54 protein-coding genes and 4 pseudogenes (1 of these 58 only partly in view) are annotated in these 55,302 nt (G+C 63.8%); 36 read left to right on the forward strand and 22 right to left on the reverse strand.

What is annotated here, in order from left to right; genetic code table 11:
• Positions 1–238: 238 nt before the first annotated feature.
• Entirely contained in the window at positions 239–919 is a 681-nt protein-coding gene (locus tag EN853_RS26880; RefSeq protein WP_127862132.1) for a GNAT family N-acetyltransferase, read from the reverse strand.
• Positions 916–1,407, reverse strand: a complete 492-nt coding sequence (locus EN853_RS26885) for a MarR family transcriptional regulator (RefSeq protein WP_127862197.1) — start codon at positions 1,405–1,407, stop codon at positions 916–918. The genes EN853_RS26880 and EN853_RS26885 overlap by 4 nt, the downstream gene beginning before the upstream one ends.
• A gap of 244 nt (positions 1,408–1,651) precedes the next feature.
• Between EN853_RS26885 and EN853_RS26890 the strand changes: the two genes are divergently transcribed.
• Entirely contained in the window at positions 1,652–2,689 is a 1,038-nt protein-coding gene (locus EN853_RS26890) for a phosphatidylglycerol lysyltransferase domain-containing protein (RefSeq protein WP_127862133.1), read from the forward strand.
• Positions 2,690–2,749: 60 nt separating this feature from the next.
• On the opposite strand, the gene EN853_RS26895 is transcribed toward EN853_RS26890, so the two are convergent.
• The 3 genes from EN853_RS26895 to EN853_RS26905 form a co-directional block, all read right to left on the reverse strand.
• Positions 2,750–3,511: an ABC transporter permease gene (locus tag EN853_RS26895; RefSeq protein WP_127862134.1), complete on the reverse strand. Its 762-nt coding sequence runs from the start codon at positions 3,509–3,511 to the stop codon at positions 2,750–2,752.
• The gene (locus EN853_RS26900; protein WP_127862135.1) at positions 3,508–4,434 is read right to left on the reverse strand and encodes an ABC transporter ATP-binding protein; all 927 of its coding nucleotides are present in this window, start codon (positions 4,432–4,434) and stop codon (positions 3,508–3,510) included. The genes EN853_RS26895 and EN853_RS26900 overlap by 4 nt, the downstream gene beginning before the upstream one ends.
• Before the next feature lie 201 nt (positions 4,435–4,635).
• Positions 4,636–5,928, reverse strand: a complete 1,293-nt coding sequence (locus EN853_RS26905; protein WP_127862136.1) for a phospholipase D-like domain-containing protein — start codon at positions 5,926–5,928, stop codon at positions 4,636–4,638.
• A 191-nt stretch (positions 5,929–6,119) separates the two neighbouring features.
• Between EN853_RS26905 and EN853_RS26910 the strand changes: the two genes are divergently transcribed.
• From EN853_RS26910 to EN853_RS26920, 3 genes are all read left to right on the forward strand, one after another.
• Positions 6,120–6,350 (forward strand): hypothetical protein, encoded by a 231-nt coding sequence (locus EN853_RS26910; RefSeq protein ID WP_127862137.1) that lies wholly within the window; start codon positions 6,120–6,122, stop codon positions 6,348–6,350.
• Positions 6,351–6,638: 288 nt separating this feature from the next.
• Positions 6,639–8,000 carry a cytochrome ubiquinol oxidase subunit I gene (locus EN853_RS26915; RefSeq protein WP_127862138.1) on the forward strand — a complete coding sequence of 454 codons (1,362 nt, stop codon included), beginning with the start codon at positions 6,639–6,641 and terminating at the stop codon, positions 7,998–8,000.
• A 4-nt stretch (positions 8,001–8,004) separates the two neighbouring features.
• Entirely contained in the window at positions 8,005–9,009 is a 1,005-nt protein-coding gene (locus EN853_RS26920) for a cytochrome d ubiquinol oxidase subunit II (RefSeq protein ID WP_127862139.1), read from the forward strand.
• 192 nt (positions 9,010–9,201) lie between these two features.
• On the opposite strand, the gene msrA is transcribed toward EN853_RS26920, so the two are convergent.
• From msrA to EN853_RS26940, 4 genes are all read right to left on the reverse strand, one after another.
• Positions 9,202–9,945, reverse strand: a complete 744-nt coding sequence (gene msrA / locus EN853_RS26925; RefSeq protein WP_127862140.1) for a peptide-methionine (S)-S-oxide reductase MsrA — start codon at positions 9,943–9,945, stop codon at positions 9,202–9,204.
• A gap of 108 nt (positions 9,946–10,053) precedes the next feature.
• The gene (locus tag EN853_RS26930) at positions 10,054–10,359 is read right to left on the reverse strand and encodes a hypothetical protein (RefSeq protein WP_127862141.1); all 306 of its coding nucleotides are present in this window, start codon (positions 10,357–10,359) and stop codon (positions 10,054–10,056) included.
• An 83-nt stretch (positions 10,360–10,442) separates the two neighbouring features.
• Entirely contained in the window at positions 10,443–11,144 is a 702-nt protein-coding gene (locus EN853_RS26935; protein WP_127862142.1) for a DUF1223 domain-containing protein, read from the reverse strand.
• Between the two features lie 249 nt (positions 11,145–11,393).
• Entirely contained in the window at positions 11,394–12,452 is a 1,059-nt protein-coding gene (locus EN853_RS26940; RefSeq protein WP_167524611.1) for a TadE/TadG family type IV pilus assembly protein, read from the reverse strand.
• 308 nt (positions 12,453–12,760) lie between these two features.
• Between EN853_RS26940 and lepA the strand changes: the two genes are divergently transcribed.
• The 11 genes from lepA to EN853_RS27000 all read left to right on the forward strand — a co-directional run bounded on the left by lepA (position 12,761) and on the right by EN853_RS27000 (position 24,399).
• Positions 12,761–14,566 (forward strand): translation elongation factor 4, encoded by a 1,806-nt coding sequence (gene lepA / locus EN853_RS26945; protein ID WP_127862143.1) that lies wholly within the window; start codon positions 12,761–12,763, stop codon positions 14,564–14,566.
• A gap of 49 nt (positions 14,567–14,615) precedes the next feature.
• Positions 14,616–15,812: a hypothetical protein gene (locus EN853_RS34150; protein ID WP_167524612.1), complete on the forward strand. Its 1,197-nt coding sequence runs from the start codon at positions 14,616–14,618 to the stop codon at positions 15,810–15,812.
• A gap of 133 nt (positions 15,813–15,945) precedes the next feature.
• On the forward strand, positions 15,946–16,458 hold the full coding sequence (locus tag EN853_RS34155; protein WP_167524613.1) for a hypothetical protein: 513 nt from the start codon (positions 15,946–15,948) through the stop codon (positions 16,456–16,458).
• An 11-nt stretch (positions 16,459–16,469) separates the two neighbouring features.
• Positions 16,470–16,979 carry a hypothetical protein gene (locus EN853_RS26965; RefSeq protein ID WP_127862146.1) on the forward strand — a complete coding sequence of 170 codons (510 nt, stop codon included), beginning with the start codon at positions 16,470–16,472 and terminating at the stop codon, positions 16,977–16,979.
• 245 nt (positions 16,980–17,224) lie between these two features.
• Positions 17,225–17,572 carry a hypothetical protein gene (locus tag EN853_RS26970; RefSeq protein ID WP_127862147.1) on the forward strand — a complete coding sequence of 116 codons (348 nt, stop codon included), beginning with the start codon at positions 17,225–17,227 and terminating at the stop codon, positions 17,570–17,572.
• 345 nt (positions 17,573–17,917) lie between these two features.
• A complete protein-coding gene (locus EN853_RS26975; protein WP_127862148.1) occupies positions 17,918–18,289 on the forward strand; it encodes a hypothetical protein in 372 nt (123 codons plus the stop codon).
• Between the two features lie 131 nt (positions 18,290–18,420).
• The gene (locus EN853_RS26980) at positions 18,421–18,792 is read left to right on the forward strand and encodes a DUF559 domain-containing protein (protein ID WP_127862149.1); all 372 of its coding nucleotides are present in this window, start codon (positions 18,421–18,423) and stop codon (positions 18,790–18,792) included.
• Positions 18,793–18,948: 156 nt separating this feature from the next.
• Positions 18,949–19,575: a CDGSH iron-sulfur domain-containing protein gene (locus EN853_RS26985; RefSeq protein WP_127862150.1), complete on the forward strand. Its 627-nt coding sequence runs from the start codon at positions 18,949–18,951 to the stop codon at positions 19,573–19,575.
• A 59-nt stretch (positions 19,576–19,634) separates the two neighbouring features.
• Complete coding sequence (locus tag EN853_RS26990; protein WP_127862151.1) at positions 19,635–19,937, forward strand: cupredoxin family copper-binding protein; 303 nt, start codon at positions 19,635–19,637, stop codon at positions 19,935–19,937.
• 147 nt (positions 19,938–20,084) lie between these two features.
• Positions 20,085–22,103 carry a hydantoinase/oxoprolinase family protein gene (locus EN853_RS26995; RefSeq protein ID WP_127862152.1) on the forward strand — a complete coding sequence of 673 codons (2,019 nt, stop codon included), beginning with the start codon at positions 20,085–20,087 and terminating at the stop codon, positions 22,101–22,103.
• Positions 22,104–22,230: 127 nt separating this feature from the next.
• The gene (locus EN853_RS27000; RefSeq protein ID WP_127862153.1) at positions 22,231–24,399 is read left to right on the forward strand and encodes a malate synthase G; all 2,169 of its coding nucleotides are present in this window, start codon (positions 22,231–22,233) and stop codon (positions 24,397–24,399) included.
• Positions 24,400–24,432: 33 nt separating this feature from the next.
• Here EN853_RS27000 and EN853_RS27005 read toward each other — a convergent pair whose 3' ends face one another.
• Complete coding sequence (locus EN853_RS27005; RefSeq protein ID WP_127862154.1) at positions 24,433–24,948, reverse strand: GNAT family N-acetyltransferase; 516 nt, start codon at positions 24,946–24,948, stop codon at positions 24,433–24,435.
• Positions 24,949–25,145: 197 nt separating this feature from the next.
• Here EN853_RS27005 and EN853_RS27010 point away from each other — a divergent pair, with 197 nt between their 5' ends.
• Together EN853_RS27010 and EN853_RS27015 are read left to right on the forward strand one after the other, a co-directional pair.
• Positions 25,146–25,736 carry a DUF308 domain-containing protein gene (locus EN853_RS27010; protein ID WP_127862155.1) on the forward strand — a complete coding sequence of 197 codons (591 nt, stop codon included), beginning with the start codon at positions 25,146–25,148 and terminating at the stop codon, positions 25,734–25,736.
• A 30-nt stretch (positions 25,737–25,766) separates the two neighbouring features.
• Positions 25,767–26,354 (forward strand): TetR/AcrR family transcriptional regulator, encoded by a 588-nt coding sequence (locus EN853_RS27015; RefSeq protein WP_127862200.1) that lies wholly within the window; start codon positions 25,767–25,769, stop codon positions 26,352–26,354.
• A gap of 69 nt (positions 26,355–26,423) precedes the next feature.
• Here the strand turns inward: EN853_RS27015 and EN853_RS27020 are convergent.
• The 3 genes and pseudogenes from EN853_RS27020 to EN853_RS27030 all read right to left on the reverse strand — a co-directional run.
• Positions 26,424–27,332: pseudogene (locus EN853_RS27020) on the reverse strand (ATP-binding protein); the annotation flags it as partial.
• Positions 27,333–27,390: 58 nt separating this feature from the next.
• A pseudogene (locus tag EN853_RS34805) lies at positions 27,391–27,681 on the reverse strand (hypothetical protein); the annotation flags it as partial.
• Between the two features lie 411 nt (positions 27,682–28,092).
• Entirely contained in the window at positions 28,093–28,971 is an 879-nt protein-coding gene (locus tag EN853_RS27030) for an AraC family transcriptional regulator (protein WP_210234811.1), read from the reverse strand.
• Positions 28,972–29,232: 261 nt separating this feature from the next.
• On the opposite strand from EN853_RS27030, the gene EN853_RS27035 reads away from it, so the two are divergent.
• The 4 genes and pseudogenes from EN853_RS27035 to EN853_RS27045 form a co-directional block, all read left to right on the forward strand.
• Positions 29,233–30,180 (forward strand): alpha/beta fold hydrolase, encoded by a 948-nt coding sequence (locus EN853_RS27035; protein ID WP_210234812.1) that lies wholly within the window; start codon positions 29,233–29,235, stop codon positions 30,178–30,180.
• Positions 30,177–31,085 (forward strand): SDR family NAD(P)-dependent oxidoreductase, encoded by a 909-nt coding sequence (locus EN853_RS27040; RefSeq protein ID WP_127862159.1) that lies wholly within the window; start codon positions 30,177–30,179, stop codon positions 31,083–31,085. Before EN853_RS27035 ends, EN853_RS27040 begins: the two co-directional genes overlap by 4 nt.
• Complete coding sequence (locus EN853_RS34160) at positions 31,082–31,228, forward strand: hypothetical protein (protein ID WP_167524614.1); 147 nt, start codon at positions 31,082–31,084, stop codon at positions 31,226–31,228. Before EN853_RS27040 ends, EN853_RS34160 begins: the two co-directional genes overlap by 4 nt.
• 264 nt (positions 31,229–31,492) lie before the next feature.
• Positions 31,493–31,612: pseudogene (locus EN853_RS27045) on the forward strand (IS6 family transposase); the annotation flags it as partial.
• 46 nt (positions 31,613–31,658) lie between these two features.
• Here the strand turns inward: EN853_RS27045 and EN853_RS27050 are convergent.
• Positions 31,659–33,242 carry a 4-hydroxyphenylacetate 3-hydroxylase N-terminal domain-containing protein gene (locus tag EN853_RS27050; protein WP_126061718.1) on the reverse strand — a complete coding sequence of 528 codons (1,584 nt, stop codon included), beginning with the start codon at positions 33,240–33,242 and terminating at the stop codon, positions 31,659–31,661.
• Between the two features lie 223 nt (positions 33,243–33,465).
• Here EN853_RS27050 and EN853_RS27055 point away from each other — a divergent pair, with 223 nt between their 5' ends.
• The 7 genes from EN853_RS27055 (at position 33,466) to EN853_RS27085 (ending at position 38,909) form a co-directional block, all read left to right on the forward strand.
• Positions 33,466–34,071 carry an FAD synthetase gene (locus EN853_RS27055; protein WP_127862160.1) on the forward strand — a complete coding sequence of 202 codons (606 nt, stop codon included), beginning with the start codon at positions 33,466–33,468 and terminating at the stop codon, positions 34,069–34,071.
• The gene (locus EN853_RS27060) at positions 34,058–34,582 is read left to right on the forward strand and encodes a flavin reductase family protein (protein ID WP_127862161.1); all 525 of its coding nucleotides are present in this window, start codon (positions 34,058–34,060) and stop codon (positions 34,580–34,582) included. The genes EN853_RS27055 and EN853_RS27060 overlap by 14 nt, the downstream gene beginning before the upstream one ends.
• A gap of 40 nt (positions 34,583–34,622) precedes the next feature.
• Positions 34,623–35,492 (forward strand): dioxygenase, encoded by an 870-nt coding sequence (locus EN853_RS27065; protein ID WP_127862162.1) that lies wholly within the window; start codon positions 34,623–34,625, stop codon positions 35,490–35,492.
• A 59-nt stretch (positions 35,493–35,551) separates the two neighbouring features.
• The gene (locus EN853_RS27070) at positions 35,552–36,730 is read left to right on the forward strand and encodes a muconate/chloromuconate family cycloisomerase (RefSeq protein WP_127862163.1); all 1,179 of its coding nucleotides are present in this window, start codon (positions 35,552–35,554) and stop codon (positions 36,728–36,730) included.
• Positions 36,731–36,807: 77 nt separating this feature from the next.
• Complete coding sequence (locus EN853_RS27075) at positions 36,808–37,131, forward strand: hypothetical protein (protein WP_245517199.1); 324 nt, start codon at positions 36,808–36,810, stop codon at positions 37,129–37,131.
• Positions 37,128–37,997 (forward strand): alpha/beta hydrolase, encoded by an 870-nt coding sequence (locus tag EN853_RS27080; protein WP_127862165.1) that lies wholly within the window; start codon positions 37,128–37,130, stop codon positions 37,995–37,997. The genes EN853_RS27075 and EN853_RS27080 overlap by 4 nt, the downstream gene beginning before the upstream one ends.
• Positions 37,998–38,006: 9 nt before the next feature.
• Complete coding sequence (locus EN853_RS27085) at positions 38,007–38,909, forward strand: LysR family transcriptional regulator (protein WP_127862166.1); 903 nt, start codon at positions 38,007–38,009, stop codon at positions 38,907–38,909.
• A 399-nt stretch (positions 38,910–39,308) separates the two neighbouring features.
• On the opposite strand, the gene EN853_RS27090 is transcribed toward EN853_RS27085, so the two are convergent.
• Positions 39,309–40,256 carry a pyridoxal-phosphate dependent enzyme gene (locus EN853_RS27090; protein ID WP_245517200.1) on the reverse strand — a complete coding sequence of 316 codons (948 nt, stop codon included), beginning with the start codon at positions 40,254–40,256 and terminating at the stop codon, positions 39,309–39,311.
• A 339-nt stretch (positions 40,257–40,595) separates the two neighbouring features.
• Here EN853_RS27090 and EN853_RS27095 point away from each other — a divergent pair, with 339 nt between their 5' ends.
• Positions 40,596–41,912 (forward strand): adenylate/guanylate cyclase domain-containing protein, encoded by a 1,317-nt coding sequence (locus tag EN853_RS27095; RefSeq protein ID WP_167524615.1) that lies wholly within the window; start codon positions 40,596–40,598, stop codon positions 41,910–41,912.
• A 216-nt stretch (positions 41,913–42,128) separates the two neighbouring features.
• On the opposite strand, the pseudogene EN853_RS27100 reads toward EN853_RS27095, so the two are convergent.
• From EN853_RS27100 to EN853_RS27110, 3 genes and pseudogenes are all read right to left on the reverse strand, one after another.
• Positions 42,129–42,770 (reverse strand): annotated as a pseudogene (locus tag EN853_RS27100) (magnesium chelatase domain-containing protein); the annotation flags it as partial.
• Positions 42,771–42,935: 165 nt separating this feature from the next.
• Positions 42,936–44,003: a cyclic nucleotide-gated potassium channel gene (locus EN853_RS27105; RefSeq protein ID WP_127862168.1), complete on the reverse strand. Its 1,068-nt coding sequence runs from the start codon at positions 44,001–44,003 to the stop codon at positions 42,936–42,938.
• A gap of 164 nt (positions 44,004–44,167) precedes the next feature.
• On the reverse strand, positions 44,168–44,461 hold the full coding sequence (locus EN853_RS27110; protein ID WP_127862169.1) for a DUF1127 domain-containing protein: 294 nt from the start codon (positions 44,459–44,461) through the stop codon (positions 44,168–44,170).
• A gap of 195 nt (positions 44,462–44,656) precedes the next feature.
• On the opposite strand from EN853_RS27110, the gene EN853_RS27115 reads away from it, so the two are divergent.
• Positions 44,657–46,423 (forward strand): winged helix-turn-helix domain-containing protein, encoded by a 1,767-nt coding sequence (locus EN853_RS27115; RefSeq protein WP_127862170.1) that lies wholly within the window; start codon positions 44,657–44,659, stop codon positions 46,421–46,423.
• Positions 46,424–46,461: 38 nt separating this feature from the next.
• Here the strand turns inward: EN853_RS27115 and gshB are convergent, their stop codons facing one another.
• From gshB to EN853_RS27130, 3 genes are all read right to left on the reverse strand, one after another.
• Entirely contained in the window at positions 46,462–47,403 is a 942-nt protein-coding gene (gene gshB / locus EN853_RS27120) for a glutathione synthase (protein ID WP_127862171.1), read from the reverse strand.
• Positions 47,404–47,537: 134 nt separating this feature from the next.
• Positions 47,538–47,912, reverse strand: a complete 375-nt coding sequence (locus EN853_RS27125) for a GtrA family protein (RefSeq protein WP_127862172.1) — start codon at positions 47,910–47,912, stop codon at positions 47,538–47,540.
• Positions 47,912–48,922 carry a glycosyltransferase gene (locus EN853_RS27130; protein WP_127862173.1) on the reverse strand — a complete coding sequence of 337 codons (1,011 nt, stop codon included), beginning with the start codon at positions 48,920–48,922 and terminating at the stop codon, positions 47,912–47,914. The genes EN853_RS27125 and EN853_RS27130 overlap by 1 nt, the downstream gene beginning before the upstream one ends.
• Positions 48,923–49,161: 239 nt before the next feature.
• Here EN853_RS27130 and EN853_RS27135 point away from each other — a divergent pair, with 239 nt between their 5' ends.
• The 6 genes from EN853_RS27135 (at position 49,162) to EN853_RS27160 (ending at position 55,019) form a co-directional block, all read left to right on the forward strand.
• A complete protein-coding gene (locus EN853_RS27135; RefSeq protein WP_127862202.1) occupies positions 49,162–50,511 on the forward strand; it encodes an EAL domain-containing protein in 1,350 nt (449 codons plus the stop codon).
• Positions 50,512–50,662: 151 nt separating this feature from the next.
• The gene (locus tag EN853_RS27140) at positions 50,663–51,430 is read left to right on the forward strand and encodes an SDR family oxidoreductase (RefSeq protein WP_127862174.1); all 768 of its coding nucleotides are present in this window, start codon (positions 50,663–50,665) and stop codon (positions 51,428–51,430) included.
• Positions 51,427–52,362 (forward strand): 2-dehydro-3-deoxygalactonokinase, encoded by a 936-nt coding sequence (locus EN853_RS27145; RefSeq protein ID WP_127862175.1) that lies wholly within the window; start codon positions 51,427–51,429, stop codon positions 52,360–52,362. Before EN853_RS27140 ends, EN853_RS27145 begins: the two co-directional genes overlap by 4 nt.
• The gene (locus EN853_RS27150) at positions 52,359–52,997 is read left to right on the forward strand and encodes a 2-dehydro-3-deoxy-6-phosphogalactonate aldolase (RefSeq protein WP_127862176.1); all 639 of its coding nucleotides are present in this window, start codon (positions 52,359–52,361) and stop codon (positions 52,995–52,997) included. Before EN853_RS27145 ends, EN853_RS27150 begins: the two co-directional genes overlap by 4 nt.
• A complete protein-coding gene (locus EN853_RS27155) occupies positions 52,994–53,869 on the forward strand; it encodes an SMP-30/gluconolactonase/LRE family protein (protein ID WP_167524617.1) in 876 nt (291 codons plus the stop codon). The genes EN853_RS27150 and EN853_RS27155 overlap by 4 nt, the downstream gene beginning before the upstream one ends.
• Positions 53,870–53,969: 100 nt before the next feature.
• On the forward strand, positions 53,970–55,019 hold the full coding sequence (locus tag EN853_RS27160) for a D-alanine:D-lactate ligase-like protein (protein ID WP_127862178.1): 1,050 nt from the start codon (positions 53,970–53,972) through the stop codon (positions 55,017–55,019).
• Between the two features lie 168 nt (positions 55,020–55,187).
• On the opposite strand, the gene EN853_RS27165 is transcribed toward EN853_RS27160, so the two are convergent.
• Positions 55,188–55,302, reverse strand: partial view of a DUF1330 domain-containing protein gene (locus tag EN853_RS27165; protein WP_126089640.1) — the 3' end only. The gene runs 173 nt beyond the window's last position; the window shows 115 of its 288 coding nt (coding positions 174–288); its start codon lies off the right edge, out of view — the gene reads right to left on this strand; its stop codon occupies positions 55,188–55,190.

Here is a 55,302-nt window from a genome sequence, read left to right on the forward strand (position 1 = left end):
GTTCAGGTTGATGGTTTTACCGGTGGGAAGGGACCGGGCCATGCCACGGCCTGTCCGAAAGGACGACCAGGATCCACTCGGTCTCCTTCCCACTTCAACCATACACCGGAACCAACACACAGGATCCTATGGTCTGCGCCGCGTCGCTTCGCTCCTTGCTCCGCCATAGGATGACGAAGCGATGGGCGTCGCTCAATGCGATCTATCAAGGCAAGCATGGCCATCCATTACCCGGCAACTATCCCTCGCGTCGAACCACCGCCATGTTCAGGGTGGTTCTCAGCCGGAAGCCGATGGACTCATAGAGTCCGACGGCCGCGGCGTTACTGTCATAGGCGTGGAGATAGGGTACCTCGCCCCGCGCCATGATCCGGTTTGCCACGAAGAGCGACAGCAGTCTGGCCAGGCCGCCGCCGCGGAAATCCGGATGCGAGCACACGCCGCTGAGTTCCGAATAGCCGGGCTGCTTCATGCGCTCGCCGGCCATCGCCGCCAGCCTGCCGTCGATCTTCACGCCCCAGAACTCGCCGAGGCTCAAGGCCTCCAGCGTGAACGGGCCGGGCTTGGTGAGCGATGCCAGCGCGAGCATCTCGGCCGCGTCGCCCCGCGCCAGCCGCTGCACGCGCTCGTCGGATACGGCCTGCACCGGCTGCTCGGCGACCATCTGCACCAGGGACGCGGTCGAAACCGGGGCAAGCTCGGCGGGCAGGACGATCGGATCCGTCTGAACCAGGATCGAGCTTTCAAGCGGCGGCAGCAGCCTGCCCAGCGCCCGCAGGCTTTCTGCGTCATCCGCCGCGGTGGCGGCGAAAGGAACGATCGATGGCCGGTACCGCCGGGCGAGGTCGCCGCCTTCGGCGAAGACCCGGTGGCGCGTCGCAAGCGCGCTCCAGATGGGACGATCGAGAACATGTTTCATGGCGCGGCGACCCTGGCTTTTTCCGCACGACGGTCGAGAGGAGTTGCGGCCAACCGATCCTCGATCGCGGCAAGCTGGCCGAGGAGAGGCCCTGAGAGGTCGGCGCACAATTGCGCGACCGCATCCTCGATGCGCGGCCAGACGTCTCGCTTCGCGCTGTCGATCAGCCGCCGGCCGCTTCGCGTGAGGGAGACAATCCTGCGCCGCTGGTCGTCATTCGATTGCGTGACCTCGACCAGGCCCAGCTCGGCGAGCAGCGACACGCTGCGCGTCACGCCCGGCTGGGCGATACCGAGCGACTGCGCCAGCTCGCCGACCGGCAGCGGCCCCAGCCTGTCAAGCGCGGCGAGCAAGGGATACTGGCTCGATTGGATCCGCACATCCAGCCGGTCAAGGACGCGCTGGGTGTCGGCCTGCAGCTGCTCGCCGATGCGCTTCAGCCGGCTGCCGAGGCAGAGAAAGCCGAGGGATCGCAGGATGTCTTCCATGACCGGCCGCCTGGCTAAAAACCATAACTTGATATATAACATTGCATGGAAATTGGCAACAGACATTCATGCGGTGAGCCGATCTGTGCGGCTGTGATCGCGGCCGGGCGACATTTCCTCTTCATTCGCGGCCGATAGCATCCTATATGCCGCTGGCGCGACACGACCGACAATCGGTCGCGCCAAGGCGACTGATTCGAGGCCCGTGGGCTGCGGGTCTTTGTTCATCGGCACGCGGAAGCTCATGCCCTCCCTGCGGATCCATATCGACAGGTTTCTTGAAGGCGCGGCGCCCAGGGTGCCGCGGCGCGAGCTGACGCATCTCGAGCGGCTGGCGCTGGTCCGGCGGCATGGCGACTTCTCGCTCGCCTACTCCACCGCCGTGCAGCAGAAGCTGTCCTATTTCAGCGACGGCGACGGCTACATCGCCTTCGGCACCAAGATGAAGCACCATTTCGCCCTCGGCGATCCGGTGGTCGATCCGTCCGAGCGGCCCGGCTACATCAGGCGCTTCGTCGAGGCTGCAGGCGGTCCCTGGTTCGTGCAGATCGGCGCCGCCACGGCAAAGGTGCTGGCCGAGCTCGGCTACCAGGTCAATCGGCTGGGCGTCGATACCAGGCTGCAGCTGCCGGCGCATGATTTTTCCGGCAAGCGCAACGAGACCGTGCGCTATTCGGAGCGCTGGCTGGCGAAGAAGGGCTTCAGCTTCACCGAGGACAGGGCCAACATGCTGCTCGACGAGGTCTCGCGGCTTTCCGAGAACTGGCGCGGCGAGCGCATCGTCAAGCGCTGGGAAATGGGCTTCCTGAACCGGCCCTTCGCCGACCATCTCGGCTCCGATATGCGCCGCTTCGTCCTGCATGGCCCTGAGGGCGACCTCGTCGCCATCCTCGATTTCGATCCGCTGTTCAGAAACGGCAACGTCATCGGCTACACCACCGCCTTCAAGCGCAAGCAGGTCGACGCCACGCCGCATGCCGAGATCGGCCTGACCAAGTTCGCCGTCGACCGCTTTCGCGAGGAGGGCATCTCGGTCGTCACGCTGGGCCTGTCGCCGCTGCTCGACATCGAACCCAGCGGCTATGCCGAATCGAGCTTCTGGCGCGGCGCATTCCAGCGCGCCTACGACTCGCCCTGGGTCAACCGCTCGCGCTTCAACCTGCAGGGCCAGGCCGCCTTCAAGCGCCGCTTCCACGGGCAGGAGGAGCCGACCTATGTCGCCTTCCGCAAGGGAACGCTGATGGAGATGCTGGGGCTGCTGCGGCTGATCAAGGCGATTTGAAGCAGGCTCTTTTTCCTCTTCTCACCGCGTGGGGCGAGGAACCGCCCCGTCCTCGGCCGCTCAATTCCTCAGCCGGTACCCGGTCCTGAAAATCCACGCCACGATCGCGATGCAGGCGGCCAGGAACACCAGCGTCATGCCGAGGCTGACGCCGACCGAGACGTCCGCCTTGCCGTAGAAGCTCCAGCGAAAGCCGCTAATCAGGTAGACCACCGGGTTGAACAGCGTGATCGTCTTCCAGATGCCGGGCAGCATGTGAATCGAATAGAAGCTGCCGCCGAGGAAGGTGAGCGGCGTGACGATCAAAAGCGGCACCAGCTGCAGCTGCTCGAAGGTCTTGGCCCAGATGCCGATGATGAAGCCGAACAGGCTGAAGGTCACCGCCGTCAGCACCAGGAAGGCGATCATCCAGAACGGATGCTCGATCCTGAGCGGCACGAACAGCGCTGCGGTGCCTAGGATGATCAGACCGAGCATGATCGACTTGGTCGCCGCACCGCCGACATAGGCGATGATGATCTCGAGATAGGAGACCGGCGCCGACAAAAGCTCATAGATCGAGCCGACGAATTTCGGGAAATAGATGGCGAAGGACGCGTTCGAGATCGACTGCGTCAGGAGCGACAGCATCATCAGCCCCGGCACGATGAAGGCGCCGTAGCTGATGCCGTCGATCTCGGTGATGCGCGAGCCGATGGCCGAGCCGAAGACGACGAAATAGAGCGACGTCGAGATCACCGGCGAGATGATGCTCTGCAGCACCGTGCGGAACGCACGCGCCATCTCCACCCGGTAGATCGCCCATACAGCGCGCAGGTTCATGGCTCTTGCCTCAGAAGATTGACAAAGATCTCTTCGAGCGAGCTGTTCTTGGTGTCGAGGTCGCGGTACTGGAGGCCGGCGGCCTCGAGGTCGCGGATCAGCGAGGCGACGCCCGGCCGGTCGCTCTGGTTGTCATAGGTGTAGGTGAGCTGCCCGCCGTCGCTCGACAGCTCCAGCGCGTAGCGCGACAGGCCGTCCGGTAACGCCTTGAGCGGGGCGCGCAATTCCAGCGTCATCTGCTTGCGGCCGAGCTTGCGCATCAGCTCGGCCTTGCCTTCGACCAGGATGATCTCGCCCTTGTTGATGACGCCGACGCGGTCGGCCATCGCCTCGGCTTCCTCGATGTAATGCGTGGTCAGGATGATGGTGACGCCGTCCTCGCGCAGCCGCCGCACCATCGCCCACATGTCCTGGCGCAATTCGACGTCGACGCCGGCCGTCGGCTCGTCGAGGAACAGAACGCGCGGCTCGTGCGACAGCGCCTTGGCGATCATCAGCCGGCGCTTCATACCGCCGGACAGCGTGATCGCCTTGGCGTCCTTCTTGTCCCACAGCGAGAGGTCGCGCAGCACCTTCTCGACGAAGGCCTTGTTCGGGGCCTTGCCGAACAGGCCGCGGCTGTAGTTGACCGTCGCCCAGACCGTCTCGAAGGCGTCGATGGTCAGTTCCTGCGGCACCAGCCCGATCAGGCTGCGCGCGGCGCGGTAGTCCTTGCCGATGTCATGGCCGTCCACGGTGACGCTGCCCGACGAGCGGTTGACGATGCCGCAGACGATCGAGATCAGCGTCGTCTTGCCGGCGCCGTTCGGCCCGAGCAGCGCGAAGATCTCGCCGCGCTCGATATCGAGATTGATTTCCTTCAGCGCCTTGAAGCCGGTGGCATAGGTCTTCGTGACACCGGAAATCGATATGATGGATGACATGCTGAAAAACGGCCGGCTGGAAAACGTGACCTGATATAGGTCGGATGGCGTTTTATGCAAACCGGCAATCGACGCACTTCCTGACAGTTCCGGCCAGGCGCCCCGCCGGCGGCGATGAAAAACCGGGCGGATGGCGACCAATCGTCCGCCGCCCGGCATGGTTTGCCCCATGCATCGGCGCCCGCCGTTACCCCTGCTTGCCTATTTGCGCGAAAAGAGCATCCGATCCAGTGCGCGTTGGCTGCCCGCGACGTAGAATTTGTCGAACCACGAGGTTTTCAGCTTGGAGATCGCTTTCGGCTTCTTCAACGTCAGCTTCTTGGGCTGGTCGGCGAGGTCTTCGGCCATCCTTGTGCGGAAGTTCAGATGGTCGAACATGCGCAGCGATTCGATCGCAAAGACCGTGGCGACGCGCTGATCCTCGATAACGATCATGTGGTCGCCATTGCCCTTCTCGCCGGATGGCGCAAAGTTGCTGGAGCCCGCATAGACCTTCGCCGTCGGCTTGTCGAAGTCGACCACCGCGAATTTGTGATGGATGTTGATGCCGCCGCCCCCGGACCACTCCGTCTTGAAAGGCTCGGGCGCATGGTCGGCCAGATACTTGAAGTCGACCAGTCCGACTTCACCGCTCGGCTTGAGCAACTCCATGCCGCCCTTCCTGTTGACGACGCCGTAGCTGAACAGCGGCTTCTTCATCAACCGGTCCAGCGCCTTGCGGACCTCCCCGCTTTTGGTCTGGTTCATGAACGCGAAGGAGTAGAAAACCGACGAGGTCGCCGCGTCGATTGCCGCGCCCGCCGGGCCCAGCGACAGCTCCGCCTTGGTGTGAGGCGAAAAACACAGGCTGACCGTGGGTTTCCCGGGCTGCGGGACGGAATGCCAGACCTTGCTCAGCTTCGATGCCTTGAAACTGTCCATGTCGTTGAAGGCGAGCTCGAACATCTGTTGGTACAGGCCGGCGATCGTGGCATCGTTGAAGACGAACATGTTGTTCGCCTGGATGTAGAGGCCCCGGTAGGAGAAGTTGGTCGAGCCGCCGAGCACGCGTATGGCCTTGCCGGCCTGCTTGGCGATGAGCACCTTGTTGTGCTGCAGGCCGTTGAAATGTCCGCGTTTCACACGTCCCGCGCCGGCGCTGGTCAAAAGGCGCTGGGCGCTGACGCTCTCGGCGCTGCTGGCGATGCCGTGGCCGCTGACCACGCCGGTGTCTTTGTCGGTCGACGTCGAATCGTCGACGATCGCGCGCAGCCTTGGCCCCAGCGCCTCGAGCGCGGCGACGAAATCCGGCTCGTTGAGGTCGTAGCACAGCGCGTCGACCTCGATGGAAGCGTCCTGTTTCACCCAGTCCAGGAACTCGAACACCAGCTGATGCGCGCCGAAGCCCAGCCAGTCGTAGATGCCGGTAGGTGCGATGTCATGCTTCTTGTTGACAAAGTCCAGGCCCGCGTCGGCATCCGCCGGGATGATGTCGTTGTCGAGCCCCAGCTGCACCTTCTTCGCCTCGAAGGCCTGCGAGGAGGCAAAGTTGGGGTGAAGCCGATGTCGAGGAACCCCTCATAGGTTACCGGGTCGAGCGAGATCGGAAGTTCGACCGACGTGCCGCGCACCAGTTTCATGTCTTGCGGCATGTGCATCTTGGTCACCTTGTAGGTGTAGATGCCCTTGCGCGGCTCCCAGGGAAAATGCACCCATCGAAATGTCTGCAGCGGTGCTTCGGTGGTCGGGAAGGTTCTCTGGCCGTTCACGGCCGCCACGACCGGGACATCGTAGTCGAAGGCGATCCGATTGTGCAGTCGCTTGAACTCGGCGTCGCCCGGCTCCTTGTATTCGACCGCGAATCCGACGAAATCATCCTCCGGATTGTCGACATCGAAGCCAAGCAGGCACATTTGCTCGCCGCGCCAGAGTTTTAACCGGAATCCATTGCTTTCATCGAAGTTGGAAAACGCGTCCACGACAAATCCCCCCACGGTTGCGGCAAGATAAATACGTTATATTGATCTGAAATGACAGTTGGTCCTTCGGCAAGGACGGCGATGGCGGCCTATTGTTTGCCGACTTTATTTTGCTGGAGAGCTTGTCTGCTCCAATCATTGTGGAGCTTCGGCGCTGCGACAACGCGCCTCGCGTGACGCCGCGCCGCTTTGACCGATGCGCCGCCGAGGCCTATCCTCGAAGAATAGCAGCAGCCGGAGTCGCCCATGGACCCGCTCATTCTGTCGCGTATCCAGTTTGGCGCGAATATTTCGTTCCATATCCTGTTTCCGGCGATCACCATTGCACTTGGCTGGGTGCTGCTATTCTTCAAGCTCCGCTACAACGCGACGGGCGATTCCGCCTGGATGCGCGCCTATTTCACCTGGGTGAAGGTTTTCGCGCTGTCCTTCGCCATGGGCGTGGTTACCGGCGTCACCATGAGCTTCCAGTTCGGCACCAACTGGCCGGGCTACATGCAGAAGGTCGGCAACATCGCCGGCCCGTTGCTTGCCTATGAGATCCTCACCGCCTTCTTCCTCGAGGCGGCCTTCCTCGGCATCATGCTGTTCGGCTTCCGCCGCGTCTCCAACCGCATCCACACGCTGGCAACCGTGCTGGTGGCGGGCGGCACCACGGTGTCGGCCTTCTGGATCATCGCGCTGAACTCGTGGATGCAGACGCCGGCCGGCTTCGAGATGCGCGATGGGGTGGCGCATGCGCTCGACTGGTGGGCGGTCATCTTCAACCCATCCATGCCCTACCGGCTGGTCCACATGCTGCTCGCCTCGGGGCTGACGGTCTCCTTCCTGGTCGCCGGCCTGTCCGCGCTGCGCTACCTGGTTGGCGACCGCTCGGAATCGATGTGGAAGGCCCTGCGCACCGGCGTCTTCACCGCCGCCATCCTGATCCCGATCCAGATCTTCGCCGGCGACCAGCATGGCCTGAACACGCTCGAGCACCAGCCGCAGAAGATCGCCGCCATGGAAGCCAACTGGAACACCGGCCCCAACGTGCCGCTGGTCCTGTTCGCGCTGCCCGACGAGGCGGCCAAGGAGAACAGGTTCGAACTCGCCATTCCGGACGGCGCCAGCGTCGTGCTGCGACACTCGACCAGCGGCGTCGTGCCGGGGCTGAACGACTATCCCGGCAACCACCCGCCGGTCTTCCCGGTGTTCTGGGGTTTCCGCATCATGGTCGGCACCGGCATCCTGATGCTGATCGTCTCCTGGTCGGCCGCGTTCTTCCTCAAGCGCCGCAACAGCCTGCCGAAGCCGCTGGCGCTCATCATGGTTCCGATGACGATCTCCGGCTGGGTGGCGACGCTTGCCGGCTGGTACACGACCGAGATCGGCCGCCAGCCCTGGCTGGTCACCGGCGTGCTGAAGACGGCGGATGCCGTCGGCCCGGTCGCCGGCAGCCATGTGGCGCTGACTTTAGCCGTCTACCTCATCCTCTATGTGCTCCTCTTGATCGCCTATCTCGGCGTGCTGGTGCATCTGGCGCTGAAGGCGGCCAAGGATGGCGACGCCTCGCCGCTGCCGGGCGCCATGGATGCAGCCCTTTCACAGCAGGCTGCAGGAGAGTGAAACGATGAGCTTCGACTGGCCAACCGCGCTCCCGCTGATCTTCGCCGGCCTGATGGGCCTCGCCATCCTGATCTACGTCATCCTCGACGGCTTCGACCTCGGCATCGGCATCCTGTTCGCTGCCGCCGAAAATGCCGAGCAGGATACGATGATCGCCTCGATCGGCCCGTTCTGGGACGCCAACGAGACCTGGCTGGTGCTGGCGGTCGGGCTCTTGCTGGTCGCCTTCCCGATGGCGCATGGCACCATCCTCTCCGCGCTCTACCTTCCCGTCTTCGTGCTTCTGGTCGGGCTGATCCTGCGCGGCGTCGCCTTCGATTTCCGCGCCAAGGTGCCGGCCGGCAAGAAGCAGCGCTGGAACCGCATCTTCTTCATCGGCTCCGCAACCGCCTCGCTGGCGCAGGGCTATATGCTGGGCGTCTATGTGCTCGGCCTCGATGTCGGCCTCGGCGGCATGGCCTTCGGCGCGCTGGTCGCGCTCTGCCTGTCGGCGGCCTATGCCGCGATGGGTTCCGCCTGGCTGATCTACAAGACCGAGGGCGACCTGCAGGAGAAGGCTGTGCGCTGGCTGCGGGTCACGCTGGTGCTGACGGCGCTCGGCATGGTGGCGGTGTCTTTGGCCACGCCCTTCGCCAGCCCGCGCATCTTCGACAAATGGTTCCTCTGGCCGCAGATGCTCTATCTCTCGCCGCTGCCGATCCTGTCGGCGCTGCTCTTCCTGTGGCTGTGGCGGCAGACCTTCCATCTGCCGCGGCCTGATGACAGCCATGCATTGACGCCGTTCCTGACCTTGGCCGCCATCTTCGCGCTCGGCTTCGCCGGCCTCGCCTGGTCGTTCTACCCGTTCGTGGTGCCAGACAGGCTGACGATCTGGCAGGCCGCCTCGGCGCCGGAGAGCCTCGCCTTCATCCTGGTCGGCACCGTCGTCGTGCTGCCGATCATCATCTTCTATTCCTTCTATGCCTACCGGGTGTTTGGCGGAAAGGCGACGGATCTGAGGTATGATTGAGGGCGCGGCGCTGGTGACGTCGTCTTTCAACCCGTCACTATACGGGGAGAAATGCCCGGCAAGGCAATGAGGGGCAGCGCAAACCTTTCAAGCAGAGCGGGTGGCAATCCCCAAATGCTGGCGCCGCCCGTCATCCGCCTGCCGGCACCTTCTCCCCGTATAGTGACGGGGAGAAGGCTTTGGATGGCATAATCAGCTCTTGCTACTTGCCAGCACCAGCACCGGCTTCTCGCTATAGAGCTGCGGGAACAGCGACTTCAGGTTCTCGATCTTCGGCAGGTCGTTGTAGACGATATAGGGGTAGGTCGGGTTCAGCGTCAGGAAATCCTGATGGTAGTCCTCGGCCGGATAGAAGGTCTTGCCGGTCTCCAGCGTCGTCACGATCGGCTTGCCGAACACCTTGGCCTTGTCGAGCTGGGCGATGTAGCTCTCGGCGACCTTCTTCTGCTCGTCGTTCTCGGCGAAGATCGTCGAACGGTACTGCGTGCCCTGGTCCGGCCCCTGGTAGTTCAGCTGCGTCGGATTGTGCGCGACCGAGAAATAGACCTGCAGAAGCTGGCCATAGGTGACCTTCGACGGGTCGTAGGTGATCTCGACCGATTCCGCATGGCCGGTGCGGCCGGTGCCCACGACCTCGTAGACGGCGTTCTCGGCGCTGCCGCCGGTGTAGCCGGAAACGGCCTTGCTGACGCCCTTGACGTGCTGGAAGACGCCCTGCACGCCCCAGAAGCAGCCGCCGGCGAAGACGGCTTTCTCCATGCCGCCGGCCGCTTTTTCATCCATTGCCGGCGGCGGGATCACCACCGCGTCCTCGGCCGAGCGTGCGGGCGTCTGCCACAAGGCGGCCGCGGCGACTGCCGCAAGACCGAGCGCTGCAACCGCGCCGCGGATAAGGAAGGGCGATCGCCGCGCGGCCTTTGTCTCTATGCCGTTCATGTCCTGATCTCCTGTCACTGGTCCAATATATACGACGGAAGCCGCCGCGTGGTTCTCACTTTGCCGTGCGGCGGCGCGCCCTTTGCAATTGTTCGGCCCCCGCTGGATTTATTGAGCCGGAGCCATCGCATCGGCCGGCTTCATGGCATCCGTCACCGGCTTCATCGCATCCGCAGGCTTCATCGCATCCGTCGCGGGTTTCATCGCGTCGGTGGCCGGTTTCATCGCCTGGGTGCTCATCGCATCGGGCTTCATGGCAACGGCCGGTTTCATCGCGTCCGTCGCCGGCTTCATGGCGTCGGTCGCCATGGCATTGGCCGGCTTCATGGCGTTGATGGCGTCGTCGGCGCGGGCGCCGGCGGCGAAGGCCGTGGTTGCGAGCGCAAGCGCGAGCGCCGTCAGGAATTTGGTCATAGTGGTCTCCTTGGGTTGTGGCGCGCGATGCGGGCCGGATGATGCGCTGCCGCTTCGTGCGGCGTCGCGCGAGAAGAGGATGATCAGTTCGCGGCGGCAGCCAGGATCGGCCCGCCGCCCGGTGTCTGCACCAGCACCGCGGTGCTCAAGCCCCCGGTTGCCGCGGGCAGCGGCAGCGTCGTGGCCTGGCCGTTCCAGCGGCCGAGCCTCTCAAGCGAATGCACGACATTGGCATGTGGCAGCGTGCGGCCGGTGTTCTCGCCGCGCGCCACCGGCACTTCGACGACGCCTTGGCGGTAGCGCACCAGCCAGACATCCGCCGACCCGCCGGGCGCCGAGCCGGCGCCGATGCTCACCTTGCCGTCGCCGAGCGAAAGCGCCGGGCCCTTGGCTTGAGGACTTGTCGAGATCAGCCGCTCGATCTCGCCGGGCTTGGCGCCGACCGCGTCGGCGCTGCCGTTCACCACGACCTGCGGCGTGAACGGCCCGTCATGGCCGAGCGGCGGCTCGTAATTGACCTGGCGCTGGGTGAATTCCTGCCGGCCGAACGTGTCCTTCCAGCCGAGATAGTCCCAGTAGGTGACGTTGAACGACAGTGCCAGCACGCCCGGCTGGTCCTTGACCTTGATCAGGTTGGCATTGGCCGGCGGGCAGGACGAGCAGCCCTGGCTGGTGAACAGCTCGACCACGGTGAGCGGCTGCGCGGAAGCGGCGCCGGCCGTGGCGGCAAGCGCGGTGAAGGCTGCGCCGGCGAGCCTGCCGAGCTTTGTCTTTGGTCCGGTCATGAGAAGCAGTTCTCCGTTGCGGCGATGTTCCCATTTCGCCGCGTCGGAAGGCTTCGTTACAGCTTCACCGGTTTGTGATTGAGCTCTCCTTTTCCTTCTCCCCTTGTGGGAGAAGGTGGATCGGCGCGCAGCGTCGAGGCGGATGAGGGGTGTTCCAGCGGAGTGAGACGCTGGCTTTCCCTGGAACACCCCTCATCCGTCACCTTCGGCGACACCTTCTCCCACAGGGGAGAAGGGCAAGGCGCTCCCTTACTGCGTCAGCACCGTGTCCGAGGGCCGCTGGTTGAAGGCGCACTTGCCGGTCACGGTGTAGAAGAAGTCGGCGTTGTTGACAGCGGCCGGCACCGGGTTGCCGCCGTCTTCCCAGGCTTGGTAGCCGGTCTGGCCGCAGGGCACCGAGGTGAAAATGTCGACCTTCTGCCCGGTCGCGACCTCGGGCATGTCTGTCTGGCTTGGGCCGATATAGAGCCGGTTCGAGGTGTTGGGATCGTTCGACTTCAACACCTTCGGATTGCCCGAGGGCACGTCCATCTGCAGATAGAGCTGGTCCATCTGGCTGACGTCGATCACCGCGCCCGCACCGTTGGCGGGATAGAACGTATCGGCGCAGGAATAGGACGTGCCATACTGATCGGTCTGGATCACCGACCCGGAAGGCAGGCTCTTCGCAAGGCTCTTTGCCGTGCCGGTCGTGCAGACCTGTTTCTGGACCACCGTCGTGGTCGACCCGTTGATGGTGCTCACCGTGGTTGTGCCGTAGCCTTTCGGGTCGCCATAGCCGTTATAGTTATAGCTGATCGTCATCAGCGGCTTGGCCGTGGTGCTGCCGAACTGGGTGCCGTAGAGCGTCATGGTCTTGGCCCAGTAACCCGACACCTTCGTCACCTTGAAGGTGGACTGCACCAGCGACGGCGTCTTGCGCACCGAGGAGCCGACGCCGACGGCAACGGTCTTGATGTTGGCGATCCCCATGAAATCGGTCGGCATCGGATAGGCCGCGGTGGCGCTGAAGCTCGCCGTGCCGTCGGCGGCGACGTTGACGGCAGTGAGCGTTGCCGTGCCCTGCCCGCTATTGGCCACATAGGCCTGCTGCAGCGCTACCTGGCGGTCGGCCTTCGACGTCGTGGTCGGCAAGGTGGTGATCGACAGGATCGCGGCGTCCAGCGAGTTCTGCATGTTGCCCCGGGTCTTCACCGCCGAGGTGTAGTCGACGGAAAAGCCGATCGCGAGCAGGAGCGGGACCGCCAGAAAGACCATGAGCGGCGCCATCGAGCCGCTTTCAGAGCGGACGAAATCTCTTTTGGACATTCCTTGACCCCAAACACCGTCGGCAGCACAGCCTGCCTACACCCGAGGGTAGAATTATACCCCAAAGGGGTGCATGAAAGTTTAAGCGGATTTGAATGTTTCGGGGCGCACTTCCCCTTCTCCCCTTGTGGGAGAAGGTGTCGCCGAAGGCGACGGATGAGGGGTGCTCCAGGGAACGCCAGCGTCTCACTCCGCTGGAGCACCCCTCATCCGTCTCGGCGCTGCGCGCCGATCCACCTTCTCCCACAAGGGGAGAAGGAGAAGAGCTGCGCTTGCCCCCTATCCCCGCCCCTGCTAAAGCGCGCCGCATGACGACCCCGCTCGACCACATCCGCAATTTCTCCATCGTCGCCCATATCGACCATGGCAAATCCACGCTTGCCGACCGGCTGATCCAGCTCACCGGCGCGCTGGAGGAGCGCGACATGAAGGAGCAGGTGCTGGACTCGATGGACATCGAGCGCGAGCGCGGCATCACCATCAAGGCCCAGACCGTTCGGCTCAACTACCGCGCCAAGAACGGCGAGGACTACGTCCTGAACCTCATCGACACGCCCGGCCATGTCGACTTCGCCTACGAGGTGTCGCGCTCTTTAGCCGCCTGCGAGGGCTCGCTGCTGGTGGTCGACGCGTCCCAGGGTGTCGAGGCGCAGACGCTCGCCAATGTCTACCAGGCCATCGACAACAACCACGAGATCGTCGTGGTGCTGAACAAGGTCGACCTGCCGGCGGCCGAGCCCGAGCGCATCCGCGAGCAGGTGGAGGAGGTGATCGGCCTCGACGCCTCCAACGCCGTGCTGATCTCGGCCAAGACCGGCCTCGGCGTGCCGGACGTGCTGGAGGCGATCGTCCACCAGTTGCCGCCGCCGCGCGAGGGCGACATCAACGCCCCGCTCAAGGCCATGCTGGTCGACAGCTGGTACGACGCCTATCTCGGCGTCATCGTGCTGGTGCGTATCATCGACGGCGTGATGAAGAAGGGCCAGACCATCCGCATGATGGGCACCGGCGCGAAATATCTCGTCGAGCGCACCGGCGTCTTCAAGCCGGCCCGCGTCAATGTCGACGAGCTCGGCCCCGGCGAGTTCGGCTTCTTCACCGGCTCGATCAAGGAAGTGGCCGACACCCGCGTCGGCGACACCATCACCGAGGACCGCCGCCCGACGCAAAAGGCGCTGCCCGGCTTCAAGCCGGCGCAGCCGGTGGTGTTCTGCGGCCTGTTCCCGGTCGACGCCGCCGATTTCGAGGACCTGCGCGCCGCCGTCGGCAAGCTGCGCCTCAACGACGCCTCCTTCTCCTATGAGATGGAGACCTCCGCCGCGCTCGGCTTCGGCTTCCGCTGCGGCTTCCTCGGGCTGCTGCATCTGGAGATCATCCAGGAGCGGCTGGAGCGCGAGTTCAACCTCGACCTCATCGCCACCGCGCCTTCCGTCGTCTACCGCATGAACCTCATCGACGGCACGACGAAGGAGCTGCACAACCCCGCCGACATGCCCGACGTGGTCAAGATCGACTCGATCGAGGAGCCGTGGATCCGCGCCACCATCCTCACCCCCGACGACTATCTCGGCGGCATCCTGAAGCTCTGCCAGGACAGGCGCGGCATCCAGGCCGACCTCTCCTATGTCGGCAAGCGCGCCATGCTGACCTACGACCTGCCGCTCAACGAAGTGGTGTTCGACTTCTACGATCGCCTGAAGTCGATCTCCAAGGGCTATGCCTCCTTCGACTATCACCTGACGAACTATCGCGAGGGCGACCTGGTGAAGATGTCGATCCTGGTCAATGACGAGCCGGTCGACGCCCTGTCGATGCTGGTGCACCGCTCGGCCGCCGAAAAGCGCGGCCGCGCCATGTGCGAGAAGCTGAAGGAGCTGATCCCGCAGCACCTGTTCAAGATCCCGATCCAGGCCGCCATCGGCGGCCGCATCATCGCCCGCGAGACCGTCTCGGCGCTGCGCAAGGACGTCACCGCCAAATGCTACGGCGGCGACGTGACCCGCAAACGCAAGCTGCTGGACAAGCAGAAAGAGGGCAAGAAGCGGATGCGGCAGTTCGGGAAAGTGGATATCCCGCAGGAGGCGTTCATCCAGGCGCTGAAGATGGGGGATTGAGAAGCCGGTTGGCGCGCGCAGCGCGCCAAGCCATCGATCCAGTGAATCGATGGCAGGCTTCGAAAGCGGGGGAGCTGCCGGCAGGCAGCGGGCCCCCCGCCAGCGCGGCGCTATCTGCGCGGTGGAGATTACTCGCCAGCGGTTACGAGTTCTTGGTATCCCGGCCGTCCGGTTCTTTCGCTACGCCTTTGAATGGACCTTCCGAGGACTTCCGCTCCATAAACTGGCCAGTTCGCTCGTCTCGCTTCTGCCAGTCGCCATTCTCATGCTGGAATTGTGTCCTGCCGGTCACTGCACCTCTGCGATAATCGTCACCCGTGTTCTTTGCCATGTCGGCCTCCATCGAGCAAAAAAAGAACTTCGTCCGATCCGCGATCGAAAAACACCTCGGGCCAACCGGCAGAAGATTCAAGGCGCGCTCCGCGCGGTATCGTTGCCACTGCGGGAGGCTTGTACGCCGCCAACCCGCATATCAAGGAGTCTTCAACTAAATTCCCACCCTAGTTATTCCAGACAACGACCGTCGTCAGCGCTGATCCGAAAAGCATCTAGAGAGCAAGTTGGAGATCATATCGCTCTGACTTACGACGTATCGCACGTGTTGAAAATCGGGTCAGGTGGGCTCGATCTCATTTACTCAGCCGGCGAAGAGCGCGAATTTGACGGACTCGATGAGGCGGCTTTCTGTGACGTAGCGGTTAGCCTCTATCTTTTCCATGAATTGCACCACATCACACAGAAACTGATTGCCTTCTCCGACGTTCAAAAGCTCAAGCGGACTGCCGGGCTCAATAAGCTGGGCGAGATGGACTTGATCGCCGATGCGGTCGCGGCTCAGATATTTGCTGCGTCAAACTCTGTGGATATGGACGGCGGCCGCCTTGCGTACGCGAGGTCCTTTCTGGGCGCGTTGCGATTTATGATAAGGTTCTGCTTCCCTGCCTTCGGTTTTCCACTGGATAGGAAGCATAAAGTTCAGCGAGCTTTTGGAATTGTTCTTATGGCACTGTCTACTGAGCGCGCGATCAAGAGCGGTGAGTTGGCCACTGCTTTCGACGCGCCTCTTTTTCCCTATTTTTCTGACGATTTTAGCGAGCTAGCGGTTTTGGTCTATAATGGTGTTCCGACAATGTCTGTCGTTCAGTTCGCGGCTAGCCTACGTCCGGAGTCCGTCGTGGATCTCTTGGGTTTTGTCGACAGCGGCGATGTTGCCGCTATCCTTCAAAAGGCCCGCGAGCTAGTTTGATCTGCAGGACGTTATGCAACCGGCGAAGCCGTTGACGGGACCACGGCAAAGCAGCTTGCCGTAGTCCTTGCCACCCTGCTTTGAGATTGACTTGCATCGGCGTATCCTCCCCTCCGGCTTGGGGAGACATCGCATGCGCTCCACCTCTGACACCATCGCCGCGTTCGGGCTCGCCATCGGTGGCGCCCTGGGCATGGCGGGCACTTTCGTTGCCAGCGATGCGCTGCGCGAAACGCTGTGGACCATCGACGGCGTGGCCGTCGTCGTCGCGGCGGCGCTGCTGACGATGAAATACCAGCGGCTCGGCAATGACCTCGTCGCGGCCGGGTTCCTGACCTTCCTCGCCGGCGAGAGCCTGCTTCTGGCCGGCAATGCGGCGGGCCTGCAGGCGAGTGTGCCGTCCTATGCCGGCGGCATTGCGCTCTGGGCGGCGGGGCTGGTCATGGTCAGCGCACAAGCCACCTTCGCGCTGTGGATGCGGCTCACCGCTTTTGTCGCCGCTGTGCTCTTCGTCGTCTCGTCCCTGATGATCCTGTGGGGCGCGCCGCTGCTGCCCACGTCATCGCCGCTGCCGGCGCTGGGCTATCCGTTCCTGGTCCTCACTTTCATAGGCTGGATCTGGACCCTGCTGAAATCGGAACGCTGAGCGCGAAGGCGATGGCCGCGCCGCTCGAGATCCGCAACAGCCCCTCCGGAAAGATCCTTCCGGCCATCGGTCCGTTCCTGATCGGCGGCATCTTCGGCTTCGGCGCGCTGCAGGGCGTGGCGGCCGGCGCGAATGGCGGGCATGTGCTGTGGATCGCGCTGCTGGCGCTCGGCTTCCTCGCGCTCGGCTTCTTCATCGTGCGCGGCGCCTTCGACACTTCGGTCAAGGTCACCCTTGATCAGCGCGGTTTTCGCGATGCTCGCGCCGGCGACGTGCTGGTGCCGTGGAACAAGGTCAGGAGCGTGCGGCTTGCCGCCGGCGGCAAGGGTGCTGCGATGCTCAATTTCGAGCTCACCGAGGAGCCGCCCGACGCAATCAAATACGCCGCCGCCAACGCCTTCGGCCTGATGCCCTTCGGCAAGACCACCGTGCACATGGAAATCTCCTCGCTCGATGTGCGCGGCCAGGACATGGTCGACGCGGTCAAGACATTCGCGCCGCATGTGGTGGTGCGAAGGTAGGGCGACCTCCCCTTCTCCCCTTGCGGGAGAAGGTGTCGCCGAAGGCGACGGATGAGGGGTGCTGGAAGAAACGAGGCGCCGGCGATTTGGCACGATGCGCCGCTGGTGGCGCGCACATCATCGCCAAGCTGGAACACCCCTCATCCGCCCGAGCTTCGCTCGGCCACCTTCTCCCACAAGGGGAGAAGGGGAGGTCGCGCCGCTCCTCCACCCGTGCTCTACTCCCACTCTCTCGGACCCTCATCATGATTCGCGTCTTGCTCGCCGCCTTGCTCCTCTCCACGCCGGCCTTCGCCGCCGACATGTCGGTGTTCGTCAGGAACCAGCGGCAGCAGGGGGTTGCGCTGGAACTGTTCAGCCGCGACAGCGGCAAGGTCTGGCCGGGCAACGACAAGGTGTTCCTCATCCGCCCGAAGGCGAACAAATCGGTGCCGATCTCCTGCGACAATGGCGAGCGCATCTGCTGGGGCGCCTGGGTGAACGGCGACGATTCCATCACCGCCGGCGTCGGCCCCGACAACGACCAGCCCTGCGACACCTGCTGCTTCCTCTGCGCGGAGCACTCGACCGAGACGGTGGATCTGGCGGAGTAGCGGGGCGCCGAAGCTGCCGATCTCCCCTTGTCCATGCGGGGCAATTGCATGTGGCAGCGCCAGCCCCCACTCCGGCCGCTGCGCGGCCACCTCTCCCCCATGTCCATGGGGGAGAGGAAATCCAAGCTTTCAAGGCCGCGACATTGTCGGTTGGCGTTTCCTCTCCCCCACATTTGTGGGGGAGAGGTGGCTCGGCGAAGCCGAGACGGAGTGGGGGAGCGCCATATGCGATTGCCAATCTCGAATGTCGCAGGGGGAAGGCCCGATCAACCCTTCCCCGCTCCAGCCTCGCATGCCATGCTCGAACTCTCGGCCGTGGGGGCCGATTCTACCTCGGGGGTTCTCATGTCCATCACCTTCGCGCGCCGCGTCGCCACCGCGCTTTCGTTTGCCGTCCTGCTGACGCCCGCCGCTTATGCCGGCGACGTCACGTTCGAGATCAAGAACAGCCATCCCAACGCCATGCGCGTCGAGCTCTACAGCCAGGACCGCGACTATGTCTGGCCGGGCAATGGCAAGGATTTCTATCTCGACGACGGCGAGAACAAGGAACTGCCGATCTCCTGCGAGGACGGCGAGAAGATCTGCTACGGCGCTTGGGTCGATGGCGACGAGGAGACCTATTGGGGCGTCGGCCCCAACAACAAGGAAAACTGCGAAGACTGCTGCTACACCTGCAGCGGCGGCCAGACCGAAGAGATCAACCTGGTGGAGTGAGCGCCTCTTTCCCTTCTCCCCTTGTGGGAGAAGGTGGCTCGGCGCTTTCGCGCCGAGACGGATGAGGGGTGTTCCAGCGGAGTGAGGCGCCGGATTTTTGAGCGATTGCCAGGACAGGCTAACCTTCCGCCATGCCGCACCAACCCGTAACTCCGGCCAAACGCAATTTCGCCCGCACAATGCGGCGCGAAGCAACGGAGGCGGAAGATCGCTTGTGGCAGGAATTGCGGGGCCGCCGCCTGGACAAGATAAAGTTCAAGCGGCAGGCGCCGATCGGCCGGTTCGTGGCGGATTTCTTGTGTGCCAAGGCGAGGCTGATCATCGAAATCGACGGCAGTCAGCATGCGGACTCGCTTCGGGATCAGGCGCGGGACGCCGCGCTGAAGGCGAGGGGATTTCGCGTGCTGCGTTTCTGGAATGACGATGTTCTGAAAGACCTGGACGCCGTATGCGACACCATCATCGCTTATGTGCGCGATGAAAGTCTGCAGCCCTGGCGGTGATAAGCGATCCTTGCCAAGCTGGAACACCCCTCATCCGTCTCGGTGCTGCGCGCCGAGCCACCTTCTCCCACAAGGGGAGAAGGAGCTTGCAGCTTGACGCCCTTCGCCCCAGCGCCCTAGCCTCGTCTCCAACCCACCCAATAGGAGACCCACCCCATGGCAGGCACGGTCGAAGGCGAGAAGATCGACGTTTCCTTCAGCGGCAAGCGCTGCATCCATTCGCGCAACTGCGTGCTCGGCAACCCGCATGTCTTCGTGCCCAACGCCAAGGGCGAGTGGATCCACCCCGATGCCGCGAGCGTCGAGAAGGTGGTGGCGCTGGCGGAGAATTGTCCGTCGGGCGCCATCACCTATCAGCGCAGGGACGGCGGGCCGCAGGAGAAGCCGCCGGTGGTCAACACCGTGCGCGTGCGCGAGAACGGACCGCTGGCGGTCCATGCCGAGATCGTGCTTGGCGGCGAGACCTTCTATCGCGCCACGCTTTGCCGCTGCGGCCTGTCGCAGAACAAGCCGTTCTGCGACAACAGCCACATCAAGGCCGGCTTTACCGCCACCGGCGAGCCGCCGCTGAAGGAGGCGCAGGCGCTCGAGGCGCCGGACGGCCCGCTGCAGGTGACGCCCACCACCAACGGGCCGTTGAAACTCGAAGGCAATGCCGAGATCGTCACCGGCACCGGCCACACCATCGCCCGCACCACGAAGGTCTTCCTCTGCCGCTGCGGCCATTCGGCCAACAAGCCGTTCTGCGATGGTTCGCATAAAAGAGTGGGCTTCGTGGCATGACAAGCGGCGCGCCGGCGTTAGTTCAGGATGAGGATTCGCGCTTCAGGAGGAAATCCATCATGCGCACCATGCTCGTTCTTGCCCTGCTTGCCTTCGCCGTGCCCGCCTACGCCGCCAATCACGCGGTCCAGATCAAGGGCATGAAATTTCATCCGGCAAAGATCAGTGTCGCCGTCGGCGACACCATCACCTTCACCAATGCCGACTCCATGACGCACACCGCCACGGCTGGGGACGGCTCCTTCGACACCGGCCAGCTCGCCAAGGGCAAAAGCGCCAAGGTCAAGATCGCCAAAGCCGGCGCTCACCCGTTCCATTGTGCGATTCATACCTCGATGACGGGCACCGTCACGGCGAAGTAGGAGGCGCCGACGGCGGAGCTGCCAATCTCCCCCCACGTGGGGGAGATCAGCCCTCCACCCCTGGCCCATCTCTCCCGCCTTTATCCGCAACCCCTTATCGGCTAAGGGGCAGGCACCAAAACTCTTGCCCGGACTGCCGCCCCGCCCATGACCGCCAAGCCCATCCCTCTCTTCCTCGGCATCGACACCGGCGGCACCTACACCGATGCCGTGCTGTGGTCGGAGGAAGGGCCCAAGGGCAAGGTGCTGGCTAAGGCCAAGGCGCTGACCACGCGCCACGATCTTGCGGTCGGCATTTCCGGCGCGGTCGATGCCGTGCTGGAGAAGGCCGGCACCGACCCGGCGGCGATCAAGCTGGTCTCGATGTCGACCACCTTGGCCACCAACGCGCTGGTCGAGGGCCAGGGCGGGCGGGTGGCGCTGGTCATGATCGGCTTTTCCGAGGCCGACCTTGCCCGCGACGGGCTGAAGACGGCGCTCGGCACCGATCCGGTGGTGTTCTGCCCCGGCGGCCACGACGTGCACGGCAATGCCGCCAAGCTCGATCTCTCCGGCCTCGAGGCCGCGCTCCCCGAGCTTGGGCGCTCGGTATCGGGCTTTGCCGTCTGCGCCTATTTCGCCACCCGAAATCCGGCGCATGAGCTGGCTGCACGCGACCTGATCCGCGAAAAGACCGGCCTGCCGGTCACTGCCAGCCACGAATTGTCGGCCAAGCTCGGCGGCCCGCGCCGTGCGCTCACAACTTTGCTCAACGCCCGGCTGATTTCGATGATCGACCGCCTGGTGGCGGCGACCGAAGGCTTTCTCGTCAAGCGCGGCATTGCAGCACCCCTGATGGTGGTGCGCGGCGACGGCGCGCTGGTGTCGGCGGCCTTCGCCCGCCAGCGGCCGATCGAGACGATCTTGTCCGGCCCCGCCGCCAGCCTGGTCGGCGCCCGCCACATGACCGGGCTGGATGACGCCATGGTCTCGGATATCGGCGGCACCACGACCGACGTCGCCGTGCTCGATGGCGGCCGGCCGCGGCTCGATCCCGAAGGCGCTACCGTCGGCGGCTTCCGCACCATGGTCGAGGCGGTCGCCATGCGCACCTTTGGCCTCGGCGGCGATTCGGAGGTGGCGCTGGAGGATGGTGCGCTCAACCCGCAGATCCTGCTCGGGCCGCGCCGCCTGGTGCCGCTGGCGCTCGCCGGCATGGTGCATGGCGAGGCTGTCACGGCCGAGCTGGAACGGCAGCTGCGCGCGCCGAATCCCGGCCGCATGGACGGGCGCTTTGCCGTGCGTACCGGCGTGCCGGACAGGCTCGCCGCGGGACTGACCGCGCCGGAGGCAAAACTCTATGAAGCGATCGGCGTCACCCCGCTGGCGCTCGACAGGCTGCTCACCTCCAATGCCCAGAACGCCACGCTCAATCGGCTGGTGGCGCGCGGCCTGGTGCATATCTGCGGCTTCACGCCATCCGACGCCGCCCATGTGCTCGGAAAGCAGGCCAACTGGGATCCCGCCGCCGCGCGCCTCGGCGCCGAGCTGTTTTCGCGCCGTCGCGACGGCCGCGGCCAGGTGATCGCGGCGACGCCGGAAGCGATCGCCGCGCGCGTGCTGGTCACGCTGACCCGCTGGTCGGCCGAATATATCCTCGAGACCGCCTTCGCCGAGGACGGGCTGGACGGCGCGGCCACCGTCGCGCATGCGCTGGTGCAGCGCGCGGTCGACGCCCATCCCGGCATCGCCCGGCTTACCGTCGCGCTCGACCGGCCGGTGATCGGCCTCGGCGCCTCGGCGCCGCTGCACTATGCCGGCCTGGCCGCGCTGGTCGGCAATGGCTGCATCGTGCCGGAGGATACCGACGTCGCCAATGCGCTCGGCGCCGTGGTCGGCCAGGTGCGCGTCTCGGCCGAAGCCCGCGTCAGCCAGCCCAAGGAGGGTCTGTTCCGCCTCGCCTCGGGCCAGACGGTGCGCGACTTCACCGACGAGGCGAAGGCGGTGGCCGCGGCCGAGGCCGATGTCAGAGCCATCGCTGCCGAGCGCGCCAAGGACGCCGGCACCGACAGCGCCGAGATCGACGTCGCCACCGAGTTCAAGGTCTCCACCGTCGAAGGACAGCGCATGTTCATCGAGGCGCATGTTGTGGCCGTGGCATCGGGCAGGCCGAGGATCGCGGTGTGAGGCGCCCGCCTTCCCTTCCCACAAGGGGAGAAGGGAAGGGCGCGCTCTCTTAACCCTAAGCCGAATTGACCCTTGCCCCCCAAACATGCCAAAGGCCCGGCAAAGCCTACCATCTGGAGAAGCCCTGATGACCGACCGCATCGAGATCGCCGGGTTGCAGATTGCCCGGGAGCTCCATGACTTCGTCGCCGAGGAGGCCGCACCCGGCACGGGCATCGCCGCCGAACAATTCTGGACCGGTTTCTCGGCCATCGTCCACGATCTCGCGCCGAAGAACCGCGCCCTGCTCGCCAAGCGCGACGCGATGCAGGAGAAGCTCGACGACTGGTATCGCCAAAACGGCGCGCCGCTCGACATGGAAGGGTATAAGACCTTCCTCAAGGAGATCGGCTATCTGGTGCCGGAAGGCCCGGCCTTCAGCGTCGGCACCGAGCATGTCGATCCGGAAATCGCCGTCGTCGCCGGGCCGCAGCTGGTCGTGCCGGTGATGAACGCGCGCTATGCGCTCAACGCCGCCAACGCGCGCTGGGGCTCGCTCTATGACGCGCTCTACGGCACCGACGCCATCCCCGAGACCGGCGGCGCCGAGAAGGGCAAGGGTTTCAACCCCGCGCGCGGCGCCAGGGTGATCGCCTGGGCGAAGGATTTCCTCGACCAGTCCGTGCCGCTGACCATCGGCAAATGGGCTGGCGTCAACGGGCTCTCGGTGGCGAACGGCGCGCTGAGAGCGGGCGAGGGTGCCGGCGCCACCACGCTTGCCGACCCGAAACAGTTCGCCGGCTATCGCGGCGATGCCGCCAATCCCGAAGCCGTGCTTTTGGTCAGGAACGGCCTGCACATCGAGATCGTCATCGACCGCGCCAACCAGATCGGCAACACCGACCCGGCCGGCATCGCCGATGTCGTCCTCGAGGCCGCTTTGACCACCATCCAGGACTGCGAGGATTCGGTCGCCGCCGTCGATGCCGAGGACAAGGTTGTCGTCTACCGCAACTGGCTCGGCCTGATGAAGGGCGACCTGGCGGAAGAGATCAGCAAGGGCGGCAAGGTGTTCACCCGCAAGCTCAACCCGGACCGCCGCTACACGGCGCCGAATGGCGGCCAGCTGCTTTTGCCCGGCCGCTCGCTGATGCTGGTGCGAAACGTCGGCCACCTGATGACCAATCCGGCGATCACCGACCGCGATGGCCACGAGGTGCCGGAAGGCATCATGGATGCAGCGATCACCGCGCTGATCGCGCTCCACGATGTCGGCGAAAACGGCCGCCGCGCCAATTCCCGCGCCGGCTCGATGTATGTGGTGAAGCCGAAGATGCACGGGCCGGAGGAAGTCGCCTTCGCCGTGGAAATCTTCGACCGCGTCGAGGTCCTGCTCGGCATGGCCAGGAACACCATCAAGATGGGCATCATGGACGAGGAGCGACGCACCACCGTCAACCTCAAGGAAGCGATACGCGCCGCAAGAGAGCGCGTGGTGTTCATCAACACCGGCTTCCTCGACCGCACCGGCGACGAGATCCACACCTCGATGGAAGCCGGCCCGATGATCCGCAAGGGCGACATGAAGCAGGCCGCCTGGATCTCCGCCTATGAGGCCTGGAACGTCGACACCGGGCTCGAATGCGGGCTCGCCGGCCATGCCCAGATCGGCAAGGGCATGTGGGCGATGCCCGACCTGATGGCGGCGATGCTGGAGCAGAAGATCGCGCATCCCAAGGCCGGCGCCAACACTGCCTGGGTGCCGTCGCCGACGGCGGCGACGCTGCACGCCACCCACTATCACAAGGTCGACGTGCACGCCGTGCAGGCGGCGTTGAGGAGCCGGCCGAAGGCCAGGCTCGACGACATCCTTTCCGTGCCGGTGGCGGTGCGGCCGAACTGGACGCCGGACGAGGTCCAGCGCGAGCTCGACAACAATTCGCAAGGCATCCTGGGTTACGTCGTGCGCTGGATTGACCAGGGCGTCGGCTGCTCGAAAGTCCCCGATATCAACGATGTCGGCCTGATGGAGGACCGAGCCACGCTGCGCATCTCCTCGCAGCACATCGCCAACTGGCTGCGCCACAAGGTGTGCTCGGAGATCCAGGTCAGGGATTCGCTGCAGCGCATGGCGGCGATCGTCGACCGCCAGAATGTCGGCGATCCGCTTTACCGGCCGATGGCGCCGGACTTCGACGCCTCCATCGCCTTCCAGGCCGCCTGCGACCTGGTGTTCAAGGGGACAAGCCAGCCCAACGGCTATACGGAGCCGGTGCTGCATGCCAGGCGGCTGGAGCTGAAGGCGAACGAACGCTAAGGGGTTCGTGCAACGCGTCGATCAATTGTCGCGTCAAACGCCCGGGATCGAACGCGACAGGAAGACGTCTGTGTGCCTGACATGCTCTGGCGTCTCGCGGAAAGCGGCGCAAGGCTTGAAGCCAAACGCCTCATACACGGCAATGGCGTGGCTCATATAGAACGTCGTGTGGATCAGCACTGTGCGGGCCGGGCCTTTCTCGATCTCCGCCAGCACGGCGCCCATCAGCGCGCGGCCTATGCCTTGCCCGCGGAAGGATGCGTCGACGAAGAACCGGTGAAGCTCCACCATGTTGTCGCCGAACTGGTCGAAGGCTAGGCAGCCGGCCGGCAGGCCCGCCGATCGCGCAATGAATGCCATAGCGTCCGACGCGCCGAACTGCGCCGCCAGCTGAAGACCGCTTGTTTCGGGATGAAAGAGAGCCCTCACATCCTCCGCCGAGACGCCATACGGTTCGGACGCGTCGACATCCCATTGCGCAAGCTTTCGGCAGAGCGCTGCCAGCGTCTCGAAGTCTTCGGCGCTGCGCGTCGGTAAAACTGAAATCATCGCCATGCCCCGACCGGATCCGCGCCACCGTATCATGCGCGACCTTCGGGCGCGAAACGGCCGTCGCCCAGCCGGCAAGCAAGTGCGCGCCGATCACATAAATGAGATGTCGAGGTGATCGCCGGCCGGCCCTGGGTGCCTTGACGATCAGTAATCTAGCTACTAGTTGGTAGAGACGCGAAACGAGAGACCCGACCATGTCTGGACAAATGAACAATCACAGCCGCGCCCCGTCTTCGACCGCCTGGCTCAAAAGCTACTATTATCTGCGGTTTGCCGTATCGGCGGCTTGGGTTGCCGTGGCTTTCACCGTTGCGAAGAACGATCCGCCGCTCGCTGCCGTCATGCTGGTGGCCTACCCTGTGTGGGACGCGCTCGCGAACTATGTCGATGCCCGGCGCACAGGCGGGCTCAGCCGCAACAGGTCGCAACTGCTCAACGTCGTCGTCAGCATCGTCACCGCGATTGCGGTCGCCATCGCGCTTGGCCGCAGCATGAATGCGGTGCTCTCGGTCTATGGCGTCTGGGCCGTTGCCTCCGGCGCGTTCCAGCTTCTGACCGCGCTACGTCGCTGGAAAACCAACGGCGCCCAGTGGGCGATGATCCTGAGCGGCGCCCAGTCGGCGCTGGCTGGCCTGTTCTTCGTGAAGATGGCCGGCGGTACGGAGGCCATTGGCATCGCCAACGTTGCGCCCTATGCCGCTTTCGGCGCCTTCTACTTCCTCGTGTCCGCCGTGTGGCTTTCGGTAAGCGGCATCGTTCGGAAGTCGCCGCAGGGGGTGAGTTGAGGTTTCTTCCTCTGGAAGTTAGGCATGTCCATGAACAAGCCTTCGAACACTGCCGACGATATCCTGGCCGCCGCCCGAACCTTCATCGTCGCCGGCGGCTATAACGGGTTCAGCTACGCGGATATCGCCGAGGTGATCGGTATCCGCAAGGCCAGCATTCATCACCATTTCCCCAGCAAGGTCCACCTCGTGCAAACCCTGGTCAGGCGCTACCGCGAGGATGCCGTGACGGGCATGACGGAGCTTGAACGCAATGTGCCTGAGCCGCCCGAACTGCTTCGAACCTACGCCGGCTTCTGGGCCCAGTGCATTGAGGACGCGAGCAGGCCGTTCTGCGTCTGCGCCCTGCTCGCCAGCGAGCTTCCCGTGCTTCCGCCTGAGGTTGCCGTGGAGGTCCGGGCGTATTTTCAGTTTCTCTCAGGGTGGCTGAGCGGCGTCATCGGGCGCGGCGCCGAGCAGAAGAAATTGACAATCTCCGCCGCGCCGCGCGTCGAGGCGGAGGCCTTCATGGCGACCGTTCACGGGGCAATGCTTTCTGCGCGAGCCTACGGTGATGCTTTGACCTTCGGCATGATCCTGGCGCCGACATTGCAGAAGTTGATCCCCGGAACCGACTGACGTGGATAAAAGCAAGGCCGCGCCAGGAACCGCCTGGAAAAACGGACCCTGCGCGCGTGCCTGCTGTGATCACGCCGCCTGCGCCATCCGCTCCGCGCTCATCCGATAGGAGATCGCCTCGGCCAGATGGATGCGGCCGACGGTCTCGCTGGCGTCGAGGTCGGCCAGCGTGCGTGCGACTTTCAGCACGCGGTGATAGGCTCGCGCCGAGAAGGCGAGCTTCTCGCTGGCGTCCTTGAGCAGCGTCAGTCCGGCGGCGTCGGGCCTGGCGATCTCCTCTATGATCGCCGGCGGGCAATGCGCGTTGGTGGTGGCGGCAGCACCCAGCCTTTCCAGCCGCTCACGCTGGATGGCGCGGGCGCGGGCCACGCGCTGCGCCACCGCCGCGCTCGTCTCCGCCTTGTCCGGCCGGATCAGGTCGCTCGTCGACACCGCCGGCACTTCGATCCTGAGGTCGATGCGGTCGAGCAGCGGGCCTGAGATGCGCGCCTGGTATTCGGTGCGGCAGCGCTCGCCGCGCAGGCAGCGATAGCCGGGCTCGCCCGCCATGCCGCACCGGCACGGGTTCATCGCCGCCACCAGCTGGATGCGCGCCGGATAGGTGACGCGATGATTGGCGCGCGCGATCACGCAGTCGCCGGTCTCCAGCGGCTGGCGCAGCGCATCCAGCGTCTGCGGCGTGAATTCCGGCAATTCGTCGAGGAACAGCACGCCGTGATGGGCAAGCGACACCTCGCCCGGCCGCACCCGCAAGCCGCCGCCCACCATCGCCGCCATCGAGGCGGAATGATGCGGCGCGCGGAACGGCCGCCGGTCGGTGAGCTTGCCTTCGCCGAGCTCGCCGGTAACGGAAGCGATCATGGAAACTTCCAGCAGCTCCTTCGGCGCCAGCGGCGGCAGGATCGAGGGCAGCCGCTGCGCCAGCATCGACTTGCCCGAGCCGGGCGGGCCGACCATCAACATGGCTGACCCGCCGGATTTCGGATCGTGGCGCCCGATTCGATGGCAGCTTTGCGCCTGATGTCGGTCGTACAAGCAAACTCACTCGCTCCCCTAAGCAGACGGCGGCGCTGATCATAGTCCGAGATGCTTGTAGACAGTTGTTCGCGAGAGGCCAAGGCGGCTGAGTCGCTTCGTTGATGTCGGAGCGGATCGGGATAACCGGCGTCCGGTCGCGAGGCTTCAGGATCGGCTCTTCCAGGCGGATCTCGGAATGGCCAATCTGGTCGAGCGGAATCTGGCGGCCGTCCCTGCTGATCAACGAGAAATCCGCCAGGCGCGATGGATCCAGCCGCTCCCCACCGGCGCTGCGCGCCACGATAGGGACAATGCTCCAAGACGCTCCCTTTGGTGTCGTCGGCAATTCCGGAATGGGAACCTATCACGGCGAGGAGGGGTTCCGGGCACTGTCACACGCCAAGACCGTGCTCACGCGTCATCGGTTCTTTCCAACCGAACTGTTCCATCCGCGGCTCGGAAGCTTCGTGCAGAAGGCCGCCCCTGCGGTTCTTCCTCGGCTCCGGAAACGATGAACTCAGGTAGCCGAAGTCGGCTGCGTGACGAGAGCTATGAACCAAAAAATTCGGCCAAACCTAACGGAGGAATCATATGACAGGCGGAGAGCGGCTCTAGTCTAGGCGAAAAGAAAGAAACGGGCCGGATAGCGGCCAGTGCGAGAAATGGCGTCGCGCGGGCAGCGTAATATTTTTGAGACTTCGTACCACCGGAACCCGGAACACTATGACTGGCTGCGACGTTGCGGTGATTCCTCTCGCACCTGCTGCGGCGTTTTGCCTACCCACTCCCTGAACGCACGGGTGAAGGCGCTGTGCTCGGAGTATCCGAGGAGCAAAGCAACATCGACGATCTGCAGCCGGGGATCCCGCAGATATGACGTGGCAAGCTGATAGCGCACGAAATTGAGCTCGTCGCGAAAGCCGGTGCCGGCGGTCCTCAGGCGACGCTGCAGGGTTCGAGAGGAGCAACAGAGCTTCACGCTAACCTTCTCGATATCCGGCTCTCCCTCGAGCAGCAGGTGGGCGATCGCTTTGCGAACCTGTTCGATGACTTCCGCCTCCTGCGGAAGCTGTGACAACAGGCGGTCTGCATGCTGTTCGAGAACCAGAATCAGGCCCGGGTCGGGACTCTTCAGTGGCGACGCTAGGAAGTCGAGGCCGACGCGAATGACAGGTTCAGGTCGCTCGAATTTGACCGGGCACCCGAAAAAGTCCTCGTAGGGTCGGATGTCAGTTGGCTCGAGGTGCGCAAACTCCACCGCCGACAGATTTGCGACGCCGCGCACTATGCTGCGGCAAAACTGCGTAAAAACCGCGAACCCCGTCTCGGTGACCAACCGCCCAGGACGGTACCGGCTGATGTCCCAAACAACATCAACCCAACCGGGGCCAGCCCGCCGGGACATCGGAACCACATCGAAGATCAGCCGCTGGTAGCGTTCCAGCCGCTGAAGCGCAGCGCCGAGATTATCGCAGGCGAGCAGCACCGGCCCAAGGATGCCAAGATGCCGGGCCGTGATCGTTTGGCCGACATGCAGGCCCAGTAGCGGGTCGCCCAGGTGCTGCTCGGCGCACGCCAACATCCGCTCCCAGCGATCCACGTCCACTCCACCCAGGCCGGTCGGATCATGCTCGGGCCAGGGCTCCCCAAGCACCGACTCGGGGGTATGTCCGTGAGCCTCCAGATACTCGTAGAGAAGTTGGGCGTACGTCTCGGGCACCACCCGTCGGTGCAACGGTTTTCCCATTCCGATTGGTATTGTCATCGTGGCGCAAAGTGTCAAGCGAGTTGTCGGGAAGTGTCAAGACTACACCGCCTGCCTCATCGAGAATTGTGGTCCGACGACTCGATGGGGACCGCGATGCCTCAGCAATCCAGACAAATCCTGGAGCCGACCGATGTTCAGTTCACCTCGGGCGGCCTGAGCTGCAGCGCCTGGCTGTATCGCCCTTTGGGCGACGGGCCATTTCCCGTCATTGTGATGGGCCACGGCCTCGGCGGTACGAAACGGATGCGGCTGCCGGCGTTCGCCGAGCAGTTCGCGGCCGCCGGTTACGCCTGCCTTGTCTTCGACTATCGGCATTTCGGCGACAGCGAGGGCGAGCCTCGCCAGCTACTCGACATCGGGCGTGAGCTCGAAGACTGGAAGGCCGCGGTCGCCTATGCACGCAGTCTCGATAACGTGGACCCCGCGAAAATCATTCTCTGGGGTTCCTCGTTCGGCGGCGGCCATGTTCTGTCCACCGCAGCCGACGACCCCAGGCTCGCGGCCGTCATTTGCCAATGTCCCTTCACCGACGGTGTCGCGTCGAGCCTCGCCATGAATCCCGTCACCTTGCTGAAGCTCACAGTCCTGGCGCTGCGCGATCGCATCGGATCGTGGCTGTGCGCCAAGCCGGTAATGGTCGCGACGGCAGGCCGACCGGGCACGACGGCCCTAATGAATGCGCCGGACGCCTACGACGGGTATCTCGGAATTATGCCACCCGACGGCGGTGTCCCCAACCATGTCGCGGCGCGCTTTGCGCTCGACATCATCCGCTACTTTCCGGGTCGCCGGACGCCGCAGATACGCAGCCCGATCCTGTTCTGCGTTTGCGACACCGATTCGGTCGCGCCGGCGAAAACCACGCTGCGCCACGCCAGCCGCGCGCCGCGACATGAAATCAAGCGGTATGTCGACGGACACTTCGACATCTACGTGGGGAAGGCTTTCGAACGAGTGGTCCGTGACCAACTGGACTTTCTGCGCCGCACCGTTCCCCCACGAATTAGTTCCCGACGCCACCAACCAGGTGCCCACGAATGACGTACGACCTCAACCGAAAAGTGGTTTTAATAACTGGCGCCGCCGGCGGCATCGGCGCGGCCACCGCACGGCAGCTCTACGCGAGGGGCGCGTCCCTGGTGCTTACCGACATGCAGCAGTCGGCAGTCGACTGCCTCGCCCAAGAGTTCGACGGCGCGCGCGTGTTGCCGCTGGCGCTGGATGTCACCGATGCCTGCGCGACGAAGGCAGTCGTGCGCAAGACCATCGAGAAATTCGGGCGTCTCGATGTCGCCTTTGCCAATGCAGGGATCTCCTGGCGCGGCACGCCCGGCACCATCATGGGCTGCGATGAGCGGGAGTTCGAGCACATCGTCGAGGTGGACCTATTCGGCGTGTGGCGCACCATCCGAGCCGCGCTGCCGGAGGTTGTTCGCAACGAAGGCCAGATCTTGGTAACCTCTTCCATCTACGCCTTCCTCAACGGCGTTGCCAATGCACCCTATGCCGCCTCGAAAGCCGCGGTGGAGATGCTGACGCGATCGCTGCGGGTCGAACTCGGCGGCACCACGGCTACGGCCAGCGTTATCTATCCGGGCTGGACCGCGACGGCGATCGCCAAGGCCGCTTTCGGCGGAAACGCGCTCGCCACACGGATGAACGAGGTTGTGCTCCCCAGCCCTCTGCGTCGCCCCATCCAGCCTGAACAGATGGCGCGGGCGATCGTGAAGGGAATCGAGTCGCGCAATCCCCGCATCATAGCGCCGGGCCGCTGGGCGCCCATCAATTTGCTGCGTGGCGTGTTCAACGCCGTGATGGATTGGCACTTGCGGCGGCACGCGCGCTTCCAGGGACTATTGCGCGAGCTGGAAGCGCAACAGCCTGCTCGCTCACGGATGCCTGCCATACAGGAGCCACGGCCAACGGATGAATGGATTTCCGCGTGACTTTTGACCTCAACGACCGCACGATCCTCATCACCGGCTCAACTGGCGGACTGGGTCGCGCGTTAGGCTCTGCGCTGCGCACCAAGGCGATCATCGCCGCCGGCGTCGAACGTCAGAGTCTTTCGTGCAACGTCACGATTTGAAGCCGCTCGCAACAGGGCCTAGCGACTGCAATCGATAGACCCTTAAACCATTGGCCAACGCAACATCTCTGTACCGTCAAAAAAGACCTCATTTCCCACTCCCGGGCTTTCGCGGACCATGACGAACTGAATTTTCAGACGCGCGGTGGTCGGCACCCCATTTTCGGTGCTCTCGAAGGCCAGAATAAGTTCCGGTCTGACGGTAACTTCGACCAGATCTGGCTTTCGTTTTGCAGACTGATCGAAAGCATCCATGATCAGCGTGAACGCTTCTTCCGCAAGATGCTCAAGGACGAACCACTGCTTTCGCCAGAAAAGATTGGCACGGACGGCGCCGACACATTCCCATTCGCGATCAAAGCATCGGTCGATTCCGGGCTGCTGAGAGGAAGGTTGGGACCGCTCCTCCACGAGGGAACGGTCCCATCATCTACGCCGCCTGAACGGTGCCTCGGCCGACGAGGCTGATGTCGTCCGGATTGATGAGGTCCGAACTCGTCCAGCCGGAAAGATCATATTCGCTCATGCAGTCCTTCACGATCGATTGCATCGAAGCCAGATCTCCGGTCGCGGCAGCGGCGTTCAGGGTTTCAATCCTCAGGTTCTCATAGTTGCCGGCATAGTTTCGTTCATACAGTTCGTGTCGTCCGCCGAATTCGGTTCCGATGGCGTCCCAAAGCAGTTTCAGCAGCTTGACGCGGTCGAGCGCTGCGTAACCGTTCGAGCCGCGCACGAAGCGGTCGAGATAGGGCCGGATCGCCTCGCTCTCGAAATCGGCTGAACTCGACGGCAGGTAGATCAGGCCGCTGGCGACGTGCCGTTCAATGAGCTCCTTGATCCTGGGGTAAGCCACCGGTGCCAGCACGCGGTAAGCAAGCCCGGCATTGAGGTTGGGGAGGTTGTAGCCGTCGGTACCGTCCCATGGAACCGGCGATTTGACCATGGCGTCGCCGAGCGCATGGAAGGTGTTGCGCCATGCGATGACTTCGCCGACGCCTGCCTGGACGCCGCGGAAGTCCTTTGATCCCGTCGCCTCGACAGCCATCGAAAACAATCCGGCGATGAAGTCCAGTTTCACCGACAGGCGCGTCAGGCCATGCAGGGTGAAGCGCGGGACGAAGCCGGATGCCGGGAAGAACTGGTTGATCTTGTCGACGTCGCCATAGATGAAGATGTTTTCCCACGGAACCAGAACCTTGTCGAAGACCAGGATCGAGTCGTTCTCGTCCAGACGGCTGGAGAGCGGATAGTCGAAGGGCGACCCGGTTGCCGCCGCGTTGAACTCGTAGGACGAGCGGGCGATCAGCTTGATGCCGGGCGAGTCCATGGGCGCGGTGAAGATCAGCGCGAAGGACTTGTCCTTGATCGGGATGCCGTAATGGGCGATGAAGTTGTAGTGGGTCAGCGCCGAGCCGGTCGCCACGACTTTCGCGCCCGACACCACCACCCCCTTGTCCGTTTCCTTGTCCACATGCATGAACACGTCGCGGACTTCCTCGATCGGACGGTCCCGGTCGATCGGAGGGTTGACGATGGCGTGGTTCCAGTAGTCGAGACGTTCCTGGGTGCGGGCATACCAGTTGCGGGCGTTCCCGGCATAATCTCCGTAGAAGGCCGAATTGGCGCCGAGCGTGCCAAGGAAAGAGGCCTTGTAGTCGGGCGAACGTCCCATCCAACCGTAGGAAACCTTCTGCAAATCGGCGATCGCATCGCGCGACCTGACCAGATCCTCGGTGGTCTTGGAGCCGAGGAAAAAGGGGTGCGTCAGCTTCCCCGAGCCGGTGTCCGTCAACACGCCGATCTCGTTCTTCTTTTCGTGGAAGCGGTCGTACCAGCGCGCAACCATGCGGGCCGAGTTACGGAATGCCGGATGTTGGGTGACATTCTTGACGCGCTCGCCATAAATATAGATTTCGCGGCCGTCCTGGATGCTCTCCAGGAATTCGGAACCGGTGTAGGCATCGGTTCCTGGCGCTTGGGTATCAAGCACCGGCTTGGTAGCCAGATTATGCATATCCTGTACTCCTCCATTGGGCCGGACCAGGCATTCGCTAGCCGGCGTCGGAAAGGGTTCCTCTTCCCTTTCGAGGCCGGAGGCTACGCGCCGATGAAGTGCTAATGATAGGTATCATGCGATACCGGATCGGGTATCGCGGGCGTCGCCACCTAGCGTTAGATTTCTCACGTCGAGGGTGCCGAGAGGATGGCGCCCCCGGTCGCGAACATGGGAGGAGACCATGGTTCACCCCAGACAAATCGAGACGTCCGTCCATCGTGAGAACGTGCTCAGGCTTCCCGCCAGCGTCCTGACGATCGGGTCGTTCGACGGCGTGCATCGCGGGCATCAGGAACTGATCGGAACGGCGGTCATCGCGGCCCGCACGCTCGGTGTCGCGTCGGTGGTCTACACGTTCGACCCGCCTCCCAAGGCGCTGCTGTGCGGCGTCCGGCCGCTGACGTCGATCGAGGACAAGTTGGCGAGGATCAGCCTGCTGGGACCGGACCACATCATCGTCGCTCGCTTCGACGCGGCGTATCGGGCCCGCACGGCAGGTGACTTCGTCAGCGAGATCGGCGCACTGAAGCCGCGGGTCATCTGGGTCGGAGCAGACTTCCGGTTCGGTTCCTGTAAGAGCGGCGATCCGCTGCTCCTCGCTCGCTACTTCGACACCCGCATCCTTCCGGCCGTGCGTTGCGAGGCCGGAGAGATCGTGTCGAGCTCGCGTATCCGCGCCCTGATAGCCGAGGGACGCTCCGTCGAGGCCGAGATACTCGAAGGCTGGTCCGGCCGGTCATACGCGCGTGCTGTTCTTGCAAGCGGGGGATCACATGTCACCGCTTGAGCAACGGACGTTCCGCGATGCATGCGGGCTTTTCGCCACGGGGGTCAACGTCATCACCACCCATTGGGATGGACACGACCACGGGATGACCGCCAACGCATTCATGTCGATCTCGCTCGACCCGCCGCTGATTGCGATCTCGATCGCCGAGAAGGCGCGCATGCTTGGAAAAATACAGGCTTCGGGCCGATTTGCTGTCAGTGTTCTGGCGTCCGGCAAGGACAAGATCGCCTGGCATTTTGCAGGCAAGCCCAATCCCGAGCTTCACGGCCTCTTCGATTCGCTCGACGGGCTGCCGGTCGTCCGCGGCGCGCTCGCCACCTTTTCGGCGGAAGTTCGCGACGAGATCCTTGCCGGCGATCACACGATCTTCGTCGGCCACGTCCGGGCGCTCAACTGGGACAGCAATGCCGATCCGCTGCTGTTCTTCAAAGGCAAGTTCGGCGCGCTCGAAGACACCCGCAAGGCTCCTGCAAGCATGCCGCAGATCGAAACTGAACTCATGTGGTGACCCCAAAAAGAAGCCCACGCTGCCATTCAAGGAGGAAAATATGCGCAATGTGACCCAGCAAAACATCTCGGACGTTGTGATCGCAGCCTTGTCTTCGGATATCCCGGCGCGCAATCGCCAGATTCTTGAGAATCTGATCCGGCACATCCATGCGTTTTGCATCGAAACCAAGGTGACGCATGCCGAACTGATCCAGGCCTGCCAGTTCCTGGTTCGCGCCGGCCACATCTCGGATGACGCCCGGAACGAATTCATCCTGCTTTCCGACATCCTCGGAATAGAGGTCCTCGTCGACATGCTCGACCACACCGTCACGGACGGCGAAAGCGAGTCGACTGTGCTTGGGCCATTCTATCGCGAGAATCCGCCGGTGCTGCCGAAAGGCGCCTCGATCGTCCAGAAGAGCTTCGAAGGCTGTCAGAGCGTGCGCGTCAGCGGCGCAATCAGCGACACGTCGGGGCGGCCCATTCCGGGCGTCATCATCGATGTGTGGGAAGACGCTCCGAACGGTCTCTACGAACAGCAGGATCCGGAGCAGCCCGATTATAATTTGCGGGGCCGTTTCCTCACCGATGAAGAGGGCCGGTACGAATTCGTCGGTATCCGTCCGGCGCCATATCCAATTCCCTACGATGGGGCGGCCGGCGAGTTGCTGAACTATATGGGCCACCATCCGTGGCGGCCGGGGCATATTCACTTCATGATCCAGAAGGACGGTTACCAAAGCCTGGTCTCGCAGATCTACGACGCCGACACGAAGTACCTCGACAACGATGCGGTCTTCGCCGTCAAGGAAAGCCTGATCGGCAAGTTGCACAAAGCGCCTGCCGGATCGGACACGGACCTGGTCATGGAATTCGACTTCAAGCTCAAGCCAAAGGCTGCCGAAATCGCCGTTGCGGCCGAATAACAGTCAGCAATCAACCCGCCTGGTGCTTGCCCAGGCGGGTTCTCCCGAGGGCAGTCGGTATGTCGATCAACGTCACCGAGAACGTTCCACCGCGCGCCGCTCCCATCGAGCTTGGGCGCGACACGCGGATCAGATCGATTGTCGCGACTATCATCGAGGCGCCGACACTCCGTCGTCACAAGCTTTCGAATACCGAGATAGCGCACCAAGGGTTCGTCCTCGTACGCGTCCAGCTTGAAAACGGCGTTACCGGGATTGGTGAGGCCTCCACGCTCGGAGGACCGCGCTGGGCTGAAGAAAGCGTAGAATCCATCTGGGCCGCCATAGCGAACTACCTCGAACCTGCGCTCGTTGGTCAGAACGCCATGCTCTTCGAAGCCAATGCCGTGCGCATGGCCAAGGCCGCAACGCGCAATTTCGCGGCAAAAGCAGCGGTGGAGTCGGCGCTGTTCGACGCCGTCGGCCATACGCTCGGCCTGCCCGTCAGTGCCTTGCTTGGCGGACAGGTCAGAGATCGCATGGGTGTCATCTGGGCGCTTGCTTCGGGCGATGCCGGGCAGGAACTCGAGGAGGCGAGGGAAAAGCTCCGCCTGCGCCACCACAAGGATTTCAAGATCAAGCTCGGCTTCAACTCGCCGGAGGCCGACATCGTGCGCTTGCAACATCTTCGTGCCGGCCTGGGTGACGATGTGAAGCTGATCGTCGATGTCAATCAGGCGTGGACCGAGGCGCTTTGCATCCGGCTTTTTCCAGCGCTTGAGGAACTCAATGTCGCGTTGATCGAGCAACCCGTTCAAGCAAGCCAACGCGAAGCGATGGCGCGCGTCGCGGCCCGCACGCGCATTCCGCTTCTCATCGACGAGGCTGCGTTCACCAATTCGGAGCTGGCCAGCGTGGCGACGCAGGCCTGCGGCAGCGTCTATTCGCTGAAGCTGGTCAAAAGCGGCGGCCTCCTGGAGCTCAAGCGGGCCGCAGGCATCGCCCAGTCGTTCGGAATCGAGCTCTACGGCGGTTGCCTGCTGGAGAGCAGCATCGGCGCCGCGGCCCACATGGCCGTCTTCTCGACACTGCCTCGCCTCGAATGGGGGAGCGAACATTTCGGCCCGCGAATACTGGTCGAGGATCTCGTCGCTACGCCGCTGGTGTTCGAGGAGTTCGAAATACGCGTGCCGACCGGGCCGGGGCTCGGTGTGACGCTGGACGAGGACAAGGTGCGCATGATGGCGCGTAAGATGTGAGACCGACCATGCCGCGCGTTCTAAACTTACGCCAGCGACTCGATGGCATGGCGGCCGCCCTCGAGCGGAGACCTCATTTGCTGCGGCTTGGCCGCCTCTTCAACGAAACCATCCTGATCGAGGTCGACCAGGAGGAATTCTACCTGACCTTCGAGAAAGGAAGGGTTGTCGAGATCAAGGAAGGTCCGAGCAAGAAGCTCCCTTGGCGGTTTGCGCTGCGAGCGAAGGGCGATGCATTGCGCGAATTCTGGCAACCTCTGCCTAAGCCGGGTTTCCATGACATTTTCGGCCTGGTGAAATACGGAAACGGCAGCATCGACGGCGATATCCTGACGCTGGTCAAGAACTTGCGGTACTTCAAGGAATTCATGGCGCTGGGACGCAAGGAGGGTTTCTCATGAAATCTTCGATCGAGCCGATCGTCGGCCGCTATGTCAATGTGACGGTTGGAAGTGCCCGGCAGCGCATCTACTTCGAGGAAGCCGGCCAGGGGCGTCCGGTCGTGTGCCTTCACACGGCGGGCGCCGACACGCGGCAGTGGCGGTCCGTCCTGAACGACGAGGCGTTCACCAGATCTCACCGGTTCATCGCCTTCGACATGCCGTGGCACGGAAAGTCGCCGCCGCCGGAGGGGTTCGAGACCGAAGAGTATCTGCTCTCGACCGAGACCTACATGGAGACGGTGCTGGCATTCTGCCGTGCGGCAGGGCTGGAGAAGCCTTTGCTGGCCGGATGTTCGATGGGTGGGAGGATTGCGCTGCAACTGGCAGCCCTCCATCCTGAATCCTTTTCGGGTTTCATCGCGATCGAGGCGTCCGATTTCCAGCCGGCATGGTATGACATCGACTGGTTTCACCGGCCCGATGCGCATGGCGGCGAAATGGGCGCCGCCCTGGTCTCGGCCAATATCGCGCCGCAGGCGCCCGACGCAGAGCGCTGGACCACACTGTGGATGTTCATGCAGTCCGGGCCAGGCGTTTTTCGGGGAGACCTCAGCTTTTACACGTCCGATGACAGCCTCGTCGGCCGGCTCGGGTCCATAGATACGCGGCGCACGCCCGTCCATATCATGTGCGGCGAGTACGACTTGACCTGCACTCCTGAGGACGCGCAACGCACGGCAGCCTCGATCAAGGGTTCCACTCTTGCGATCATGAAGGATCTTGGTCATTTTCCGATGAGCGAGAACCCCACTGCCTTCAGGGCCTATTTCAAGGAGGCACTGGAAAGGGTCACGCGGGTGCCTGCCCGGCTGATGGATGCCTGACAAACGGCCATGGACTTCAAACGGCTGAGCTATTTCCTGGCAGTGGCCGAAGAACTTCATTTCGGGCGCGCCTCGGCGCGGCTCGGAATTGCTCAGCCTCCATTAAGCCGACAGATCGCCCAGTTCGAACGGGAGATCGGTGCGGTCCTGTTCGACCGCAGCCGCAGCCAGATTCGGCTCACCCAGGCAGGCGAATTGCTGCTGGAGCGAGCAAGGGAAATCCTCGAACGCGCCGACCAGACGGAACGTGAGGTGATGCGGATCGGGCAGGGCGTCGCGGGACGCCTGCGGATCGCGTTCGTCGGAACGGCAACCTTCGGTGTTCTGCCCAACATCATCAGGGCTTTCCGGGCCGCGCATCCGGATATCGAACTGGCGCTTTCGGCCATGAACAATGCCGAGTTGCGACGAGCCCTGATCCAGCGGGAAATCGACATTGCGGTGGCGCGCCCGTCGATCGAAGACGCGGAGGTCAAATCCGAAACGCTCATGAAGGAACCGCTCGTGCTGGCGCTTCCCGACAGCTATGCCAATCGTGAGCAACCATTCCATCTCGCAGATTTCAAGAATACTACTTTCGTCCTCTTTCCGCGGCGCCCACGGCCAAGTTACGCGGACTATGTGCTCGACGTATGCAAGGTCGACGGCTTTGTTCCTGCCTTGCAGGTCATGGCCCAGGACTACCTTACAGCGATGAGCCTGGTTTCGGTTGGCGTCGGCATCTCGGTCGTGCCAGCATCGGTCAGTGAAAATCAGCGGCCCGGCATTGTCTATCGGAAATACGAAGGCCACAATCCGGGTACCGAGCTTTCACTCAACTATCGACGAGACAACCGCTCGCCGCATTTGTTCGGCTTTCTTGAATTGGCTCGGAAAATAGCGCGGGCTTCGCATTCGGGTCCGCCGGTCTGAATACGTCGCCTCGGTAATGCGATGATTGCGGACATGGCCGAAGCGGAACTGGTTTAGCTCAAGGCGTTGTCTATCGATGAGTTGACACCAGATGGCGGCTCAACCGGTCCTCAACGCCAACACCAGACAGTCCGCAGTCGGCCCCTTGACGGCCTTTCCGAGCCTCGATCATGGCGCGCCGTTTAATTAGCCACAATGTCAGCATGGCTGACCCGCCGGATTTCGGATCGTGGCGCCCGATTCGATGGCAGCTTTGCGCCCAATGTCGGCCGTAGAGACCAGCCTGCATCATCCGGAAAGCGGACATCGCCGGCGACCACTGTAGAGGTCGTGGTTGCTAGAAGCGGTCGCCGTTTTACCTGGCTTCAGTTGCCAGATGCGAATACACAGCGGCTGCGCTTAGGTGGCAATTGCATCAGAGCCGGCGCCGCAAACGATCGCGCAGACCAGCTCATTCTTCTCTATCGAGATGCGACCTTTGCGCAGGGCGGCGAGGGCGGCAGCGCCGCTGAGGTCCGCCGCTAAGCCCATTTCGAACCAGAGCCACTTGGCTGCGGCGCGCATTTCGTCGTCGCTGACCAGCACGATCTCATCGACCCGATCGCGAACGGCCTCGAAGATTCGATCGTCGGAGCGCGCGCACGACATTGTTGCTACCGAGGTGGTCACCTTGTCGAGGGCGATGTTGCGGCCCGCCTCCAGCGAACGCAGCAGCACCGGCGATCCTTCGGCTTCGATGCCAACCACTCGCACACCCGGCTTCAGCGCCTTGAGCGCAGTGGACACCCCCGTGATAAGGCCGCCGCCACCCATCGCCACGAGCACGGTGGTCATCTCAGGCAGCTCCTCGAGCAGCTCGAGGCCGACCGTTCCCTGCCCGGCAACAACATCCGCGTCGGCAAAGGGATGGAAATATGCCGCGCCCGTCTCGCGGTGGAAGGCAAGAGCGGCGACGTTGGATTCATGCCAGGCGGAGCCAACGATCCGAACGTCGGCCTTCCAGGCCCGGAGCTTTTCGATCTTCTCGAGCGAGGCGTTGTTCGGCAGGAAAATGGTGGCGGGCACCTGTGCCATGAAGCCGGCGCGGGCCGTGGCGATGCCGTGATTTCCCCCTGATGCGGTGACGATGCCATGAGCGACGTCGGCAGCATCGAGCGCCAGCAGCCGGTTCGTGGCGCCCCGCGCCTTGAACGAGCCCGTGACCTGCAGAAGCTCAAGCTTCAAAGCAAGCCGATAGCCTTCGCCAGCTCCCGACAGGAGATTGGTCGCCTCGACCACCGGCGTGCGCCGGACATTGCCCCTGATCCGCTCGGCCGCGGCCCGGATGTCGTTCAGCTCGACGATCATGCGATCTCTCCCTCATAGGGCGCGGCCACCGTCACGCAGCAATTACCGACGACGAGCCGCCAGGCTGCCGACGACCATAGACCATTCCATCGGCGGCGGCGTAGAGCACCGTCGAAAGCATCACGCTAAGGTCGGGTTCACCAAACAAAGTCCCAACAGCAGCCGTTCATACAACAATCGCGTTGATCGGTTCTGGCGACGCGGTGGCGGCACCTTCCGGTTGGGGCGTGAAGAGCGTTTGCAGATAAGAGGGCCGCAGGTTAGCGTTGATCTATGTTCATTTCCTCATAGGGCAATGATGAGATGACACCTCGAACCAAGTACGCGCGAAGCGGGGATGTGGCCATCGCCTATCAGGTCTGGGGGAGTGGTCCAGTAGACCTTGTTTGGGCACCGGGAACGGCATCCCACCTCGATCTGGAATGGGAGATGCCACTGCGCGCTCTGTTTTTCGAGAAGCTCGGGGCGTTCTGCCGGGTCATCAAGTTCGATAAGCGTGGAACGGGGCTGTCTGATCGCCCGATCCGAATGGCGACTCTTGAGGAACGGACCGACGATATCCGGGCCGTGATGGATGCCGAGAAGGTGGACTATGCCAGCCTTTTCGGTGTTTCCGAGGGGGGCTCGATGACGAGTTTGTTCGCTGCCTTGAACCCGGACCGCGTAAGATCCCTAATCGTCTGGGGCACGCAAGCTCGTTGGTGCGCTTCAGAAGACCACCCATGGGGCCTGTCGTCCGAGGCGTATGATCAGCTTATCAAGGATGTGGCTGAGAACGGCCCCTCAGACGAGTACATCCGTGGAGCAGGGGTCGGGCTCGGGCGTAGTGTCGATCAAACAGTGGTCGATGCCCAAGCTCGTATTATGAGGGCCGCGGCGAGCCCGTCCGCATATGCGGCCTACGAAGCGATGAATCGGGACATCGATATCCGGAATATCCTTCCTGCGATATCAGTGCCAACGCTAGTCATGATCCGTTCTCACGATCCGGTTGCATCGGCTGAAGCCGCGCGCGACATGGCGCGGCGCATACCTCAAGCAAAAATGAGGGAGTATCCCGGGGACACACACACCTTTGTCGCCAAGGATATGGATACGATTTTGGCTGACATTCAGTCGTTTTTGACCGGTGTGACGCCGGAGGTTACGCCTGACCGAAAGCTAGCCGCTATATTGTTCCTCGACGTCGTGTCATCAACGGACCATCTAGCGAGGGACGGGGATCAAGCGTGGAGCAATACGCTAAACTCCTATTATAACATCGTGCGCAAGGAAATCGCACGCTACCGCGGCGAGGAGTTCACGGTTGCCGGCGACGGCTTCCTGGCACTGTTCGATGGGCCCGCGCGCGCGGTACGATGTGCCCTCACCATTGCCGACGCGGTAAAGCAACTCGAGATCGATGTTCGAGCGGGTGTCCACGTCGGGGAATGTGCGATTGTCGGGACCAACGTAACAGGCCTCGCTATCCACACGGGAGCAAGGATCATGAGTTCAGCTGAGGGGGGAATGGTTTTGACCTCTCAGACCGTGAGGGACTTGGTTGCGGGCTCAGGCCTCCGTTTCTCAGATCAGGGTGAGCGCGTGCTCAAAGGTGTGCCTGACAAACACCGCTTATTCCTTGCGATGTTGGAAGAGGCTGGAGCGACCTCGTAGAGATTCCCCGCCTGGTCTAAGTCTTTCCATTTTCGCAACGAAACAGTCACATCAGGACAATGCCCACGCCCACCTGAATGTCCGCTTTTGAAGATTCGTAGACCGAAGCTGCCGGTCTGTTCTCGGCCCCATTCCGGCAGTTCGAAGGACGAGTCAGGCGAACTATCGCCCCTTTTCGGCTTCGATCATTGCTCGCCGTTTAATTAGCCACAATGTCAAGAGGTTGTGGCCGCCGGCCGCCGCCACCTCCAGCGCCCGCTTGGCGCTTTCCTGGCCCTTGATGTCGGCAAGGTCCGGCAGGTCGCGCGCCGCGAGCTGGATGCCAGCCTCCGGCCGCGACAGCACCTGCGTGCCGCGGAAATGGTTGGCGATCGCGATCAGGCTGCGCGGCGCCAGGATATCGAAATCCTTGCCGGCCCAGGCCGCCTCCGGCCCGCAGGCGAACGGGCAGATCAGGCCCTTGCCCTCGGCATTGGCGCCGATCGCGGCCGGCAGCGCGCCGGCCACCGCGGCGATGGTGCCGTCGAGCGACAATTCGCCGAGCACGACATAGCCGGCCAGCATGTCGCCAGGGATGGCGCCGAGCGCCGCCATAAGTCCGAGCGCGATCGGCAGGTCGTAATGGCTGCCTTCCTTGGGCAGGTCGGCGGGCGCGAGGTTGACCGTCACCTTCTTCGACGGCATCGACAGCCCCGAGGCATGGAGCGCTGCCTGCACCCGCTCGCGGCTTTCGGCCACCGCCTTGTCCGGCAGGCCGACGATCTGCATGCCGACCTTGCCCGGCGCGATCATCACCTGGACATCGACCGGCACTGCCTCGATGCCCTGGAAAGCCACCGTGCGAACCCTCGCCACCATTTTTGTCCAAGCCCCCGGATATCGCCTCACCTCGGCCCTTGCTCGGACCGCGGGTGATACCGACCCGAGACAATCATAGATTTCGGATTTAGGCAAGAACATTACGGGAACAGAGGAGCGCCGTCCGGCGACGATCTTGGGGCTATGACCGCACACCTGGTACGATCAAGCCGTCGGCACTGCGCCGCGCCGCTCGATCGCGGTCTTGCGGATGATTTCCGCGATCTCCGGGCTGCTGCCGCACAGCATCTGGAAATCCGCCGAGTGCAGCGACAGGAGTGAGACCGCCGTTGCGGCGCTGACGGTCGCCATACGCGGTTCGCCGCTGATCAGCGCCATCTCGCCGAAGAAGGCGCCAGGTCCAAGCTCCACCGGGTTCGGCGTCGCGACGCTGACGCGCCCCTCCACGACGAAGAACATCCGATCACCGGGCTCACCGATGCGGCAGATCACGGCACCCGCCGGCATCATACGAGGTCTTAACGCCCTCACGATCTCGACCAGCACGGCCGGGCCAAGCTTCTGAAACAACGGTACGGCGGCGACCAATTGCCAATTGCGGACGAAATCGCCGCGACGGACTTCCTGATAGAAGCCGGTGGCAAGAATGCCGGCCCAGAGCGCGAAGATGCCGATGCCACTCATCATGACCAGCCCGGCAAGGACGCGGCCGGCGAAGCTTTGCGGAATAGCGTCGCCATAGCCGGTGGTGGACAGCGTGACCACCGCCCACCACATTGCCAGCGGGATGCTGCCGAATTTTTCCGGCTGGATGTCGCGCTCGATGACATAGGCAGCGAGCGCGACACCGAACAGAACGACGCCGAAGAGGGTGGTGACGCCGATCAGGTTGCGCGCCTCGTTGGCCAGCACCCTGCCCAGCACCGGGAAGAAGGTTGAGTCGCGCAGCGGTTTCAGCAGCCAGACAGTACAGTAGAGGCTCCAGTCGGGCGTGCCGACGAGCAGAAATGCGGCGAGCGGAACCAGGACCGCGAGCACATCGATGGCGATTGCCGGCGTCCTGTTCCGAACGTCTCCCGCCCGCCGCTTGAGCAGCGTCGCCGCCAGTTGCAGGAGATAGGCGCCCCAAATGACGGCGAGCACGACAGCCAGAACCAGCCTGCTTCGTCCGGACAGGTCCGGTATCGTGAGCGCAGCCACCGCCAGAAGCCCGGGCGCAGCCAGCACCGCGTTGGGCGGCGCGTAGATTCTCAAGAAAGACAATACCGACATTCTATGCCCACGAGCGGCTACTACGCCCCAAAATAGAATGCCTTCAAGGCAAGCGCAAAGGTGCTTGGTAGCGCTGCGATGTGCATCACCAACGGTGAACTCAGATGTCTGGGATAGCTTCGTGACCAGGCGTAAGTAGACAGGTCACAACCGACGAGAATGACCTAAGTCTGCCTGCGTAACCTGCGCTCGCGGGCGACATCTGCCAGGTAAACTGTCGGGTCCTGGTCGTTTCTCTGCGCGAGGGCGTTGGCGATGTCGCAGGTGTTCAGGCCGATGTCCAGGAGCTCGCGAGTGCTCATCGACGCGAGGACAGCGAGCTGCTTTCGTTGTACCCAGAAGCGTGGCAGCCACAGAACGGCGGCAACGGTTCCGTGCAGAAGCGCCAAAAGGTAAGGGACTGCACGGCTCTCCTTGCGTCCCGTCGCCGCACTGTAGGGAAATTCGATGGTGGCCATGGTTGTTTCTCCTCTCAAGCCGCCTTCCTGGGCCGCAGGTGGAGACTAGGCGAGCGTGCGGCGCCAGGCCTGATATCCAGCCGAAACATTTCCGAAATCGAGATGAAATTGGATCGAGTATCTCGACAGCCGTAGCTGCGAATTTCCTAATATGCCGGGCTACGCTATTGTAAGGCGCTTCTAGGGAGACGCCGTTTGAGAGAAGCCGACCATCCGGACAAGGCCGTCATCCGGCTTGGCGCATATGCACTCGACCGGGAGCGGGGTCTCATTTTGAACGACGGCAGGCCTGTCGATGTCCGCGCGAGGACGTTTTCGCTGTTGGTCTTTCTCGTTGAGCACGCAAACCGCGTGGTCAGCCGAGATGAGATATTTGAGGTCGTGTGGAAAGGTCTTGTCGTAACTGACGACGCGTTGACGCAGACGATCCGCGACCTTCGAAACGTCCTTGGCGACGAGCGGGCAACCCTCATCAAGACGGTCGCAAAGCGCGGCTACATGTTAACGCTTCAATCGCAGGACCAAGCGAACGGTCGCGGCAACGATCGAGCCAGCGCAGAACCTCCAGCAAGGTCGCAAAACCTCGGGGAACAAGGTCCCCCGTCGGAAGCTCGGCTGGATTTGCTTCTAACGCCCCAGGTCGATGCGGATCTGCTCGGTGAACGATCGTTGCGGCGCGCGTTCGACTTGTTGGTGGATGAAAGCAGATCGACAGTGCCTCTTGTGGGGTCGACCCAAGCGGCCGAAGCGCAGTCGGCCCGCATCTCGGGGCGCGACAGGCCCGCCGTCGCGGTGCTGCCGTTCGCGCTCGAGGGTATTGCTTCCTCGCACCTACATGTTTTGAGGGACGGGTTGCTGCGGGACATCATCCGCGACGTTGCCCGACTGCGAACTGTCTTCGTCATCGCCGCGAACTCGCTGCAGGCTTTGTCGGCGGTCGGCCTGAGCAGGCTGGAGGCCGCCCGGCTGCTTCGCTGCGACTATGTCTGCGCCGGCAACATCGCACTCGACGGATCGATCCTTCGGGTCGATGTCGAGTTGATCGCGGCCGACGACGGCCATGTGCTTTTTTCCGAAATATTCTCGAAGCCTCTCGTATCCATCTCGCAGTTCGGACAGACTCTGGCTGGCGAGATCGCCACGCTGGTGGCTGGTGAGGTCAATCTCGCGGAGCGCAATATAGCAGTCCGGCGGCCTCTTCATGAGTTGGACGCATGGCAGGCCTATCATCGCGGCCTGTGGCACATGCACATGTTCACCGGTCAGGACAATACGGTCGCCGAGAATCTGTTCAAGGCGGCGATCCACCTCGACCCGCACTTTGCACCTCCTTATACGAGTCTCTCGTTCACACATTTTTTGAAAGCGTATCTGTTTGATCCGTCGCATCTCTCCGAGGAGGGCCGGATCGCTCACGATCTTGCGGCCCGCGCGGTGGAGATCGATCCACACGACCCCGCCGCACATTGCGCTCTCGGGCGTGCGCTCTGGATCATCGGTGCGCGCGAGGAAGCCATCGAGGCTCTGGAGTGCGCGACCGTTCTCAGTCCTTCATATGCTTTTGGGCATTATTCGCGTGCCTTCATTCAAGCTCACTCTGGGGATGCCGAAACGGCCATTCAGGCAGCCGACCATGCAAGAGAACTTTCGCCCTTCGATCCCTTCCTTGCTCCCAACCAAGCGGTCCGCGCCGTTTCCCTGCTGCGACTCGGAAGAGCCGAGGAGGCAGCCAGGTGGGCCTTGCGCGCTACGCTCCATCGCAACGCTCACGCGCATGTGAGGCGTATCGCGACCTTGGCGCTGACCGCGGCAGGCCGGATTGACGAGGCAAAGCAATTGGCTCAACTGGTCAACAGCGAAAGCCCGGAAAACGGAAACGAGTTGTTCATTCGGGCAAACAGAATGCGATCCGATGACCAGAAGTTGCTACGCGACCTGGGCCAGAAAGGCGGGCTGCTCTAAGCGCAGCGAGGCGATCTTGGCGGACCGATCGGGGTGCCTTAGGCCCGCTTCCCCTCGACGCAATCCCAGAACAATCCGGCGATATCGGCGCCGCCGAAACGCTGCACCTCGCGCACGCCGGTCGGCGAGGTCACGTTGATCTCGGTCATCCAGTCGCCGATCACGTCGATGCCGACGAGGATGAAGCCGCGTTCCCTCAGCGACGGGCCGATGCGGGCGCAGATCTCGCGTTCGCGCTCCGTCAGCTCGGTCTTCTCGGCGCGGCCGCCGACATGCATGTTGGAGCGCGAATCGTGCTCTGCCGGCACGCGGTTGATGGCGCCCACCGGCTCGCCGTCGATCAGGATGATGCGCTTGTCGCCCTTGCGCACGTCCTTCAGATAACGCTGCACGATATAGGGCTCGCGGAAGAGCTGGCCGAACATTTCGAGCAGCGAGGCCAGATTCCGGTCGGCTTCGTGCAGATGGAAGATGCCGGCGCCGCCATTGCCGTAGAGCGGCTTGACGATGATGTCGCCGAACTCCTTGCGGAAAGCGGCCACCTCCCGCGGGTCCTTGGTGATCAGCGTTTCCGGCATCAGGTCGGGGAATTCGGTGACAAAGATCTTTTCCGGGCTGTTGCGCACCCAGGCCGGGTCGTTGACCACCAGCGTCTTCGGATGGATGCGCTCCAGGATATGCGTGGTGGTGATGTAGTTCATGTCGAAGGGCGGGTCCTGCCTGAGCAGCACCACGTCCATTTCCGAGAGATCGGTGCGCACCGGCTCGCCCAGCGAATAGTGGCTGCCCTTCTCGTCGCGCACCTGCATCTCCTCGATACGCGCGTACACCTTGCCGTCCCGCATCGACAGCCGGTCAGGCGTGTAGTGGAAAAGCGTGTGGCCGCGCCGCTGCGCCTCCAGTGACAGCGCGAAGGAGGTGTCGCCGGCGATCGACACGGTGGAGACATGGTCCATCTGGACGGCGATCTTCAGCGGCATTTTCGGTCTCCATTGGAGCGACGTGCATCCGTCTGGATGCACAGACGACGCTCCAACACTTTGAATCCACGCATCTGCCGCCGATATAAGGAACTCGAAGGCTTCTGCCAATCGCGCTCGCTTGGTGCAGAAGCTCAGCGATCGAAGACCAGGCGGGAATAGCCGAGGAAGGACAGCGCCATCGCAACCAGCGAGGCGACCGCCAGCGCCGCCAGCGGCGGCAGGGCGGGCAGCGCGAACAGCATTGCGCAATAGACGAGATAGTTGACGATGCTGGTGGCGATGCCGACGCCGCCATAGCGCGCGCCCTCCTGCGCCATGCCCCGGCGCGACGGCGCGAAGGTCAGATGGCGGTTGAGCTGCCAGGTGAGGGTGAGCGCGAAGCCGATCGAAAGCACGCGCGCGATCAACGGTCCGAGCGGGGTGAGCGAAAGCAGCAGCCAGAGCGCTGCCGCATCGGCGGCAAAGCCGATGCCGCCGGCAAGGACGAAGCGGAAAAGCCGGCCCATCAGGCCGCCCGCGAGGCCTTGCCGGGCTCCCTCTTCGGAGCGGTCTGCCCGTTGATGCCTGCGCGGCGCTCGATGCGGCCGGACGGGATCGACAGATAGAAGATGCGCTTCTGTTCGGCGCGGCCGCGCGACACCGAATCGAGGATCAGCCCGGTCACCGCCGAAAGCATCGACAGGAGCAGCAGGCCGACCGACAGCACCCATGTCGGCATGCGCGGCACCAGGCCGGTCTCGGCAAACTCGACGAGCACCGGGATCATCAGGCCGATGCTGGCCGCCAGGAAGAACAGGGCGAATGTGCCGAAGAAGCGCAGCGGCTGCGTCTCCTTCACCAGCATGGCGAACATCCACAGGATCCGGGCACCGTCGCGAACGGTCGACAGCTTGGACGACGAGCCTTCCGGCCGACGGCCGTAGTCGAGCGTCATTTCGCTCACCGGCAGCTTGAGCTGCGAGGCATGGACCGACATTTCGGTCTCGATCTCGAAGCCGCCCGAAACCGCCGGGAAGCTCTTGACGAAGCGCCGCGAAAAGACCCGATAGCCGGAGAAGATGTCGGTGAAATCGGCGCCGAACAGACCCTTGTAAAGCCGGTTGAAGACGCGGTTGCCGAAGGCGTGGCCGGAGCGGCCGGCATCGTCGGCAACGCCGCGCCTGGTGCCCACGACCATGTCGCAGCGCTCGGTCAAAAGCGTGTTGATCAACTGCGGCGCATCTTCAGGCGCATAGGTGCCGTCGCCGTCGGCCATCACATAGATGTCGGCGTCGATGTCGGCGAACATGCGGCGCACCACATTGCCCTTGCCCTGGCGCGGCTCGCGCACGACGACGGCGCCGGCGGCGCGGGCCTTGAGCGCGGTCAGGTCCTTCGAATTGTTGTCGTAGACATAGATCGCGGCGGCCGGCAGCGTTTCGCGGAAGCGCCGCACGACCTCGCCGATCGTCGGCTCCTCATTGTAGCAGGGCAGCAGCACGGCGATCGCCGGCTCGTTGCGGACTTCATGCGGCATGCCTGTCTCCGGTGCCCGGCCCTCCGGCCGCGCCGATACCGGCCCCAATGCCGGCGTCTCCGGGCCGCTTCACTATTTATAGAAGCCGTTAAGGCCAGGTTTAAGCCCCTGTCTCCAAGGCTGGCCAAGCGAACACGGAAGCTCTCCTAAGGTAATTGGAAAATCGATTTTTCCGATACTTTTCCTAAACGCTTTGCTGCCAGTCTGAAGATAAATACCGTCATCACAACAGGGACATGATGCAAACGACGTTTGGCACCGGGCAGCCAGGCAAGGACAACACGGATCTGGCTTTCACCGATCCGCTGACCGGACTTGGCAACCATCGTCGCTTCTTCGACAAGGTCGATCGCCTGATCAGCGATCGCGCCGACGATCCCGCGCCGTTCACCGTCGGCATCCTCGACCTCGACGGCTTCAAGCCGATCAACGACCTGTTCGGCCACAAGGCCGGCGACGATATCCTGATCCAGGTGGCGATGCGCCTGCGCGCCTCGATGGACGGCCATTCCACGGTCTGCCGCATCGGCGCCGACGAGTTCGCCTTCCTCTATCCGATGGTGTTCAGCGAGGAGCAGGCGGCCGAAAAGTCGCGCATGCTGATCGAGATCCTGTCCGCGCCCTATGACGTCGGCGAGCGCACCGCGAGATTGTCGGCCTCGGTCGGCTGCTCGCTGTTTTATTCCGGCGACGAGACCACCGAGATCCTGATCAACAAGGCCGAGACCGCGCTTTACCACGCCAAGCGCTCGGGCCGCGGCCGCGTCGTGGTCTATACCCGCGAGATGGAGGAGGCCGCCAAGCGCGTCACCCGTATCGAGCAGGCGCTGCGCCGCGCAGTCTCCGCCGGCGAGGTCGAGCCGCATTTCCAGCCCATCGTCGATCTCAGCACCCGCCGCACCATCGGCTTCGAGACGCTGGCCCGCTGGAGCGACCGCGATCTCGGCATGGTGCCGCCGAGCGTCTTCATCCCCATCGCCGAGGAGCGCGGCATCATCGGCCCGCTGTCGCAGCTCGTGCTGCGCAAGGCGACCGAGGCGGCGCGCAGCTGGCCGAAGGACCTGTTCCTGTCCTTCAACCTGTCGCCCTCGCAGCTCGTCGACCAGAACACCGGCCTGCACATATTGGCGATCCTCGAGCGCACCGGCTTCGATCCGCACCGGCTGGAGATCGAGATCACCGAGACCGGCCTGATGACCGACCCGGCTTCGGCCGAGAAGATCGTCGAGGATCTGCGCCGCGTCGGCATCCGCGTCTCGCTCGACGATTTCGGCACCGGCCAGTCATCGCTCGGCCGCCTGCGCGAATTCCATTTCGACAAGCTGAAGATCGACCGCGCTTTCGTCTCCTCCATTCTCGACGACCGGCCTTCCGAGCACATCATCCGCGCCATTCTGGCCATGTGCGAGGGGCTCGGCATGGACGTGGTGGCCGAAGGCATCGAGGAGGAAGCGCAGGCCGACCGCCTCGTCCAGTTCGGCTGCGCCGGCGGGCAGGGCTACCTGTTCGGCAAGCCGGTCGATGCCGACGCCACGCTCGGCTATCTGCGCGATTCCTATCGCGGCGCGCTGCGCGCCAAGGCGATCTGACCGAAGCAACCGCGATCCAGGCCGGCCCGCCAGCGCCGCGCGGCTGCGCGGCTGCTGTTTTGTCAGACATAAGCCCGAAAAACGCCTTTTCGCCCTTGCTCCCGGGGCCGACGTGGCTAGGATGCGCGCCGGCCAAAGGGAGAAGGAAATCATGATGCCATCGGCGCGTTTCGCCGACCTAGACGGCGCCTCGGTGCTGATCACCGGCGGCGGCTCCGGTATCGGCGCGGCGCTGACCGAGGGCTTCATGCGCCAGGGCGCCAGGGTTGCCTTCATCGACATAGCCGACAAGCCAAGCACGGCGCTTGCCGACCGCCTGGAGAAGGAGCTTGGCCGCCGCCCGCTCTACCTCAAGACCGACCTGCGCGACGTCGAGGCGCTGCGCGCTGCCGCGGCAAAGGCGGCGAAAGCGCACGGCGATGTTACGGTGCTCGTCAACAACGCGGCGCTCGACGACCGCCATGAGGTGAAGGACGTCACGGTCGAGTTCTGGGACAACAACCTCGCGATCAACCTGCGGCCGCATTTCTTCACCGCCCAGGCGGTGGCGCCGGGCATGAAGCGCGCAGGCGGCGGCTCGATCATCAACTTCACCTCGACCTCCTATCTCATCAACCACCCGGACATGCCGGCCTACACCGCCGCCAAGGCCGGCATACTCGGCCTCACCAAGGGCCTCGCCGGCAAGCTCGGCGCCGACGGCATCCGCGTCAACGCGGTTGCGCCCGGCTGGGTGATCACCGAACGGCAGAAGGAGCTTTGGGTGACCGAAGACGCTCTCGCCGCCCATGTCGCCAAGCAATGCATCAAGGAGGCCATGCAGCCGGACGACATTGTCGGCACAGTGCTGTTCCTGGCGTCGGACGCCTCGCGCATGCTGACGGCGCAGATGCTGATCGTCGACGGAGGCGTGCTGTGAGCGGCGCGCCCGCGGTCGCCGCCCTCGATTGGGGCACGACAAGGCTCCGCGCCTGGCTGCTCGACGGCAGCGACAAGGTGCTCGCCGAACGGCGCGGCGACGACGGGCTGATCACCGCGCGTGAAAAGGGTTTTGCGAAGGTGCTGGAAGGCCACCTTGCCGCGATGGGCGCGCCGGAAGCGCTGCCGGTCATCATCTGCGGCATGGCCGGCTCGCGCCAAGGCTGGATCGAGGCGCCTTATGTCACCGTGCCGGCGCCGATCGGCGCCATTCTTGCCGGCGCCGCCCGCATCGAGGGCTCGAGCCGCGACATCCGCATCGTTCCGGGCCTCGCCCAGCGTCTGGCCGACGCGCCGGATGTCATGCGCGGCGAGGAAACGCAGCTTGCCGGCGCTGGTTTGCCAGCAAAGGGACGTCACCTCGCCTGCATGCCCGGCACGCATTCGAAATGGGTCGTGGTCGAGGACGGCGCGGTCGCCGGCTTCGGCACCTGGCCGACGGGCGAGCTGTTTTCGGTGCTCGCCGCGCATTCGATCCTGAAACATTCGCTGGGCGAGCATCCGGCTCCAGTGACAGTCGACAACCCGTTCTTCCGCCAGTGGTGCGAACGGGCGCTGGGCGAGGGCGGCGACGTCACCTCGAAGCTGTTCGCGATCCGCGCCGCCGGGCTGCTGCAGGACCTGAAATCCGACGATGCGGCGGCCTGCCTGTCCGGGCTCTTGATCGGCGGCGAGATCGCTTCGGCCAAACGCCGCTATGGCGCCGGCGAAGCGCCGGTGGTCCTGATCGCCTCGGGCGCGCTGGCCGCGCTTTATGGCGCCGCTCTCGGCTTCGCCGGTCTTGCCTTCCGCGCCGCCGACGCCGATGAAGCGGTGCGCGCCGGTCTGGTCGAGGCCGCCCGCGAGAATGGCATGATTGGAGGCGCTCGATGAGCCAGACGGCACCTTTCCCGAAACTGAGGCGCGGCCTCGTCGCCATCTTGCGCGGGTTGAAGCCCGCGGAGGCTGTGGCGATCGGCAAAGCGGTCCATGATGCCGGCATCGAGGCGATCGAAGTGCCGCTCAATTCGCCGGAGCCCTTCGCCTCCATCGCCAGCATTGTGGAGGCGCTTCCCGGGACCGCGCTGGTCGGCGCCGGCACCGTGCTGACGGCCGCCGACGTTGATGCCTTGCACAAGGCCGGCGGCCGGCTGCTGGTCAGCCCCAACATCGATGCCGACGTGATGGGCCGCGCGATGCATTACGGCATGGTGACGATGCCCGGCGTGTTCACGCCGACCGAAGCCTTCCAGGCCATAAAGCTTGGCGCCTCGGCGCTGAAATTCTTTCCGGCGAGCGTGCTCGGCGCCGCCGGCATTTCGGCGGTGCGCGCGGTGCTTCCGGCATCGACCCTGATCGGCGCCGTCGGCGGCGTTTCCGACAAGGATTTCGCCGGCTACAAGGCGGTCGGTGTCAGCGTCTTCGGTCTGGGATCGAGCCTCTATAAGCCGGGCGCCAGCGTCGAGGACGTGGCGCAGCGCGCCCGCGCCGCGGTCGCCGCCTGGGACGAGGCATTCGGAGGGGTATGATGGACGGCGTTTCGGTTTTTTCCGACCAGATCTGCGAGCTTGGCGAGGGTCCGAGCTACGACCCCGGCACCGACGCGCTGTTCTGGTTCGACATCGTCAACGGCAGGCTTCTGGAAAAGCCGCTCGCCGGCGCGCTGAAGGTGCATGACCTCGGCCTGATGGCCAGCGCCATCGCTGTCATCGACGATGCCCGCCAGCTCATCGCCACCGAGAAGGGCCTCTATATCCGCGATGTCGCGACCGGCAAGCTGACGCTGCACACACCGATCGAGGCCGACAACCCTCTGACCCGTTCCAACGATTCCCGTGTCCATCCCTGCGGCGCCTTTTGGACCGGAACGATGGGCAAGGACGAGGGCAAGGGCGCCGGCGCGATCTACTGGTTCTTCAAGGGCGAGCTGCGCCGGCTGTTCTCCGACATCACCGTGTCGAACTCGATCTGCTTTTCCGAGAACGGTGCGATCGCCTATTACACCGACACCGCGACCGGCCTCCTGATGCGCGTCGCCTGCGACCGGGCAACCGGCCTGCCCACCGGCGAGCCAAAAGTGTTCGTCGACCACCGCTCGTCCAAGGGCTATGTCGACGGCTCGGTCGTCGACCGCGACGGCGTGCTGTGGAACGCCGTCTGGGGCGGCAAGGCGGTCAAGGCCTATTCGCCGGACGGCACGCTGCTGCGCGAAATCCATATGCCGGTGACGCAGCCGTCCTGCCCGGCCTTTGTCGGCCCGACGGCCGACCGCATTGCGGTGACGTCGGCCTGGAAGGGCAAGGACGACAAACAGCGCAAGCTGGACCCGCAAGCCGGCATGACGTTTCTTCTCGACATTCCGGTCAAAGGTCGTTTCGAGCCCCGTGTGCTGATCGCCTGAGCAATCTTCGCTGTCGCGCAACCGGCCGGTTCGGTCGGTTTCCCGCAAGCCGCCCGCGACGGCCATGCGATGGTAGCGCCTGATTTTGCTGGATCACACCATGCGGCCGACGCTGATCCTTGTCCATGAGCCGGAGAAAGCCTGTTTCGACAGGCTCGTCGCCGACGGCTATCCGGCCGAGCGCGCCACCGAGATCTCGTCCTACCTGGCGCAGTCGACCGATTTCGCGCCGGAATTCGATCAACTCGCCGCCGCGTGTGAAAGAAATGGGCTGGCCTTCGTGGCCGTCGAGCTGGACGACGCCGCGACGGTGCTGGCAAGGGCCGATCCGGTCAGCACCCTGGTCTGGACGCTGACAGACGGCATTGCCTATTTCCGCGGCGGCGCGGCGCCCGCCATGGCGCGGCTGAACGGGCTGCGCACGATCGGCGCCGACGATGCGCTGTTCGCGCTCTGCCAGGATAAGTTCCGCTCCGGCGCCGTGCTTGGCGCGCTCGGGCTGCCGGTGCCGCCGGCAGGCTTCGCGCGCAATGGCGCGTGGCTGGTCGAGCCGCCGGCCTCGGCCGCGGGCTGGTTCGTCAAGCCCAACCGGCTCGGCGCCAAGATCGGCATCTGGCCGGACTCCCGCGTCACCGATCTCGGCCATGCGCTGGAGCTTAGCCGCCGCGTTTTTGCCCATTATCGCGACGATGTCGTCGTCCAGCCCTATGTCGCCGGCCGCAATGTGCGGGCAAGCTTCCTCGGGTTGAAGCCTCAGACCGGCGTCGAGGCGCTCGGCATCGCCTTCGTCGAGTCCGGCGGCGATTTCCAGACGATGGCCGACTCGATGGCGCTCTATGGCGATACCGGCCAGGCCGCCAGGAACGCAGGCATCTATGCCGAGCCGGTGCTCGAGCCTGTGGCATCCAATCAGCCGGCGGCCGATCGGGCGATCCGCGCCGTGGCGCAGAGGCTGATGAGCGGCCTCGGCTTGAGGGACGTCTTCTCCGTCGATCTCAGGATCGAGGCCGACGACACCATCCACCTCATCGAGTTCGAGGTCTGCCCCGGCCTGCCCTGCTTCGACTTTCGCGACTACTGCCGCAGGCAATGGGGCATGAGCCTCGCCGATGCGATGGCGCAGACGGCAGCCAACAGGCTGAGATTGTGACCTTCGGGGCTGGGCGAAGCCATTGCGCTTCGTCATCCCAGGACGAAGCAGGAGCGAAGCGACGCGGCGCAGACCATAGGATGACGAAGCGACGGACGTGTTCAGCCAATTTGCCAAGGTTGCCGTATCGACGCCTGCAGTTTCCGACCAGACCCCTCCGCCCGGGGTCTAAATCCCCTCGACCAGCACGATCTCGCCGTCGGCCACCTTCTGGCGGATGGCGACGGCGCGCTGGTATTCCGGCGAATGGTAGCAATCATGCGCAGCGGCGAATGATTCGAAT

The organism is Mesorhizobium sp. M1C.F.Ca.ET.210.01.1.1, assembly GCF_004791585.1.
Lineage (GTDB): Bacteria > Pseudomonadota > Alphaproteobacteria > Rhizobiales > Rhizobiaceae > Mesorhizobium.

What these genes read in the sequence shown, in the direction of transcription:
- EN853_RS26880 (WP_127862132.1), bottom strand. Translation starts at nt 919, where the DNA reads ATGAAACATGTTCTCGATCGTCCCATCTGGAGCGCGCTTGCGACGCGC.
- EN853_RS26885 (WP_127862197.1), bottom strand. Translation starts at nt 1,407, where the DNA reads ATGGAAGACATCCTGCGATCCCTCGGCTTTCTCTGCCTCGGCAGCCGG.
- EN853_RS26890 (WP_127862133.1), top strand. Translation starts at nt 1,652, where the DNA reads ATGCCCTCCCTGCGGATCCATATCGACAGGTTTCTTGAAGGCGCGGCG.
- EN853_RS26895 (WP_127862134.1), bottom strand. Translation starts at nt 3,511, where the DNA reads ATGAACCTGCGCGCTGTATGGGCGATCTACCGGGTGGAGATGGCGCGT.
- EN853_RS26900 (WP_127862135.1), bottom strand. Translation starts at nt 4,434, where the DNA reads ATGTCATCCATCATATCGATTTCCGGTGTCACGAAGACCTATGCCACC.
- EN853_RS26910 (WP_127862137.1), top strand. Translation starts at nt 6,120, where the DNA reads ATGCACCCATCGAAATGTCTGCAGCGGTGCTTCGGTGGTCGGGAAGGT.
- EN853_RS26915 (WP_127862138.1), top strand. Translation starts at nt 6,639, where the DNA reads ATGGACCCGCTCATTCTGTCGCGTATCCAGTTTGGCGCGAATATTTCG.
- EN853_RS26920 (WP_127862139.1), top strand. Translation starts at nt 8,005, where the DNA reads ATGAGCTTCGACTGGCCAACCGCGCTCCCGCTGATCTTCGCCGGCCTG.
- msrA (WP_127862140.1), bottom strand. Translation starts at nt 9,945, where the DNA reads ATGAACGGCATAGAGACAAAGGCCGCGCGGCGATCGCCCTTCCTTATC.
- EN853_RS26930 (WP_127862141.1), bottom strand. Translation starts at nt 10,359, where the DNA reads ATGACCAAATTCCTGACGGCGCTCGCGCTTGCGCTCGCAACCACGGCC.
- EN853_RS26935 (WP_127862142.1), bottom strand. Translation starts at nt 11,144, where the DNA reads ATGACCGGACCAAAGACAAAGCTCGGCAGGCTCGCCGGCGCAGCCTTC.
- EN853_RS26940 (WP_167524611.1), bottom strand. Translation starts at nt 12,452, where the DNA reads ATGTCCAAAAGAGATTTCGTCCGCTCTGAAAGCGGCTCGATGGCGCCG.
- lepA (WP_127862143.1), top strand. Translation starts at nt 12,761, where the DNA reads ATGACGACCCCGCTCGACCACATCCGCAATTTCTCCATCGTCGCCCAT.
- EN853_RS34150 (WP_167524612.1), top strand. Translation starts at nt 14,616, where the DNA reads ATGGCAGGCTTCGAAAGCGGGGGAGCTGCCGGCAGGCAGCGGGCCCCC.
- EN853_RS34155 (WP_167524613.1), top strand. Translation starts at nt 15,946, where the DNA reads ATGCGCTCCACCTCTGACACCATCGCCGCGTTCGGGCTCGCCATCGGT.
- EN853_RS26965 (WP_127862146.1), top strand. Translation starts at nt 16,470, where the DNA reads ATGGCCGCGCCGCTCGAGATCCGCAACAGCCCCTCCGGAAAGATCCTT.
- EN853_RS26970 (WP_127862147.1), top strand. Translation starts at nt 17,225, where the DNA reads ATGATTCGCGTCTTGCTCGCCGCCTTGCTCCTCTCCACGCCGGCCTTC.
- EN853_RS26975 (WP_127862148.1), top strand. Translation starts at nt 17,918, where the DNA reads ATGTCCATCACCTTCGCGCGCCGCGTCGCCACCGCGCTTTCGTTTGCC.
- EN853_RS26980 (WP_127862149.1), top strand. Translation starts at nt 18,421, where the DNA reads ATGCCGCACCAACCCGTAACTCCGGCCAAACGCAATTTCGCCCGCACA.
- EN853_RS26985 (WP_127862150.1), top strand. Translation starts at nt 18,949, where the DNA reads ATGGCAGGCACGGTCGAAGGCGAGAAGATCGACGTTTCCTTCAGCGGC.
- EN853_RS26990 (WP_127862151.1), top strand. Translation starts at nt 19,635, where the DNA reads ATGCGCACCATGCTCGTTCTTGCCCTGCTTGCCTTCGCCGTGCCCGCC.
- EN853_RS26995 (WP_127862152.1), top strand. Translation starts at nt 20,085, where the DNA reads ATGACCGCCAAGCCCATCCCTCTCTTCCTCGGCATCGACACCGGCGGC.
- EN853_RS27000 (WP_127862153.1), top strand. Translation starts at nt 22,231, where the DNA reads ATGACCGACCGCATCGAGATCGCCGGGTTGCAGATTGCCCGGGAGCTC.
- EN853_RS27005 (WP_127862154.1), bottom strand. Translation starts at nt 24,948, where the DNA reads ATGATTTCAGTTTTACCGACGCGCAGCGCCGAAGACTTCGAGACGCTG.
- EN853_RS27010 (WP_127862155.1), top strand. Translation starts at nt 25,146, where the DNA reads ATGTCTGGACAAATGAACAATCACAGCCGCGCCCCGTCTTCGACCGCC.
- EN853_RS27015 (WP_127862200.1), top strand. Translation starts at nt 25,767, where the DNA reads ATGAACAAGCCTTCGAACACTGCCGACGATATCCTGGCCGCCGCCCGA.
- EN853_RS27035 (WP_210234812.1), top strand. Translation starts at nt 29,233, where the DNA reads ATGCCTCAGCAATCCAGACAAATCCTGGAGCCGACCGATGTTCAGTTC.
- EN853_RS27040 (WP_127862159.1), top strand. Translation starts at nt 30,177, where the DNA reads ATGACGTACGACCTCAACCGAAAAGTGGTTTTAATAACTGGCGCCGCC.
- EN853_RS27050 (WP_126061718.1), bottom strand. Translation starts at nt 33,242, where the DNA reads ATGCATAATCTGGCTACCAAGCCGGTGCTTGATACCCAAGCGCCAGGA.
- EN853_RS27055 (WP_127862160.1), top strand. Translation starts at nt 33,466, where the DNA reads ATGGTTCACCCCAGACAAATCGAGACGTCCGTCCATCGTGAGAACGTG.
- EN853_RS27060 (WP_127862161.1), top strand. Translation starts at nt 34,058, where the DNA reads ATGTCACCGCTTGAGCAACGGACGTTCCGCGATGCATGCGGGCTTTTC.
- EN853_RS27065 (WP_127862162.1), top strand. Translation starts at nt 34,623, where the DNA reads ATGCGCAATGTGACCCAGCAAAACATCTCGGACGTTGTGATCGCAGCC.
- EN853_RS27070 (WP_127862163.1), top strand. Translation starts at nt 35,552, where the DNA reads ATGTCGATCAACGTCACCGAGAACGTTCCACCGCGCGCCGCTCCCATC.
- EN853_RS27080 (WP_127862165.1), top strand. Translation starts at nt 37,128, where the DNA reads ATGAAATCTTCGATCGAGCCGATCGTCGGCCGCTATGTCAATGTGACG.
- EN853_RS27085 (WP_127862166.1), top strand. Translation starts at nt 38,007, where the DNA reads ATGGACTTCAAACGGCTGAGCTATTTCCTGGCAGTGGCCGAAGAACTT.
- EN853_RS27090 (WP_245517200.1), bottom strand. Translation starts at nt 40,256, where the DNA reads ATGATCGTCGAGCTGAACGACATCCGGGCCGCGGCCGAGCGGATCAGG.
- EN853_RS27105 (WP_127862168.1), bottom strand. Translation starts at nt 44,003, where the DNA reads ATGTCGGTATTGTCTTTCTTGAGAATCTACGCGCCGCCCAACGCGGTG.
- EN853_RS27110 (WP_127862169.1), bottom strand. Translation starts at nt 44,461, where the DNA reads ATGGCCACCATCGAATTTCCCTACAGTGCGGCGACGGGACGCAAGGAG.
- gshB (WP_127862171.1), bottom strand. Translation starts at nt 47,403, where the DNA reads ATGCCGCTGAAGATCGCCGTCCAGATGGACCATGTCTCCACCGTGTCG.
- EN853_RS27125 (WP_127862172.1), bottom strand. Translation starts at nt 47,912, where the DNA reads ATGGGCCGGCTTTTCCGCTTCGTCCTTGCCGGCGGCATCGGCTTTGCC.
- EN853_RS27130 (WP_127862173.1), bottom strand. Translation starts at nt 48,922, where the DNA reads ATGCCGCATGAAGTCCGCAACGAGCCGGCGATCGCCGTGCTGCTGCCC.
- EN853_RS27135 (WP_127862202.1), top strand. Translation starts at nt 49,162, where the DNA reads ATGCAAACGACGTTTGGCACCGGGCAGCCAGGCAAGGACAACACGGAT.
- EN853_RS27140 (WP_127862174.1), top strand. Translation starts at nt 50,663, where the DNA reads ATGATGCCATCGGCGCGTTTCGCCGACCTAGACGGCGCCTCGGTGCTG.
- EN853_RS27150 (WP_127862176.1), top strand. Translation starts at nt 52,359, where the DNA reads ATGAGCCAGACGGCACCTTTCCCGAAACTGAGGCGCGGCCTCGTCGCC.
- EN853_RS27155 (WP_167524617.1), top strand. Translation starts at nt 52,994, where the DNA reads ATGATGGACGGCGTTTCGGTTTTTTCCGACCAGATCTGCGAGCTTGGC.
- EN853_RS27160 (WP_127862178.1), top strand. Translation starts at nt 53,970, where the DNA reads ATGCGGCCGACGCTGATCCTTGTCCATGAGCCGGAGAAAGCCTGTTTC.